This is a genomic window from Dermatophilus congolensis, from assembly GCF_900187045.1.
In the GTDB taxonomy this organism is placed as follows: domain Bacteria; phylum Actinomycetota; class Actinomycetes; order Actinomycetales; family Dermatophilaceae; genus Dermatophilus; species Dermatophilus congolensis.
The window spans coordinates 2,533,803-2,591,473 of sequence record NZ_LT906453.1 but is presented as its reverse complement, the minus strand read 5'-3'; the positions used below and the strand labels follow the sequence as shown (position 1 = coordinate 2,591,473).

57 protein-coding genes and 2 pseudogenes (2 of these 59 cut by a window edge) are annotated in these 57,671 nt (G+C 58.8%); 47 read left to right on the top strand and 12 right to left on the bottom strand.

What is annotated here, in order from left to right:
• Positions 1-177, bottom strand: the start of a protein-coding gene (locus CKV89_RS11350; protein WP_028326767.1) for an NADP-dependent oxidoreductase. The gene continues 744 nt to the left of window position 1, outside the view; the window shows 177 of its 921 coding nt (coding positions 1-177); the start codon lies at positions 175-177; the stop codon falls past the left edge of the window.
• Between the two features lie 164 nt (positions 178-341).
• Here CKV89_RS11350 and CKV89_RS11345 point away from each other — a divergent pair, with 164 nt between their 5' ends.
• The 3 genes from CKV89_RS11345 (at position 342) to CKV89_RS11335 (ending at position 6,099) form a co-directional block, all read left to right on the top strand.
• Positions 342-2,918 (top strand): glycogen/starch/alpha-glucan phosphorylase, encoded by a 2,577-nt coding sequence (locus tag CKV89_RS11345; protein ID WP_084440883.1) that lies wholly within the window; start codon positions 342-344, stop codon positions 2,916-2,918.
• A gap of 89 nt (positions 2,919-3,007) precedes the next feature.
• Positions 3,008-4,909 carry a chorismate-binding protein gene (locus tag CKV89_RS11340; RefSeq protein WP_154657590.1) on the top strand — a complete coding sequence of 634 codons (1,902 nt, stop codon included), beginning with the start codon at positions 3,008-3,010 and terminating at the stop codon, positions 4,907-4,909.
• Between the two features lie 389 nt (positions 4,910-5,298).
• Entirely contained in the window at positions 5,299-6,099 is an 801-nt protein-coding gene (locus tag CKV89_RS11335; protein ID WP_028326764.1) for a trypsin-like peptidase domain-containing protein, read from the top strand.
• Between the two features lie 118 nt (positions 6,100-6,217).
• Here the strand turns inward: CKV89_RS11335 and CKV89_RS11330 are convergent, their stop codons facing one another.
• On the bottom strand, positions 6,218-7,024 hold the full coding sequence (locus CKV89_RS11330) for an FkbM family methyltransferase (protein WP_028326763.1): 807 nt from the start codon (positions 7,022-7,024) through the stop codon (positions 6,218-6,220).
• A gap of 31 nt (positions 7,025-7,055) precedes the next feature.
• The gene (locus CKV89_RS11325) at positions 7,056-7,730 is read right to left on the bottom strand and encodes a glycosyltransferase family 32 protein (RefSeq protein WP_084440882.1); all 675 of its coding nucleotides are present in this window, start codon (positions 7,728-7,730) and stop codon (positions 7,056-7,058) included.
• Positions 7,731-7,871: 141 nt separating this feature from the next.
• On the opposite strand from CKV89_RS11325, the gene CKV89_RS11320 reads away from it, so the two are divergent.
• The 10 genes from CKV89_RS11320 (at position 7,872) to CKV89_RS11275 (ending at position 19,559) form a co-directional block, all read left to right on the top strand.
• Positions 7,872-8,381, top strand: coding sequence for a hypothetical protein (locus tag CKV89_RS11320; RefSeq protein WP_028326762.1), 510 nt, complete (start codon positions 7,872-7,874; stop codon positions 8,379-8,381).
• A gap of 509 nt (positions 8,382-8,890) precedes the next feature.
• Positions 8,891-11,770: a glycosyltransferase gene (locus CKV89_RS11315; RefSeq protein ID WP_028326761.1), complete on the top strand. Its 2,880-nt coding sequence runs from the start codon at positions 8,891-8,893 to the stop codon at positions 11,768-11,770.
• Between the two features lie 203 nt (positions 11,771-11,973).
• Positions 11,974-12,792 carry a flagellin N-terminal helical domain-containing protein gene (locus CKV89_RS11310; RefSeq protein WP_028326760.1) on the top strand — a complete coding sequence of 273 codons (819 nt, stop codon included), beginning with the start codon at positions 11,974-11,976 and terminating at the stop codon, positions 12,790-12,792.
• Between the two features lie 132 nt (positions 12,793-12,924).
• On the top strand, positions 12,925-14,271 hold the full coding sequence (gene fliD / locus CKV89_RS11305) for a flagellar filament capping protein FliD (RefSeq protein WP_028326759.1): 1,347 nt from the start codon (positions 12,925-12,927) through the stop codon (positions 14,269-14,271).
• A 184-nt stretch (positions 14,272-14,455) separates the two neighbouring features.
• Positions 14,456-14,845 (top strand): flagellar export chaperone FliS, encoded by a 390-nt coding sequence (fliS, locus tag CKV89_RS11300; protein WP_028326758.1) that lies wholly within the window; start codon positions 14,456-14,458, stop codon positions 14,843-14,845.
• A 6-nt stretch (positions 14,846-14,851) separates the two neighbouring features.
• Positions 14,852-15,166, top strand: a complete 315-nt coding sequence (locus tag CKV89_RS11295; RefSeq protein WP_028326757.1) for a hypothetical protein — start codon at positions 14,852-14,854, stop codon at positions 15,164-15,166.
• Positions 15,167-15,354: 188 nt separating this feature from the next.
• Positions 15,355-16,842, top strand: coding sequence for a flagellar hook-associated protein FlgK (flgK, locus tag CKV89_RS11290; protein WP_231935397.1), 1,488 nt, complete (start codon positions 15,355-15,357; stop codon positions 16,840-16,842).
• 31 nt (positions 16,843-16,873) lie between these two features.
• The gene (flgL, locus tag CKV89_RS11285; protein ID WP_028326755.1) at positions 16,874-17,773 is read left to right on the top strand and encodes a flagellar hook-associated protein FlgL; all 900 of its coding nucleotides are present in this window, start codon (positions 16,874-16,876) and stop codon (positions 17,771-17,773) included.
• Between the two features lie 117 nt (positions 17,774-17,890).
• The gene (locus tag CKV89_RS11280) at positions 17,891-18,463 is read left to right on the top strand and encodes a hypothetical protein (RefSeq protein WP_028326754.1); all 573 of its coding nucleotides are present in this window, start codon (positions 17,891-17,893) and stop codon (positions 18,461-18,463) included.
• 112 nt (positions 18,464-18,575) lie between these two features.
• On the top strand, positions 18,576-19,559 hold the full coding sequence (locus CKV89_RS11275; protein ID WP_034400446.1) for a GDP-L-fucose synthase family protein: 984 nt from the start codon (positions 18,576-18,578) through the stop codon (positions 19,557-19,559).
• Between the two features lie 75 nt (positions 19,560-19,634).
• Here CKV89_RS11275 and CKV89_RS11270 read toward each other — a convergent pair whose 3' ends face one another.
• The 3 genes from CKV89_RS11270 to CKV89_RS11260 all read right to left on the bottom strand — a co-directional run bounded on the left by CKV89_RS11270 (position 19,635) and on the right by CKV89_RS11260 (position 21,055).
• A complete protein-coding gene (locus CKV89_RS11270; protein ID WP_028326753.1) occupies positions 19,635-20,123 on the bottom strand; it encodes a hypothetical protein in 489 nt (162 codons plus the stop codon).
• Positions 20,124-20,129: 6 nt separating this feature from the next.
• Entirely contained in the window at positions 20,130-20,492 is a 363-nt protein-coding gene (locus CKV89_RS11265) for a response regulator (protein WP_028326752.1), read from the bottom strand.
• Positions 20,493-20,605: 113 nt separating this feature from the next.
• Positions 20,606-21,055 (bottom strand): chemotaxis protein CheX, encoded by a 450-nt coding sequence (locus tag CKV89_RS11260; RefSeq protein ID WP_028326751.1) that lies wholly within the window; start codon positions 21,053-21,055, stop codon positions 20,606-20,608.
• A 418-nt stretch (positions 21,056-21,473) separates the two neighbouring features.
• Between CKV89_RS11260 and CKV89_RS11255 the strand changes: the two genes are divergently transcribed.
• The 32 genes from CKV89_RS11255 (at position 21,474) to CKV89_RS11100 (ending at position 52,315) form a co-directional block, all read left to right on the top strand.
• Positions 21,474-23,948, top strand: coding sequence for a chemotaxis protein CheW (locus tag CKV89_RS11255; protein ID WP_028326750.1), 2,475 nt, complete (start codon positions 21,474-21,476; stop codon positions 23,946-23,948).
• Positions 23,948-24,385 carry a chemotaxis protein CheW gene (locus tag CKV89_RS11250; RefSeq protein WP_028326749.1) on the top strand — a complete coding sequence of 146 codons (438 nt, stop codon included), beginning with the start codon at positions 23,948-23,950 and terminating at the stop codon, positions 24,383-24,385. Before CKV89_RS11255 ends, CKV89_RS11250 begins: the two co-directional genes overlap by 1 nt.
• Positions 24,386-24,514: 129 nt before the next feature.
• A complete protein-coding gene (locus tag CKV89_RS11245; RefSeq protein WP_028326748.1) occupies positions 24,515-24,880 on the top strand; it encodes a response regulator in 366 nt (121 codons plus the stop codon).
• The gene (locus CKV89_RS11240; RefSeq protein WP_028326747.1) at positions 24,880-26,067 is read left to right on the top strand and encodes a protein-glutamate methylesterase/protein-glutamine glutaminase; all 1,188 of its coding nucleotides are present in this window, start codon (positions 24,880-24,882) and stop codon (positions 26,065-26,067) included. The genes CKV89_RS11245 and CKV89_RS11240 overlap by 1 nt, the downstream gene beginning before the upstream one ends.
• A gap of 3 nt (positions 26,068-26,070) precedes the next feature.
• Positions 26,071-26,889, top strand: a complete 819-nt coding sequence (locus CKV89_RS11235) for a CheR family methyltransferase (protein ID WP_028326746.1) — start codon at positions 26,071-26,073, stop codon at positions 26,887-26,889.
• A gap of 258 nt (positions 26,890-27,147) precedes the next feature.
• Positions 27,148-27,501, top strand: coding sequence for a flagellar basal body rod protein FlgB (locus CKV89_RS11230; RefSeq protein WP_028326745.1), 354 nt, complete (start codon positions 27,148-27,150; stop codon positions 27,499-27,501).
• A gap of 67 nt (positions 27,502-27,568) precedes the next feature.
• The gene (locus tag CKV89_RS11225; protein ID WP_028326744.1) at positions 27,569-27,967 is read left to right on the top strand and encodes a flagellar basal body rod protein FlgC; all 399 of its coding nucleotides are present in this window, start codon (positions 27,569-27,571) and stop codon (positions 27,965-27,967) included.
• Complete coding sequence (gene fliE, locus CKV89_RS11220; protein WP_028326743.1) at positions 27,964-28,317, top strand: flagellar hook-basal body complex protein FliE; 354 nt, start codon at positions 27,964-27,966, stop codon at positions 28,315-28,317. Before CKV89_RS11225 ends, fliE begins: the two co-directional genes overlap by 4 nt.
• The gene (gene fliF, locus CKV89_RS11215; protein WP_028326742.1) at positions 28,314-29,951 is read left to right on the top strand and encodes a flagellar basal-body MS-ring/collar protein FliF; all 1,638 of its coding nucleotides are present in this window, start codon (positions 28,314-28,316) and stop codon (positions 29,949-29,951) included. The genes fliE and fliF overlap by 4 nt, the downstream gene beginning before the upstream one ends.
• A gap of 6 nt (positions 29,952-29,957) precedes the next feature.
• On the top strand, positions 29,958-30,968 hold the full coding sequence (fliG, locus tag CKV89_RS11210) for a flagellar motor switch protein FliG (RefSeq protein ID WP_028326741.1): 1,011 nt from the start codon (positions 29,958-29,960) through the stop codon (positions 30,966-30,968).
• Positions 30,961-31,710, top strand: a complete 750-nt coding sequence (locus tag CKV89_RS11205) for a FliH/SctL family protein (protein WP_169714605.1) — start codon at positions 30,961-30,963, stop codon at positions 31,708-31,710. Before fliG ends, CKV89_RS11205 begins: the two co-directional genes overlap by 8 nt.
• Positions 31,711-31,775: 65 nt before the next feature.
• Positions 31,776-33,062 (top strand): FliI/YscN family ATPase, encoded by a 1,287-nt coding sequence (locus CKV89_RS11200; protein ID WP_051277399.1) that lies wholly within the window; start codon positions 31,776-31,778, stop codon positions 33,060-33,062.
• 132 nt (positions 33,063-33,194) lie between these two features.
• Positions 33,195-34,127: a DUF4300 family protein gene (locus CKV89_RS11195; protein WP_051277222.1), complete on the top strand. Its 933-nt coding sequence runs from the start codon at positions 33,195-33,197 to the stop codon at positions 34,125-34,127.
• Positions 34,128-34,291: 164 nt separating this feature from the next.
• Positions 34,292-34,801, top strand: a complete 510-nt coding sequence (locus CKV89_RS11190) for a hypothetical protein (protein ID WP_028326738.1) — start codon at positions 34,292-34,294, stop codon at positions 34,799-34,801.
• A complete protein-coding gene (locus CKV89_RS11185; protein ID WP_095068540.1) occupies positions 34,798-36,006 on the top strand; it encodes a transglycosylase SLT domain-containing protein in 1,209 nt (402 codons plus the stop codon). Before CKV89_RS11190 ends, CKV89_RS11185 begins: the two co-directional genes overlap by 4 nt.
• Complete coding sequence (locus CKV89_RS12580; RefSeq protein WP_028326737.1) at positions 36,006-38,342, top strand: flagellar hook-length control protein FliK; 2,337 nt, start codon at positions 36,006-36,008, stop codon at positions 38,340-38,342. The genes CKV89_RS11185 and CKV89_RS12580 overlap by 1 nt, the downstream gene beginning before the upstream one ends.
• A gap of 75 nt (positions 38,343-38,417) precedes the next feature.
• The gene (locus tag CKV89_RS11175) at positions 38,418-39,167 is read left to right on the top strand and encodes a flagellar hook assembly protein FlgD (protein ID WP_084440880.1); all 750 of its coding nucleotides are present in this window, start codon (positions 38,418-38,420) and stop codon (positions 39,165-39,167) included.
• Positions 39,168-39,452: 285 nt separating this feature from the next.
• Positions 39,453-40,331 carry a flagellar hook-basal body complex protein gene (locus CKV89_RS11170; protein WP_028326736.1) on the top strand — a complete coding sequence of 293 codons (879 nt, stop codon included), beginning with the start codon at positions 39,453-39,455 and terminating at the stop codon, positions 40,329-40,331.
• A 119-nt stretch (positions 40,332-40,450) separates the two neighbouring features.
• Positions 40,451-41,254: a flagellar hook-basal body protein gene (locus CKV89_RS11165; RefSeq protein ID WP_028326735.1), complete on the top strand. Its 804-nt coding sequence runs from the start codon at positions 40,451-40,453 to the stop codon at positions 41,252-41,254.
• A gap of 240 nt (positions 41,255-41,494) precedes the next feature.
• A complete protein-coding gene (locus tag CKV89_RS11160; RefSeq protein WP_028326734.1) occupies positions 41,495-41,749 on the top strand; it encodes a flagellar FlbD family protein in 255 nt (84 codons plus the stop codon).
• Positions 41,750-41,751: 2 nt separating this feature from the next.
• The gene (locus tag CKV89_RS11155) at positions 41,752-42,537 is read left to right on the top strand and encodes a motility protein A (RefSeq protein WP_028326733.1); all 786 of its coding nucleotides are present in this window, start codon (positions 41,752-41,754) and stop codon (positions 42,535-42,537) included.
• Positions 42,537-43,439, top strand: a complete 903-nt coding sequence (locus CKV89_RS11150; RefSeq protein WP_051277218.1) for an OmpA/MotB family protein — start codon at positions 42,537-42,539, stop codon at positions 43,437-43,439. The genes CKV89_RS11155 and CKV89_RS11150 overlap by 1 nt, the downstream gene beginning before the upstream one ends.
• A 51-nt stretch (positions 43,440-43,490) precedes the next feature.
• Positions 43,491-43,967, top strand: coding sequence for a flagellar basal body-associated FliL family protein (locus tag CKV89_RS11145; RefSeq protein WP_028326732.1), 477 nt, complete (start codon positions 43,491-43,493; stop codon positions 43,965-43,967).
• A gap of 175 nt (positions 43,968-44,142) precedes the next feature.
• On the top strand, positions 44,143-45,012 hold the full coding sequence (locus CKV89_RS11140; RefSeq protein WP_028326731.1) for a flagellar motor switch protein FliM: 870 nt from the start codon (positions 44,143-44,145) through the stop codon (positions 45,010-45,012).
• 18 nt (positions 45,013-45,030) lie between these two features.
• The gene (gene fliN / locus CKV89_RS11135) at positions 45,031-46,140 is read left to right on the top strand and encodes a flagellar motor switch protein FliN (protein ID WP_028326730.1); all 1,110 of its coding nucleotides are present in this window, start codon (positions 45,031-45,033) and stop codon (positions 46,138-46,140) included.
• Positions 46,137-46,616 carry a flagellar biosynthetic protein FliO gene (locus CKV89_RS11130; RefSeq protein WP_028326729.1) on the top strand — a complete coding sequence of 160 codons (480 nt, stop codon included), beginning with the start codon at positions 46,137-46,139 and terminating at the stop codon, positions 46,614-46,616. The genes fliN and CKV89_RS11130 overlap by 4 nt, the downstream gene beginning before the upstream one ends.
• Positions 46,613-47,476, top strand: a complete 864-nt coding sequence (gene fliP, locus CKV89_RS11125) for a flagellar type III secretion system pore protein FliP (RefSeq protein ID WP_084440879.1) — start codon at positions 46,613-46,615, stop codon at positions 47,474-47,476. Before CKV89_RS11130 ends, fliP begins: the two co-directional genes overlap by 4 nt.
• 21 nt (positions 47,477-47,497) lie before the next feature.
• Positions 47,498-47,770, top strand: coding sequence for a flagellar biosynthetic protein FliQ (locus CKV89_RS11120; protein WP_028326727.1), 273 nt, complete (start codon positions 47,498-47,500; stop codon positions 47,768-47,770).
• 6 nt (positions 47,771-47,776) lie between these two features.
• A complete protein-coding gene (fliR, locus tag CKV89_RS11115; RefSeq protein ID WP_028326726.1) occupies positions 47,777-48,562 on the top strand; it encodes a flagellar biosynthetic protein FliR in 786 nt (261 codons plus the stop codon).
• On the top strand, positions 48,562-49,758 hold the full coding sequence (locus CKV89_RS11110; protein ID WP_051277216.1) for an EscU/YscU/HrcU family type III secretion system export apparatus switch protein: 1,197 nt from the start codon (positions 48,562-48,564) through the stop codon (positions 49,756-49,758). Before fliR ends, CKV89_RS11110 begins: the two co-directional genes overlap by 1 nt.
• 126 nt (positions 49,759-49,884) lie before the next feature.
• Positions 49,885-51,930, top strand: a complete 2,046-nt coding sequence (gene flhA / locus CKV89_RS11105; RefSeq protein ID WP_028326725.1) for a flagellar biosynthesis protein FlhA — start codon at positions 49,885-49,887, stop codon at positions 51,928-51,930.
• Positions 51,908-52,315 carry a hypothetical protein gene (locus CKV89_RS11100; protein ID WP_028326724.1) on the top strand — a complete coding sequence of 136 codons (408 nt, stop codon included), beginning with the start codon at positions 51,908-51,910 and terminating at the stop codon, positions 52,313-52,315. Before flhA ends, CKV89_RS11100 begins: the two co-directional genes overlap by 23 nt.
• A 79-nt stretch (positions 52,316-52,394) precedes the next feature.
• Here the strand turns inward: CKV89_RS11100 and CKV89_RS11095 are convergent, their stop codons facing one another.
• The 6 genes and pseudogenes from CKV89_RS11095 to CKV89_RS11075 form a co-directional block, all read right to left on the bottom strand.
• Entirely contained in the window at positions 52,395-53,048 is a 654-nt protein-coding gene (locus CKV89_RS11095) for a GntR family transcriptional regulator (protein WP_034400444.1), read from the bottom strand.
• Between the two features lie 409 nt (positions 53,049-53,457).
• A complete protein-coding gene (locus tag CKV89_RS11090) occupies positions 53,458-54,108 on the bottom strand; it encodes a histidine phosphatase family protein (protein ID WP_028326722.1) in 651 nt (216 codons plus the stop codon).
• A 4-nt stretch (positions 54,109-54,112) separates the two neighbouring features.
• Entirely contained in the window at positions 54,113-54,751 is a 639-nt protein-coding gene (locus tag CKV89_RS12735) for a 5-oxoprolinase subunit C family protein (RefSeq protein WP_407919593.1), read from the bottom strand.
• Between the two features lie 103 nt (positions 54,752-54,854).
• Positions 54,855-54,998 (bottom strand): annotated as a pseudogene (locus CKV89_RS12730) (hypothetical protein); the annotation flags it as partial.
• Entirely contained in the window at positions 54,995-55,660 is a 666-nt protein-coding gene (locus CKV89_RS11080) for a 5-oxoprolinase subunit B family protein (protein WP_028326719.1), read from the bottom strand. The pseudogene CKV89_RS12730 and the gene CKV89_RS11080, both read right to left, overlap by 4 nt.
• Positions 55,661-55,761: 101 nt before the next feature.
• Positions 55,762-56,434 (bottom strand): annotated as a pseudogene (locus tag CKV89_RS11075) (LamB/YcsF family protein); the annotation flags it as partial.
• A gap of 188 nt (positions 56,435-56,622) precedes the next feature.
• Here CKV89_RS11075 and CKV89_RS11070 point away from each other — a divergent pair.
• Positions 56,623-57,327 carry a DUF969 domain-containing protein gene (locus CKV89_RS11070; RefSeq protein ID WP_028326718.1) on the top strand — a complete coding sequence of 235 codons (705 nt, stop codon included), beginning with the start codon at positions 56,623-56,625 and terminating at the stop codon, positions 57,325-57,327.
• Positions 57,328-57,343: 16 nt separating this feature from the next.
• Positions 57,344-57,671: the 5' end (the start) of a DUF979 domain-containing protein gene (locus CKV89_RS11065; RefSeq protein WP_084440941.1), read on the top strand. Its footprint extends 602 nt past the window's final position; the window shows 328 of its 930 coding nt (coding positions 1-328); its start codon is at positions 57,344-57,346; its stop codon lies beyond the right edge, outside the window.

The window sequence follows — 57,671 nt, the reverse complement described above, 5'->3', positions numbered from 1 at the left end:
GAAAGTGACATCCATGACGGGATCCAGATGCCCCTGCATTATTTTCCAATCCACTGGGTTGACGGCAGCGGCTTTGACACGGATGAGTAGTTCTCCGGGGCCGACTTTCGGCTCTGGTAGGTCAGTGTGGGTGAGAACTTCCGGTCCGCCATAGCTGGAGTATGCGATTGCCTTCATAGCTTCTTCAGCATTGCAGGCCTGCGGGACATTCCCTACCACGAGCATGTATTTACAGCTTTGTGATGGATTTTGTGCGGTCTCACAGTAGAAGCGAAGAATCCGCGAATACCGTTGAGGGACATAGCTGAAAATCCCTGACCTTTCAGACCCGTGGAGGCACCATGACCGCTGCTCGCGAACCCGTACCCAGTGGGCCAAGCCTGGAAGACCTCGCCGATGAAACACCAGAACTGGCTCTATACGGAAAAGGGCCACAATTCACGCCAACGAGCGACCTCGCAGGGAAAGCGGCAGTAGCACCACCACGAACAGTGGAAGGCTTCGCCCAAGAATTCCTCGAAGAACTGAACTTTGGCCAGGGGGTTTCCCTAGAACGAGCCACAGTAAACGATCAATACCTAGCTCTAGCGCGCACAGTGCGGCAATTCATGCAAGCAGACTGGCTGAAAACTGCCCGCCGCCGCCGCGAAGCCACCGAAACCGGCACAGCCACAAAACTCATTGGCTACCTGTCCGCCGAATACCTCCTCGGCCGACAACTTGGCAACGCACTCCTGCAAACAGGGCTAGAAGAAATCGCTAGCCAAGCATTGAGCTCACTCGGTATCGACCTCGAACTCTTACGGGCACAAGAAATCGAACCAGGCCTAGGCAACGGTGGACTCGGGCGCCTAGCCGCATGCTTCGTAGACTCTCTGGCAACTTTGGACACCCCCAGCATCGGCTACGGCATCCGCTACGAGTACGGCATCTTCCGACAAACCTTTGACCACACCGGACAACAAGTAGAAATACCCGACCGATGGCTCAAACTCGGCGACCCATGGGAATTCTCCCAACCCGACCGCGCGGTCATCGTGAACTTCGGTGGACACACCGAGCAATACACCGACAACGACGGCACCCAGCACGTGCGCTGGAACCCAGGCTGGAACGTCGAAGCAATTCCCTACAACATCATGGTTCCCGGATACCGCAACGGCGTTGTCAACACACTACGGCTATGGCGCGCCCGCGCAACAGAAGCATTCGACCTCAACCTCTTCAACAAAGGCAACTACGCAGAAGCAGCACGGGCAAAAACATTCGCAGAAAACATCACAAAAGTTCTCTACCCAGAAGACTCCACTCCACAAGGCAAAGAACTCCGACTCCAACAGCAATACTTCTTCGTCGCAGCATCGCTGAAAGATTTTATTGAACAGACGATGCCAGAAAATCTCGACCTTCATAAGCTGCCAGAACGAGTAATCTTCCAGCTCAACGACACTCACCCCGTCATCGCCATCCCCGAGATGATGCGCATCCTTGTCGACGAAAAACAATTCACCTGGGATGAAGCATGGGACATCACAAAGCAATGTTTCGCCTACACCTGCCACACCTTGCTACCCGAAGCACTAGAAGTATGGCCCGTAGAACTCCTCGGCCGGCTCTTACCGCGACACCTCGAAATCATCTACCGCATCAACGAAGACTTCCTCAACGAAGTACGCCGCCAATGGCCCGGTGACGAAGCCCGCGTACGACGCATGTCCATCATCCAAGAAACCCCGGTACGCGCCGTACGCATGGCATACCTAGCCACCATCGCAGGCACCAAAGTCAACGGAGTCGCCGAACTACACAGCCAACTCCTGCGCGACAAAGTCCTTCCCGACTTCTGCGAATACTGGCCTCATAAATTCACCAACGTCACCAACGGCATCACACCCCGCCGCTTCCTATGCCTGGCCAACCCACCCCTGAGCAACCTCATCACCGACACCATCGGCGACGGCTGGGTCACCAACCTCGAACGCCTCACCGAACTCGAAAAATACGCCGACGACCCCGAATTCCAAGCCCGATTCCGCGAAGCAAAAAACACCAACAAACGCAGCATGCGGGCACTGCTCAAAAACCGTGACGGCATCGACCTGCCCGAAGGCCACCTCGTAGACGTCATGGTCAAACGCCTCCACGAATACAAACGCCAATCACTCAAACTGCTTCACATCGTCGCCCTCTATAACAGCATCATCTCCGGTGCGAGCGACCCGCGCACCATCACCCCACGCACCGTCATCTTCGGCGCCAAAGCTGCCCCGGGCTACTTCATGGCCAAACAAACCATCGCTCTCATCAACGCCATCGCCACCACCATCAACACAGATGAACGCGTTGCCGGGCGCCTGGCTGTTGCCTTCCCACCTAACTACAACGTCACTCTCGCCCAACGCGTCATCCCCGCAGCGGACCTCTCCGAACAAATCTCCCTCGCCGGAAAAGAAGCATCTGGTACCGGCAACATGAAACTCGCCCTCAATGGCGCCCTGACCATTGGCACCGACGACGGCGCCAACATCGAAATCCGAGAAAAAGTCGGCGACGACAACTTCTTCCTCTTCGGCATGACCGAACCCGAAGTAGTCGAACTCGACAACACCGGATACCAACCCGCTTCTTTCTATGAATCCACCCCCACCCTCAAAGCCGCAATCGACCTCATCTCCTCTGGACACTTCACCAACGGCGACCGTCACGCCACGGACGCCTTCGTTGATGACCTCCTCGGATCAGACCGGTTCATGGCGCTCGCTGATTTCGATTCCTACATGCAAGCGCAGGCACAAGTAGAGGCGTTCTACGCCGATGAAGCAGCGTGGACTCGGTCCGCGATTCTTAATGTGGCCCGCTCTGGGTTTTTCTCTTCGGACCGGTCGATGCGTGATTACCTGGACCGCATCTGGAAGTAGCCAGTCGGCAGCTTCAGGTGGGTGTTGGACACGCCCACCTGAAGCTGTCTGGGTGCGTGGGTGGTGTTTGCAGTGTCAGAGTGTGGTCCGTGAAATTCCCGGGATGGGCCAGATTCGATGATCTTGTAGACGGCACGGCCGTCGTTGTTCGTGCTAGCCGTGGCCAGGTGGTAGCGCACAATCTCGATGAGGTTGTGGCTGCGTTGGCTGAGGTTGAGCGTCGTACGGCGGCAGGGCAGTGGGCTTTCGGGTATGTCGCTTACGAGGCAGCCTCGGCGTTTGACTCAACTTTGAGCACGCACGAGCCAATGCCGGGGCTTCCATTGGTGTGGTTTGGGTTCGCTGACCAGGTTGCGTTAGTTCCCGCAGTGGGCAGCGCGGGGCGTTGTGGTGTCCGCAGGGTTACCCCGCAGCGTGCTGCGAGGCGTATGGATGTGGGGTCCTGGCATCTTGATTGGGATGAGGCTAGGTACAGCGACGCTGTTGAGGCTGTTCGGGGGCAGATAGCTGCCGGTGAGACCTATCAGGTGAATTTGACGTGTCGTAGTTATGCGTCGCTGCAGCGGCGTGGGCGCGGTGGCGGGGTGGGGCCTGCGGACATGGTGCACGTGTATGAGCGGTTGGCTGGTCAGCAGCGTGGCCGCTATAACGCCTACATTGAGACGAACAGGCACACGGTGGTGGGGGCGAGTCCGGAGTTGTTTTTCCAGTGGCAAGCTCCTGGTGCGGGGGAGTCGGGGGCGGGGACTGTCACGATGCGGCCGATGAAGGGGACGGCGCCGCGTGGTGCGGATGAGCAGGGGGATGAGGCTGCGGTGGCTGCTCTTTTAGCTAGTGAGAAGGAACGTGCCGAGAATCTGATGATTGTGGATTTGGTGCGGAATGATTTGCAGCGGATTGCGGTGACTGGGGGTGTGCAGGTACGGGAGTTGCTTACTCCGGAGGTGTATCCGACGGTGCATCAGTTGACGTCGACGGTGTCTACGCAGTTGCGTGATGGGGTTGGGCTGACGGATATGTTTCGGGTGTTATTTCCGTGTGGTTCGGTGACGGGTGCGCCGAAGGCGAGCACGATGTCGATTATCAAGGAGCTTGAGACGAGTCCGCGGGGGGTGTATTGCGGTGCTGTGGGGTTGGTGACGCCTCCGGGGCAGCGGGTTGTGCCGTATCGGGCGCGGTTTAATGTTCCGATTCGTACGGCGGTGGTGGATGCGGGTGCGGGGCGTGCGGTGTATGGGGTGGGTAGTGGGGTGACGTATGACTCGCGTGCGGCGGCGGAGTGGCGGGAGCTTGCTGCTAAGACGCGGGTGCTCCAGCGGGGGCCGGGGCGTTTTCATTTGATTGAGACGATGCGTGCTGTGGATGGGGCAGTGGTGCATTTTGATGAGCACGTGGAGCGGCTGGCCTCGTCGGCGAGGTTTTTAGGGTTTCGGTGGGATGAGGGTGTGGTGCGGGCTGCGGTGGAGGAGGAGGTTGCGAGGTTTTGGCGTGCTGGTGGAGGCGCGGCGAAGGTGCGGTTGACGTTGTGTCGTGATGGTCAGGTGGGGGGTGTGGCAGTGGAGGCGCCGTCGTTTTCACCGTTGCCGGTGGTGCCGCCGGTGGAGCGTGGAGTTTTGGGGGAGGAGATGTTGGGGGTGGTGATTGATGAGGAGCCGGTGTGGTCTGGGGATTGGCGGTTGCGGCATAAAACGAGTTTGCGTGAGGTGTATGTGTCGCGGCGGGAGCGTCATCCGGGTGCGGATGAGGTGTTGTTGGTGAATGAGAAGGGGCATGTGACGGAGGGGACGGTGTCGAATGTTGCTGTGTTGGTGGATGGCCGGTGGGTGACGCCGTCGTTAGGGGAGGGGTTGTTGCCTGGTACGGCGCGGCGGGTGTTGTGTGAGTCGGGTGTGGTGGTGGAGGGGTGTTTGTCTGCAGATGATGTGCGGCAGGCAGACGGGGTGGCTGTTTTTAATGATCTGCGGGGTTGGCGGTGGGGGAGGGTGTTGTGACTCAACCACAAACTAATTCCGCGAATTCTGTTGAAAAGCAACAAAATTCACATCTTTTATTCAGGTTGTTTTGGTTGCTTTATCAGGTTACGAACGTAGGTTCCCTGCAACCGAGGTGAAAACCATTACCAAACCTTGGCTTCGAGGGTCTTTCTCCGCATTAGAGAAAAGATTCTCACCGGGGGCTACTTCATAGATAGGTCAGATCAGGGGGACCCATAGTCTTAGCGCACCTTCTGCATCTTTCGGGGAATGCTTTATGGATGCAGTGGAATCGGTGCTAGTGCTGGCTATGTGACGAATACCTTTTTAGCGACCCGTCTTACGTTTGACCTCCGTTATTTATAAAAAATTTTTTATGAAATCTTATTACGGAGAAAGGTCTTCTTATGAAAAAGAGGATTGCTGTACTGCTTGTGGCCGCAGCTGCTTCGGCCGGTTTGGCTAGCACGGGAACTGCGCATGCGGCAGGTCAATGGAAAGACGCGGACGCTATCGCGGCGCTGAGCTTTGATGGCAAAAGCTGTAGCGGCGCGATTGTGAAGCTCAAGGACTCTAAACCAACGGATAAGGCTCTGCTGCTCAGCGCGGGCCACTGTATTCCTGGGCCTCATTTGAAGACGGGTGAGTCGGTTGCGAATAAGAAGATCTCTGGCACGGGTAACCGGGTGCAGATTCACAAGGGTGCAGATAAAGACAACCACCTGAACCCGCTGCAGACCCATGTCACGGATGTTGTTTACGCGACGATGACGGGCACGGACGTCTCGCTGATGAAAATCGACAAAACGTATGCTGCGCTACAGCTTGCGGGGATTAAAGCTCGTGAAATCCCTGGCGATGATCTGAAAAAGGGTGACGCTGTCTCGGTTCCAGCACCGGGGATCGGCCAGTCTTTCCATGGCTGCAAGATCGAGAACACCGGCTTGACCAAGAAGGTGAACTCGTGGACCTGGAACAACTTCGTTGAGGTTTCTGGCCAGCAGTGCGAACAGCTACGCGAGGGAGCCAGCGGCTCCCCAATCATCAGTGACTCTGATGGCCGCATCCGCGGCATCGTCTCCATGGTTGGCGACGGCCCAGGAAAACGCGTTCACGGATTCGGCGCCCAAACCTCCGCCCTCCTCGGATGCGTGAAAGACGGCTCCTACTCCGCAAACACCTGCAAACTCCACCCCGCAGGAAAGTAAGCAAAGATCGCACTTAGATCTTGAGTAGGGAAATCATAAGAGAATGAATCGGTGACAGTTAAGGCGTAAAAAAATAAAATGCCCGTCAATTTTATTGGCGGGCATTTTTAACTAAAGTCTAACGCCCTGCGCTTAACTGACGGATCTCTTCATAAATGTAGTGTAGGCTCTTTTCTATACGCCTTTCGCGCATGCTTTGAGTTAAAGATTTAAGGTCCAACTCGCTTATCTCTATTGGGGATTCCGGATGGGCAAGAAAGGCGGTATCGCTAACCCCTAAGAAGTCTATAAGTGAGTATCCTTTTTTAGCTAGAGTCGAGATTGCCTCCCGCTTATCCTGGGGGCTATGTGTTTCGATAAAAATTAAAGGATGATCTCTACTTATGGTCTCCTGGGCGCCTGCAAGGACGCGAGATTCGTTTCCTTCAACGTCGATCTTGATAGCAGCGGCATGAGCGCCTTCGATTAAGCTGTCGAGCTTGTTAGCGGGGACTTTACTTTGATCTAGAGGGACGCCTGCATGGGCGGTAACGGTTCCCATGTTTCCCTCGGATGCGATACGCAGTGATATCATTTCCTCTTTATCCCAAGCGCATGCATTTTTTGCAATTACTCTATTTTCAATTTTATTGATTTTTATATTTTCCTCCAGTAAAAGGAAATTCACTTCGTGGGGTTCTATGGAAATTATAGGGTGGCTGGCCGAAAGGCCTAAGTAGACGCTATGGTTTCCAAGGTTTGCGCCAACATCGATGAAAGCGTAGTCGTCTCGGAAGGGTATGCTTGACCATATGTTTAGTAGGTCATTTTCGTAAAATTCTCCGGTCTCCCTGAAGACGCGACCAATGTGGTCATTTTCAATATGTATCAGAGTTGCTTCTATATTTCCACTGGAAACTTTAGTTGCTGCTAGATTGTGACTCAAGGTGGGTGCTTTCTTCTCTGGTTATGTGGATTTACTTCTCGCCGAAAGCTGTGGATAGGGTTTCTTCGTTGACTTCTTTTAGGTTTACTGCGCTGCTCCAAGTGCTCTGAGTTGAGGCAAACATTTGATGTCCAAATACTGGACCAGTCCCTGTGTAGATCCATCCTGAATGGTGGCGAGGGGTGAATAAATGGGACGGCCAGATGGTTAATGGGTGGCCAGTTTCTTGCCAGGTTTTTGTTACTAGAATTGGGCCCGTGCTCTGCCAGGCGCGGCGGTCTACTACGGTAGATTCATTTGCCAAATTTTCAATTATTTTTCCAATGAACTCAGAACCCGAAGTTGATCCCATGAATGCGTTAGTTACCATTCCTGGAAGAGTTAGTTCATTAGACCAGGAAGCAAAGTCAGAAGGTTCTAAAATCCAGTCCTCGATTGGTCGAAGGCAAGCTGAGTCAGCGTCGACTGCGATTCCACCATGTTCATAAAGAATTTCGTAGCGCATAAGATCAGCTACGCCACAAAGTTCTTGGTGCCACATATCTTTCATGTGGCGAAAATTAATCCATTTTAACTCTGAAAGATCTTTATTGCCCCATACTCGAACTTCGAAATCAGGGTTCAAGGTTTGCCAAGTTTTAATAAGAGCTTCGGGGCGGCGGGTTTCATCGCCAACCCATACCACGTGGATTTTCTTAGGCAGCATGGGTGATCTCCTAGAGGAAGCGCAGCGGTGACTGATGGTGCATTCCAATCGGTCGATAAGTCCCCTAGTCAAGAAAATTGGCTCAGTCAAAGCGACGAGATGCCGATGAGCGAGTGAGTCCCAACGACCTGAGGAGACCTTGTGTCCGACCAAACATCGCTATCCGCCATTGCCGCACGTCTTCAAGAGCTCAGGGAACAGGCTGAGACGGTTGAAACAACAGCCATGATGAGCGGCGTGCGCTTCATTGTCGCGACAGATTGGTCCGAGGCCTCCACGGTATTGGCGACGTTACGGGCATACGCGGCGGTCTTCCCCGAAGAAGCTCCTGTTGAGCTCTGCTTTGCTGTGCCCCATGAGCCAGGGGAAGCGGATGAAGAATGCGCTGGAATCCTCATCGAAGGTCTTAACGGTTCGGTACCGGCAAGTGTGAGCGTGGCCTCATTCGAAGAAGTAAGCAAGGCTCCCTATGACTCCGCAGTTGTTCCTACCGGTGACACCTCGCTACTCATCACCGAAGTAGGCGGACTCATCACTCGTATGTTCGATATTTCTCGAAGCATGCCCACTGATGGATCTAGCCTTCCTAGTGGAGCCAACAAGGGTGATCTCGACGCACTGAAGAAACGTCTAGAAGAGTTTTCCGCATGACCACAAAAAGGTCGCTTCGTCTAGATGTCATCGCCGTAGTGCAGCCGGGTGAAACTATTGATCAGGTAAACAGCTTCGTTAAACACATACGTGACTGGTTTGCTGAACAATGCGACACTATATATGTCTACTATGCCGGTGAAGAGTGGAAAGCCATCAGCAGCCAGGGGTGGCAAAATGTGCAAATCATCCGAGGGTTTTGGGATAATGACCTAGGGCGCGCTCGACTCGATGCGCTCAATGCAACTACCTCGGACTGGGCAATCATCCTTGATATAAATGAGCGCCTCTCTGGAGATCCAAAAAAGATTCTAAAGATTCTTGAGAATCCTCTCTATGGGTCTGAAGACTATGCTTCTGTTCCACTCAAAGTAAATAAAAAAAAGTATTACTACGGGCGACTTGTCAGACCTCAAAACGCTCACGCAGACGGGTCGATATGGGAAACAATTGACACAGGGTTTGCTCCGGAGAGAAGCTTTATTGACATTCCTGAAAGTGCCCTTCAGGTGACTTCTACTTCTTCAAAGTTTCCCCTGCCTGAAGAAAAAATTTCACGACGCCTCGGGCGACTCAAAAAAGATACCGACCTTAGTAAAGGGAACGATCGTCAAATCTCCTACGAGATAGCGCAAGAACTCCAAAAACTAGGAGATATTGACGCTGCCTATCAGGAGTACAAAAAGGTTGCCATCGGAGAGGATAACTGGGCTTGGGCTGCACGCGAAGCATGGGCAGACCTACTCACCAGCCAAAAACGTCTTGAGGATGCTGCGTCGCTCCTTGAACAACTCGAACCTGGACCTAACCCAGAATTCGCAACCTGGCTACGCGCCAAATGGTGCATAGCCTCAGGGAAAACAAGCCAAGCACTCGACTTAATGCAACACCTGGAATGCCCCACGCCCACCCTTGGTACGCCTTTCCCTGAAGATGCCGTTCTTCGGGCTCGGCTCCGCCTTGCCTGCCACACTGGCCGAAAACACGATGAACTCACTAGTAGGCTCGCACTCTTTATTGCCGGAATAGAAATTCACGGTGCTGGGAAAAAACTGCTGAAACTATGGGGTAAGAGACGCCCCGAAGAACTCGGTGAAGTAATTCTTGAAGCCCGAAGCAATCACCTCGAAGCCATCGCCGACGAATTCGATCGCAGCCCCTACCCAGGAAACCTCGTAGCACGGACTATCCGCGAGCATCGTCAGCGATACTCTGTTGCTGCCGTCATCATTGCTCGTGACGAAGCACGCTGTATTCAACGCTGCATCAATAGCATCAAACCATTCGTTGACGAAGTCCTCGTCGCTGATACGGGCTCCGAAGACAACACCGCCGAACTCGCCGAAGCAGCCGGAGCCCGCGTCATCCACATTCCCTGGACCGACAACTTCAGCGAAGCACACAACACAGCACTCGATGCCGCCGGAGCAGACTGGCACGTGATCATCGACGCTGACGAAGTCATCGCCGCTGGAGGGCGCGAGCTATACGACCTTCACGACCTCTCACCCGAATTTGTTCTCACCGTCAACGTTGTCAGCTCATTCCGCCTCGGCGAAACCATCACCACCCAAAGCGAACCCCAGTCGAGGATTCTCCCCGGTACGGTGCGCTACCGCGGCATCATCCATGCCACCCCGCAACACGATCTTCCACTGCGTCAAGTACGGATCACCATCGAGCACGACGGGTACGAGCCAGAACAGCTCGCCAAAAAGCTCCCCAGACGCGAAAAAATGCTACGCGCCGCCATCGCAGCCGAACCTGACGATCCCTATTTGCGGTATCAACTTGGCCGCAACCTAGAAACGCAAGGTCGTCTGCCCGAAGCCGCTGAACAGTACGACAAGATCGACCGTAAAACGCTGCCTCCTGAACCGTGGCAGCACATCCTTATCGTGCAATGCGCACACACACTCACCTCCATCAACCGCAGCCTTGATGCACTTACCCTTCTCGGGGAATACACCGACGAGTTTGACCACTCATCGGACTATCACTTCGTTGCCGGTAACGTGCTGCTCGACCTTGCCACCCAACAGCCAGAACTCGCCGCCGAACTGCTGCCTCAATCAGCCGCAGAATTCCGCCGAGCTCTCGAAATCGGCGAACCCACCGACCTGTTCGGACATGTTAACGGGCGAGGAAGCTACTTGGCTGCATGCAACCTTGAAATCGTGGAACAAGGATGTCGAGACCTGGGCATAGCTCTGCCAGACCACGCATATACGCCTTCTACGACAAAGACCTTGCAACGTGGCGATGCGGAGGACCTCGCCCCTTTGCCTAATGGATCACTTGACGTGGTGATGATCGTCAAGAACGAAGAAGCACACCTAGCTCAAACACTGGAGTCTTGCGAAAGCTTGCGCCCACTCCTTGGTGAAATCTGTGTTTATGACACTGGATCCACCGACACAACTCGCGATATTGCGCGCGCTCACGGCGCAAAAGTGGCCGAAGGATTCTGGGATAACAACTATTCACGTGCCCGCAATGCAGCCGCTGCCATGAGCAGCGCTCCCTGGCTCCTTGTGTTAGATGCGGATGAGCGAGTGTTCGCAAACCCCACCCGTCTCGCACATGAACTCGCTGTAGCAGAAGCCGCTAACGACGTTGCTCTCTACATTGAAGCCGCACCTACCAGCGCCCCCGGTGAACGCATGCAGGGCAATGAATATTGGATGTCACCGCGCATCTACAGGCCAGATTTAGCCCACTACGCCCGCCCAGTTCATGCCGAACTTCGCGGACTCGATGGCCACCGCTTCAACGAATCAACCGAGTTGGCCCCCGAAACCATTCGCATCGAAAACGATGGATTCGGCGCTTCTCGAACAAAAAACAGTGTGCAACGTGCGTTATCTCTGACAAAAGTTGCCAAGGCTTCCCGGTCAGACACGGCCGATCAAATGGCAGCGCTTGTCGATCAGGCCCGCGCCCAATGGGGAGCAGGGGATCCAGACAACGCTCGCAAATCACTCCACGCAGCTATCGCCTTGGACCCCTCCACTACCTATTACCGGTGGGCTTACCAATGGCTCATCCGCATTGAACTCGAAACCGAAAATATTGATGCTGCTGCGCGGGAGCTAGATGTCCTCAAAGGATTCGCTCCTACTGACTCATACACACGATGGCTTGAAGCTCACCTCAAACTAGCCCAGGGGCAAACCAGCGAGGCTTTACATATCGTGCAATCTCTTGACCACGTGGTCGATGCGGCAGGGCTGCCGCTATCTCGTGAAGTAGTTGCCGAAGCGCAGCTAGCAGCAGCCAGGCAAACAGATGACGCGCTTGCCATAGCACGAGCACTTCTCCGCTTAGGGAAAGCCCGTAACGATCAAGAACTAGTGCATAAAGCATCTGCTGCGCTGCGCAATGCCTAACTCAGTCAGGTGTTCCAAACACACCGCAAAAAAACACGCAGATCTCTCAGAGGTAGGGCTGCGGGGCCGATGAGCCAGGTGTCGGGGACAAGACCTCGGCACTGTGCCGGGGCCACTACCCCGTCGGGGCTTTCACAGCGGAAGTCCCTCGGGCTCACCACGGATGGGGAGCCCGGACCCGATTCCACGAAGGAGCTTTCACCATGGGTCTTCAGATCAACACCAACGTCGCCGCCCTCAACGCATACCGCAACCTGTCCGGTACGCAAGGCTCGCAGCAGACCTCCCTTGAGCGTCTGTCCTCCGGTCTTCGTATCAACCGCGCTGCGGATGACGCTGCAGGTTTGGCGATCTCCGAGAAGCTGCGTTCGCAGGTCAACGGCCTCAACCAGGCCCAGGCCAACGCTCAGGATGGTGTCTCCCTCGTTCAGACCGCTGAAGGCGCGATGAACGAGACCCACGCCATGCTGCAGCGCATGCGGACGCTGGCCGTGCAAGCCGGCAACGACACCAACACGTCGTCGGACCGCGCAGCCATCCAGAAGGAGATCGGGGCGCTCCTCAAAGAGATCGACTCGACCACCACGCGCACGCAGTTCAACGGCATGAACCTGCTGGACGGAACCTTCACAGGCAAAGCCTTGCAGATCGGTGCCAACACCGGCCAAACCATGTCTATCACCATTAAGAAGATGGACACTGCTGGCCTGAGCATTAACGGGCTGACCGTCACCTCGGCGGCTGGTCTCAAGAGTGCTCTTGGCAAGATCGACAAAGCTATCGGCAAGGTTTCTGACCAGCGTGCCGACCTGGGTGCTCTCCAGAACCGTCTCGACCACACCATCAAGAACCTCGGTGTCTCGAGCGAGAACCTGGCCGCCTCCGAGTCCCGCATTCGCGACACCGACATGGCCAAGGAAATGACGAGCTTCACCCGTTCGCAGATCCTGCAGCAGGCCGGTACCGCGATGCTCTCGCAGGCAAACCAGAGCAGCCAGGGCGTTCTGCGTCTCCTGGGCTGATCCGGAGTGATCTGAGAAAACTTCATAACCCTCGAGGGGGCGTAGGCCGTGCGCCTGCGCCCCCTCGGGCGTGAAGCCCCTCAGCCACTCACCCGGAACACCACATCCACGGAAGGAACAAAGGAGAAAACCATGCAGATCTCAGGACTCGGATCAGGTGTCGATACCGCAGGGATGATCACCCAGCTGATGAGCGTCGAACGCCAAGCCGGTAACTACCTCACCAAAGGTAAAGTTAGCGCCCAGGCCCTCGTTAGCGCCTACACCAGCCTTAACACCAAAATGAAAGCCATCGGCGACGCCGCCAACCAGTTCGTGCCCAAATCAGTAATCGATACCCCCGCCTGGAACAGCGTCACCGCTAAAAGCAGCAACGAAGACATCGCCAAAGTCACCACCGGCACCGGAGCCCAAGCAGGCACCCTCACCTTCGCGGTGAAAAGCATCGCCCAAGCCAGCACCACGCTCGCCGATAAATCATTCACCAGCACTGACACCGTCAACGGTGGCGCCGCCTTCGACTTCAATGTCACCGCCAACGGAAAAACAACCAACGTCACCGTCGGCCAAGGCGCCAAGCTCGCTGACGTCGTCGCCGCGATCAACCAACAAGCCGGCGCCGACGTCAAAGCCACCATGGTGCAGACCGCCACCGGCAGCTACCAGATGCAGCTCACCTCCGCCACCACCGGGGCACAAAGCAGCGTCACCGTCACCAACGGCTCCACCCCACCCGTCGTTGCCGACGTGCTCGGCAACTTCAACGAAGTTGCCAAAGGCCAAGACACCGTGCTGCACATCGGCGACCCCACCGCTGGATACGACGTCACCTCCACCACCAAAGACGTCAAAAACCTCCTCCCCGGCGTGACCATCTCACCAACCAAAGCCGACCCAAACACCCAAGTCACCGTCGACGTCACCCAAGACACCGCCGGTATCAGCAAAAAAGTTGAAGACCTCGTCACCGCCGCCAACGATGCCCTCTCCAACATTCGCATCAACAGCAAATACAACAAAGACAGCCCTTCTAGCTCCGGGCCGTTCGTCGGTGACTCCCTCACCCGCGACCTCACCAACCAGCTCCAGAACGCAGCAGTGGGGAACGCCGCGGCAGCACCATCGGCCGCCGGGATCTCCATCGACAAAACCGGAACAATCACCTTCGACAAGAAAAAATTCGAAGACCTCTACGCCAAAGACCCAGCAGCAGCCCAAAAAGCAATCAATGCTTTCGCCAGCTCCCTGTCTGATGTCTCTACCCAGGCCACAGACGCCGATAAAGGCCTCATCACCATGCAGGTCAACAGCCAGAACACGATGATCAAGGACTATTCGGACCAGATCAGCAAGTTCAACGACCGCATGGACCTACGCCAGCAAGCCCTTCAAGCTCAGTTCAACGCCATGGACTCCCTCCTCGGCAAAATGAAATCCCAAGGAAACTGGCTCTCCAGCCAGCTCGCTGGACTCAGATAACCGAACAACCCCCTCGTGTGGTGCCGGGCCCAACTCAGGGCCCGGCACCACACACATACCCCCCAGCGACAGCAGCAAACCCCACATAGGTAAAGACAACACTCGCCCAACCGATGAGAAAAAGACCGCACCGGCACCCCCCAACCCACCCACCGCCGGATGCGGAACACCGAGAGGACACCACATGAGCACGCAGGCCCAACTCCGCAGCCGTTACGCCCGCGAGGCAGTAACCACGGCCACGCCAGCCCAACTGGTCGTCATGCTGTACGACCGCTTCCTCAAAGACCTCTCCACCGCCGAAACCGCCCTCGGCAGCAACGACATCGCTGCCAGCCACAGCAGCCTCATGCACGCCCAAGAAATCGTCCGCGAACTGCGCTCCTCCCTCGACACCTCCATCTGGAAAGAAGGCGAATCCCTCGCCCGCCTCTACGACTGGGTCCTCGAAGAACTCATGGCCGCCAACCTCGAAAAAGACGCCACCCACGTCACCAACGCCCGCGACGTCATGCAACCCCTGCGCGACACTTGGGCCGAAGTAACCCGCAGCGGCATCACCGGCGAAAAATAATCACCCATGCCCACCACCAACCACGCAGCCTGGGAAGCCGCCCTCACCCAGATGGAAGACGAACTCAACGCCCACGAGGCCGACGTCCGTAACGGCAGCACCACCCCCGTCGCCCCCTGGGAACCACCCGAAAACCTCGGCGACCTCCCACCTGAACTCGCCGACCGTGCCCACCACCTCATCGAACGCATCAACCTCCTTTCCACCTTCGTCAAATACCAACTCCAAGCACTCGACGCAGACCGCGAACACGCCCGACGCCAAGAACACAAAAGCACCCTCAACCACGCCGTCGCCGTCTTCCTTGACGCCAGCGTCTAAACCTCCCGCCCCTTCGTCGCCCCCACCCCACGCGATACCCCCACACAAACCTTCACACCACCGCCCCACCGGCCGATGTAAAAGACAACCGTTCAGATCACCTTTCACCCTGAACAACCACTAACCACCCCACGGACCGGCCCAAAGGACACCCCGGAGGCGCCGCCACACTCACGGACGAGGAAATCATGTCAGCCTTCGGAGGACTCTTCATCGGCACCTCAGCGGTGCACGCCGCCCAACGCGGCCTCGATGTCACCGGCCAAAACATCGCCAACTCAGCAACCGAGGGCTACACACGCCAACGCGTCAACCTCGAAGCCGTCGGCGGCCCCGGCGTACCCGCCTTCTGGTCCCGCTACGACGGCACCGGCGAAGGCGTCAAAGTCACCAGCGTCACCCGCATGAACGACGAATTCCTCGAAGCGCGGGCACGCAACTCCAACGCTGCCCTCGGCAAACTTGAAGAACAACAAAAAACCATGGCCGCCCTCGAACGCACCGTCGGCGAACCCAGCGACACCGGCCTACAGAAAAAACTCCAAGAAATGTGGAACGCGATGGGCGCCGCCGGCAACAGCCCCAGCGTCACCAACGAAGCCCCCCGCTCCGAAGCCCTCGAACGCGCCAAAGGTGTGGCCTCTCAACTCAACCTTATCAGCAACTCCACTACCACCCAATGGCACGACACCACCGTCGAGCTCCAAGCCAACGTCACCGACATCAACAAAATGGCCGAAGACGTCGGCAAACTCAACGCAGCAATCCGTAACAACGACATCGCCCACGTTCCCAGCAACGAACTACTCGACCAACGCGATGTCCTCATCAAAAAACTCTCCACCCTCACCGGCGCCACCGTCCGCCCCGCCGCCATGGATGCAGGAGCAGACTTCCCCAGCCAAGCCGTCGACGTCATGATCGGCGACAAAGCCCTCGTCTACGGCACCCAAGCCGCCCAACTCAAAGTCAACGACCCCAACAACGGCACCTACCCCACCGACGGCAGCGCACCCAAACCCATCGCCGTGCAATGGGCCAGCCCCGCCCCCACCGACCCCAACGGCCCAGCCGCATCAGCAGACGTCGGCATCGACACCGGCCGCGTCGCCGGGCAACTCACCAACCTCAACATCACCATCCCGAACTACATGAAACAGTTCGACCAAGTCGCCGCCACCGTCGCCGCCACCGTCAACACCCAGCAAGCAGCCGGGTACACCGTCAACGGAGCCACCGGCGCAAACCTCTTTGTCAACGGCGCCGGAGGCGGAGCCATCACCGCCGGCAACATCCGCGTCGCCGCCGACGCCGTACCCAACAGCATCGCCGTCTCAGCAGGCAACCCCAAAGACAGCGACCCCACCAAAGCAAGCCTCGACGGAAACAACGCCCTGGCCATGTCCCGCCACATCAACGACAAAGGCGGAGCCGACGCCACCTACAGCGCCATGATCGTCCAAATGGGCGTCGAAACCCAGTCCATCAACCGCAACGTCACCGTCCAACAAAACGTGGTCCGTCAAGCCGAAGACGCCCGCGACAACGTCGCCGGAGTCTCCCTCAACGAAGAAATGACCAACCTCGTCCGATACCAACACTCCTTCAGCGCCGCCGCGAAATTCATCGGAGTCATCGACGAAACCCTGCAAACCCTCATCCACATGACCAACTGATCAGGCCCACACACCCGAAAGGAGCACCACCATGACCTCGCTGCGCATCACCCAAAACGCAATGAACCGCACCCAAATGATGGGCCTGAACACCAGCCTGTCTCGACTGCAAGGAACCCAAGAACAACTCACCACCGGCAAACGCCTCAACCGCCCCTCCGACGACCCAGTCGGCACCGTCCAAGCACTCCGCTTCCGCTCCGAACAAAGCCAACTCGCCCAATTCGGCGCCAACATCACCGACGGACTCTCCCGCCTCTCCGCTGGCGACGACGCCCTCTCCCAAACCCTGAGCATGGTGCAAAAAATCCGCTCCACCACCGTCTCCGCGCTCAACGGAGTCAACGGCGACGCCCAACGCAAAGCCTTCGCCTCATCAATCCGCGAACTACGCGTGGGCATCCTCCAACAAGCCAACTCCCAATACGCAGGCCAACCCCTCTTCGGCGGAACCACCCCCTTAGACAACGCCTTCGACGCCAACGGCACCTACCAAGGCAACACCCTGCCCGTCCTACGCCAAGTCTCCGACTCACCCGGCGACGCCGGACAAATGAACGTCGGCATCAGCGGATCCGACGCCTTTGGCACAGCCCTCGTTAAAGGCAGCGGCGCCCTCGACAAACTCGCCGACGCCATCGAAGCAGGCGACAACGCCGGCATCCAAGCCGGGCTCACCGCTGTCGAAGGACTCAACGACAGCATCCTCAACGTCCAAACCAGCGTCGGCGTACGCGTCAACCGCCTCCAAAGCCTCGAAAACCTCAACGGCCGCATGGACGACTCCTCCAAAATCTCCCTCTCCAAAGTCGAAGACACCGACTTCATCAAAGCCGCCATGGACCTATCCATCCAATCCAACGCCTACCAAGCAGCCCTGTCCGCCTCAGCAAAAATCATCCAACCCTCCCTCATGGATTTCCTCCGCTAACCACACCCCATCCCCAGGGCGCCACGGCCACACCGCGGCGCCCTGCCTCATGCACCACCCACCGCCGCACGGACGCGGCCCCACCACCGCCACCGGTGCACCGGAAAGGACTCCAGCATGGGCACCTACGACCACCTCCCCAGCGAACAACGCCACCTCGCCCACGACATCGACACCATCCTGGGCCCCATCCTGCGCGGCCTCACCGGCACCCCCAACACACCCCCACGCCACACCGAAACCATCCCACGCCACTACCGCATCGTCGTGGCCACCGACTGGCACGCCGCCACCGTCCCCTACCTCATCCTCCACGCCTTCACCCGCATCGTCCCCCCACAAGCCCCCATCGACCTCGTCTTCACCCTGCCCCACACCCCCACCCGCCGCGACCACACCGCCGCCCGACTGCTCCTGCAATCCCTCGCACCCAACACCCCCCACGCCGGCATCCTCATCGAATCCTTCGACACCACCGCAACCAAACACGCCATCGCCTCCATCATCCCCACCGGCGACCCCGAACTACTCATGCGCGACCTCGCCCTAGCAATCACCGCCTGCCACGAACTCACCCTCACCTGCACCGACCCCGCCACCCTTGACGCCAACCCCGCCCCACCCGACGGCCCCAACCCCTTACTGCGCCGCCGCCTCAACGCCTACACCCCCACCACCAACACCCCCTAACCACCCCCCCACCGGTCGCGCCCACCCAACCAACCCCACCGGCCGCGTTACTGTTTTTCACACACAACGCCACCAACAGCACCGGTGCACCCAACGCGACCCAAGGAGAGCCATGCCGGGCACCCTCGACCGCAACGCCAAAATCTACATCGCTGGCCACCGCGGCCTCGTCGGCTCCGCCATCTGGCGCCACTTCCACGACCAAGGATTCACCAACCTCATCGGCGCCACCTCCACCGAACTAGACCTCCGCGACGCACACGCCACCCACACCTTCATCCACCGCGAAAAACCACACGTCATCATCGACGCCGCAGCCAAAGTCGGCGGCATCCTCGCCAACTCCACCTACCCAGCCGAATTCCTCTCAGACAACCAACGCATCCAACTCAACCTTATGGACGCCGCCGCCACCGCCGGCGTCGAAAAATTCCTCTTCCTCGGCTCATCCTGCATCTACCCCAAACACGCAGAACAACCCATCCGCGAAGACTCCCTACTCACCGGCCCCCTGGAAGAAACCAACATCGCCTACGCCATCGCCAAAATCAGCGGCATCATCGCCATCCAATCCCACCGCACCCAATACGGCCGCCACTGGATCAGCGCCATGCCCACCAACCTCTACGGCCCCGGCGACAACTTCGACCCCCAAAACAGCCACGTCCTACCAGCCATGATCCGCCGCTTCCACGAAGCCAAAGAAAACGGCACCGACACCGTCACCATCTGGGGAACCGGCACCCCCCGACGCGAATTCCTCCACGTCGACGACCTCGCCGCAGCCTGCCTCACCCTCCTGGAAAACTACGACAACCCAGCCCCCATCAACATCGGCACCGGCGAAGACATCACCATCGCCGACCTAGCCTACCTCGTCGCCGACATCGTCGGATTCACCGGAACCATCACACTCGACCCCACAAAACCCGACGGCACCCCCCGCAAACTCCTAGACGTCACCAACATCAAAAACCTCGGCTGGCAGCCCCGCATCAGCCTGCGCGAAGGCATCACCGACGCCTACAACTGGTACAAAAACAACACCACTGACGCCCGCGGCGCGAACGTCGCCGACCACACCACCCACTCTTAACCACCGGACAATGCATGTGTGAGGGTGGCGCCCACACCGGGCGCTACCCTCACACATGCACGTAAGTGATACCAATCAGAAAGGAACCACCACACCCAGAGCACCATCGCCGTACCCATCGACACTCAACGTGAAGTCTGCGCGCTTGCCCAACCCACGCAGCATCTTCGCCGCATCCGTCGGAATCACCATCCCCGGCTGAAACACCTGAGACAACTTCAAGTGATCCTCCGGATCACCCACGTTGAACAACGACGAGAAGATGTTCATCACCTCGTAAAAGTTGTCGTACAACGCAGCAGGCAACTCATCGTTCTCAATAGCGGTATCTGCCCCTGCTTTAGGAACAAGACCAAGCGCGGCACCAGCACGAGCAGCCAACGGAAGATCCGCCGCTACCAGCGCTTTCACATTCTGATCTGTATCGACGTAGAGCCCTACACAGCAAGCACGTCGAGCCGTAGGCACAACAGGCTTGTCCAAAGGGAGCATGCTGACATCCCGACCAAGCAACGACTCAAACAAGTCCTTGATCGGTTTGGGGTCGGGTATCGCGATCGGCATATCAGATCAGCCGAAAACCGGCGCAAGTGCCTCAGAGAACATGTCAGCAGTGAACGGCTTGGCGATAAGGAACAAAGCTCCGGAAGCAGAAGCTTGCTCACGCATCGCATCAGACCCTTCAGAGGTCACGAACCCAAAGTTCACATTGTTTCCCTCGGCACGAAGAGCCTGAAGGAACTCAATCCCGCTCATGTTCGGCATGTTCCAGTCAGACAAAACCAGATCGGGAGACTCAGACTTCACCTTGGCCAAACCCTCAGCGCCATCCTCGCACTCGATGATCTCGGCAGAGTCATACCCAGCCTGGCGAAGTGTGCGGACCACGATCATGCGCATTGCTCGGCTGTCGTCGGCGACTACGACCTTCACAAGTAACTCGCTTCCTACTGCCCATCAGGCAGTGAATCAAAAACCGGTAGCAGAACCACTCCCGGCGTTAAAGGGCTGAAAGATTAGATAGTGCGAGAGAGCAGGAACGCGCCTCACTTGACCTGGCGATTCCACACAGTCACAGACACGCGGCCATCTCCACATGCAAAGCCCTGGGCGAGAATGGTCTCCCCACCAATAACTTTCATCGTGGGTGGCTCGCCCTGGGCAACGACCGGCAACGACAGCGTGCTGGGTTCAGGCAACAAAGACTTAATGTTGCCGCCGATCATGTTGGTGAGTTCACCGACGGCGTCGGTGACATCACCCATGGAGACCTCATCGAGGCCCATCATGAACATCGTCGCTCCGACAAGCTTGGCGGTGTCGACAGTCATTTCAAGGGCAATGAGGCAGTCGCTAGCGCCGGTGACTCCGACGGATCCGGCGATGGCCTGGCCTGTAACGCCCTCGGTTTCGCCGATAGGTTCGATGTCGAGTCCGAGCATTGAGCTCCAGACCTCTTGGACGATCGCGGCGACGTCGTCGCTCAACAGTTGCATTCTCGGTCCTTCGGTGAGTCTCGGGGTTCGCCCTCCGAGCGGGTGGTCTCGAGGATCTGCCGAGGCGGGAAGCATTGCCGCGTCGGCGAAACCCCGTCGTGTCTCGAGCCCATGAGTGTGGACACACGCCATATCGGCGGTGTCGCAACGGACTTGAGGGATCACGTTCCAAGGGTCAGGTTCGATCTGCCTGTATTGGCAGCATTTTCGGTGCAACAAGACATACAGCGAATACAAGCGACGCATATATACGGGGGAGAGGGGCTGCTATATACGGGCCAAAGGAGCTGCAGAGACGCTGCAGCGATGCCGTCGCAAACCCGAGGCAGACACGTTGGTGGTGAACGTGGCTCAGGTCGGTGTCGGTGGGGCCGATGAGCAGAGCGGTTCCCATTGACCACCCCCGAGGAGACTGCCGATGGAAGGCATGGAGGAGATCGTCCAAGAATTCTTGGTCGAATCCCACGAGAACCTGGATCAGCTGGACCAGGACTTGCTCGCGTTGGAGCAGGATCCGACGTCGCGCGATCTGCTGTCCAGCATCTTCCGGACGCTGCACACCATTAAGGGCACAGCAGGGTTCCTTGCGTTGCACACGCTGGAAAAAGTCGCGCACGCCGGTGAGTCGTTGCTGAGCAAGCTGCGGGACGGCGAGATGACGCTCAACCCCGCAATGACAACCGTGCTGCTAGAGATGGTCGACGCGGTGCGTGCCCTGCTGGAGAACATCGAAAACGAAGGCAGTGAAGGTACCGAGGAGTACCACGAACTGCGAGCCAAGCTCCACGCCATTTTGGATGGCCAGGACGCCCAGGCCGTCGTCGATGCAGCTAAAGCCGGCACGTTGGCGATGGGGGAGCAGGCGGCAGCCCCGGCAGCCGCAGCTGAAGCACCTGCCGACGCAGCCCCCGCCGAAGCCGCCGGTGCAGCTGAAGCCGAGGTGGCGGTCGCGGTTGCGGTAGCAACAGCAACCTCCACCCCCGCAGGCTCAGACACAGCACCACCAGCGGCAGAGGTACCTGCGCAACCCGAACAGACACCGGCGGAAGAAAACCTCTCTGTCACCCAGGCAGCCGCAGTGACAGCTGCTCAAGACGCAGCCAAAGCAGCAGCCGAGGCTCAAGCCCAGGCTGCTGCCGATGCTCAAGCTCCCCAAGCGGCGGCACCAGAGGCAGAGAAACCAGCACCAAAGGTCAAGAAACCCGACGAGAACAAACGCTCCGTAGCCGACAGCTCCATCCGTGTTGACGTGGACCTGCTGGACAGCCTCGTCAACCTCGTCGGCGAACTCGTTCTGGCCCGTAACCAAGCTATCCAGCACGCTGCCCGATCTGATGACCCAGAGCTCGTCCGATCAATGCACCAGCTTTCGCTCGTGGCCAGCGAGGTGCAAGAAGGCGTCATGAAGACGCGTATGCAGCCCATCGACCACGTGTGGCGTACCTTCCCCCGCGTTGTCCGCGACCTAGCGACCTCCCTAGGCCGCCAGATCCGGGTGGAGTTCGAAGGTAAAGAAACCGAGCTCGACAAAACGATCCTCGAGGCGATCAAAGACCCACTGACGCACCTGGTGCGTAACTCCTGTGACCACGGCATCGAGCCGCCAGACGTACGCCAATCCCGAGGCAAAGACCCCGAAGGCGTGTTGACGATGCGGGCCTACCACGAAGGTGGCCAGGTCAACATCGAAATCATCGATGACGGTGCCGGTATCAACGTCGAGAAAGTCAAAGCCAAAGCGGTAGAAAAGGGCCTAATCACCCGCGACGACGCGGAGAAAATGTCCGACCGCGACGCCAACCACCTCATCTTCCGCCCCGGTTTCTCCACCGCCGACAAGGTCTCGAACGTCTCCGGACGTGGCGTCGGTATGGATGTGGTCAAAACCAACATCGAAAAAATTGGCGGCACCATCGATGTCACCAGCACATTCGGTGAAGGCACCACCACCCGAATCAAAATCCCACTGACCCTAGCCATCATCCCAGCCCTCCTCGTGCGCGGACAGGACAACATGTTCGCCATCCCGCAGGTCAACCTGCTGGAACTGGTGCGGCTTGATGCTGCCCAGGCCGCCGAGCGCCTCGAAACGATTCAGGGCACCCCGGTCTACCGGCTACGCGGTGACCTGCTCCCGCTGGTGTACCTACGCGAACAACTCAACGTAGAACCCAGCGAATCAGACACCACATTCATCGCCGTTCTCCGCGCCGACCAGCAACGCTTCGGCCTCGTCGTTGACGACATCGAAGACACCGAAGAAATCGTGGTCAAGCCACTGGGCAAGCAGATGCGCGGCATCGACTTGTATTCAGGGGCCACATTGATGGGTGATGGCCGGGTCGCGCTGATTCTGGACACAATGGCCTTAGCGAACGCTTCGGGCATGGTTTCCGAAGGGTCCGAGTTCAACAGTGCACTGGAAGAGGCCCGCGCCCGGGATGCAAAGGAATCTGCCAGCCTGCTGGTGGTACGCCTCTCCACGGGACGTCGAGTCGCATTGCCGCTGAAGGTAGTCGAACGTCTCGAAGAGTTCCCCATCTCTCGCATCGAAACAGTTGGCCAGAACCAAGTAGTCCAGTATCGCGGTGTCATCTTGCCGCTGCTGCGCCTAGCCGACGACTACGGCAGCTACGACCAGGTCGATGCCGACAAGCCCCTACAGGTCGTCGTGTGCCAGTACCACGGGCAGCTGTTCGGATTCGTCGTCGACCAAGTACTCGACATCGTCGAAGACGAACTGGCCATCCGCACCCACCTGGACACCGGCGGCAACCTCGGATCGGCCGTCGTCGACGAGCACGTCACCGAGCTACTCAACATCGACACCGCCCTGGCCGGGATGGTCGCCCCCGAACCAGACGATCTCGGCGCTTACGCAGGAGGCTTCTGATGAGCAACCAATACTGCACATTCCGCCTCGGCGGTCACCTCTTCGGCATCCCCGTCGACACGGTCAAAGAAGTCCTCCGCGAGCAACAACTCACCCGCGTACCCCTGGCCCCCAAAGAGGTCTCAGGCCTGATCAACCTACGCGGACAGATTGTGATCACGGTGGACCTGCGCGAACGGATGGGGCTCCCGCCACGCGAACCAGGTGAGGAAACCACCAACGTGGTAGTCCGCACCGCCGACGACACAGTGACGAGCATGCTGGTCGACAAGATCGGCGACGTCCTCGAACCGGACGTCGACCGCTTCGAGCCTCCGCCAGACACCGTTCCAGCACGCCTACGTGAGCTGGTGACAAAGGTATGCAAGCTCGACCGGGAGCTCATGCTCGTCCTCGACACAGAAAAAGCAGTCGAGAAAGAGCCGGTCACGGCGTGATCTGCCTTCGCCGGTTGTCCCACCCGGGGCAACCGGCCACCTGGCGCACCGCGCCACCCTCCTAGCCGACAATCCGCTGAACGCGGTACCCCCTAGACCGGAAGCGGTCTCTGCACCCCGAGGACCAGCATGCGAGCTCTTGTGATCGACGACTCACGTGCGATGAGGACCATCCTCACGCGCACGATGGACAACCTCGGATTCGAGGTGGAAGCAGTCGGTGATGGTCAGCAAGCCATTGACGCAATGACGCGTGGGCCACTGCCAGATGTGTGCCTGATCGACTGGAACATGCCTGTGATGAACGGGCTGGAGTTCATCGTCGAGGTTCGCAAGAACCGGGATTGGCGTGACGTTACTCTCATGATGGTCACCACCGAGGCCGAGCAAGCCAACATTGTTCGAGCGCTCGCCGCTGGTGCGCACGAGTATGTGATCAAGCCCTTCACCGCGGATGTCATTGAGGGCAAGTTGGCGATGCTGGGGTTGGTGTGATGAGTGCCCCCATTAAAGTGCTGGTCACAGATGACTCAGTGGTGTTGCGGCGTCTGATCACGGACGTGTTGAAAACCGATAACGAGATCGAAGTTGTTGGTACAGCCGTTAACGGTAAGAACGCGCTTGAGAAATTACCGCTCCTCAAACCGGACATCATGACATTGGATGTTGAGATGCCCGTGATGGATGGTTTGCAAACTCTCGTCGAAGTGCGCAAGCGGGATGCAAAAATCCCAATCATCATGTTCTCCACACTGACTGCGCGTGGTGCTGGTGCCACTCTGGATGCTCTAGAGCGAGGCGCCAGTGACTATGTTGCGAAACCGGCGAATGTTGGATCCGTCTCTGAGTCGATGGAAGCGGTTCGTAGCGAACTGATCCCCAAGATCAAGTCGCTCACCGGGCGGGCCCTTCGGGCCCTACCTACGGCTCGTCCCGCATTCGGGGCAGGTGCTCCGCCAGAGGCTGGCCCCCCGAACCGCGGTATTTTCGGTGGTCGTCCTCCGGCGAGCGCGGGAGTTCCCGGCGCTGCGCAAGGAGCCGCGCCCGTTGACCTGAGCGCGGTAAAGCCCACAGGGGTTGTCGACGTGGTGGCGATCGGTATCTCTACCGGTGGTCCAGATGCGTTGACCCGCGTTATATCGACTTTGCCAGGCAATTTCCCGGTCCCGATTGTCGTGACCCAGCACATGCCACCCGTTTTCACCGAATTGTTCGCCCAACGTCTTGATACGCGCAGCAAACTGCGGGTAGTTGAGGCTAAACAAGGTGAACGGCTCGAACCAGGCAAGGTAATGATCGCCCCTGGTGACTGGCATATGCGCGTGAAGAAAACCGCTTCAGGTGCCGTCGCAGAACTAGATCAAGGGCCGCAAGAAAACTATTGCCGCCCCGCTGTAGATCCAATGTTCCGCTCTATTGCCGAAGCATATAAAGGCAACGTATTGGCCGTGATCATGACGGGTATGGGGCATGACGGTTACCGCGGCGCAGAACCCATCCTCGCTGCAGGTGGGCAACTGATCGTGCAGGACGAGGCCACTTCCGTGGTCTGGGGCATGCCTGGTGCGGCTGTCGCCGCAGGGCTGCCACTCCAGCAGTACTCCCTCGACAAATTGGCCGAGGCGATCATGACCCGCGTTAACGCGGGCCGTGGCGCCGCTGCCGCCCGGCCAAGGAGCTGACTCATGGCACTTAACGGAAATGACCTTGACTTCATCGCGACTGTGGTGCGAGAACGCTCGGCCATCGTGCTGGACCGCAGTAAGGAATACCTCATCGAGTCGCGGCTGCAGACCCTGGCGCGCAGCCGAGGAGATGCTTCCGTCGACGACTTGATCCGCAAGTTGCGCAGCGCCCCGAAGGGGCCATTGCGTGACGAAGTGATCGAAGCGATGACGACGAACGAAACTTCGTTCTTCCGCGACGGACATCCCTTCATGGCATTGCAGAACCAGATCCTGCCGGAGCTGATCGTCTCTCGAGGGCGCGAGCGCACGTTGAACATTTGGTGCGCGGCTTCCAGCTCAGGGCAGGAGCCGTACACGATCGCGATGCTGATTCAGGAGCTGATCGGGGCTGACCCGTCATGGCGGGTGCGGCTACTGGCCACGGATATTGATACGCAGATGCTCAAACGTACTCGTGATGGCATCTACAACCAGTTCGAGGTCAACCGTGGCCTGCCGGCGCCGCTTCTGGTGCGTTACTTCGCTCGGCACGGTATGCAGTACCAGGTCGACTCGCGGCTGCGGGCAATGGTGGAGACAAAGTTCTTGAACTTGTCTGAGCCGTTGCCGCCGATGCCCTCGATGGACATCATCTTCCTGCGTAACGTGCTCATCTACTTCGACGTGGATATGAAGCGGCAAATCCTCCAGGGAGCGCGGAAAATCATCAAACCAGATGGCTACCTGTTCCTTGGTGGTGCTGAGACCACGATGAACATTGACAACTCGTGGAAGCGCGAAATGATTGGCCGCGCCACGGTGTATCGACCCGACTAAACACCACCTTCGCGGGGAGCAGTGATGTGGAGCCGGTTGCCGTTGTAGGCGACCGGCTCCACGTCGTAGCGCGTAGAGGTGTGAACCCGGTTGCTTAATGAGCAGATCCGTTGCTGCCTCAGGGCCAAGGAAACACCAAATGGTGGGCCGAATCGGTTAAGGAAAACCCCAGCCACAGCCGATCAGTACAGCGACCACTCGTGGCGATGTGCGGGCTGCCCCTGCGCTTCATCACCGGATTTCTTTGGGGGTATGCGGATGAACGATTTCATCAGCGACGTGACCATGCGGACGTTGAGCCAAGCAATGTCCGGCCTGGCGGCGCGGCAACGCACCATCTCCGACAACCTCGCCAACGTTGATACCCCCGGATTTCTTGCAGGGAAAGTCGACTTCGAAGCCAGCTTGCGGCAAGCTCTCGCCGACGGCGAAGACCCTCGCCTGACTGAGATAGCTACCGCCCGCAGCCTTGAGCCCACGCGCGCCAACGGCTCGAACGTCAATCTCGATGAAGAAACTCTGGCCGGGCAAGAAACCGTTCTGCACACCCAGCTGATCGCCCAAGCGCTCACCAACAAATTCAACGGCATCAAGAACGCTATTGGTCAGTGAAACGGCCGATAAGACTCCAGGCCCGTGGAGCCGCGCCAGCTCACGGATTCGATGAAGGGAGACGCACATGAGCATGTTCGATTCGATGAACATCGCAGCGTCAGGGTTGTCAACGAACCGTAAATGGATTGACGCGGTTTCAGACAACATCGCGGGGATGAACAACATCACCTCCACAAATGAATCCGCTTTCCAGGAGCGCTTCATCGTTGCTAGGGCCGCCAGCTACGGCGAACCCAAGGGGACCTATGTGGCCGGAAACATGTGGGGGGATCCCAACGGTCGGCTCATCTCGATGCCGAACCACCCCCTGGCTGATGCCAACGGCCTGGTCCGTGTACCTGACATCGACCTATCTGACCAGATGGCCTCCCTGATGATGGCCCAACGCGCTTACCAAGCCAACGCCTCGGTGGCTGAACGAGCAAAGACCACATACGAAGCAGCGATCGGAATCGGCAAATGAGTATTGCTCCCATCCCTCCATCTGTCGGCTTCGGTGTGACGCCAGGTTTCGGGATTAACCCGGCTTACGGCGTCTCTGCCACGTTGCCGACCACGCCAAGCGCCTTGCGCGACCCCGACTCGGTATCTGGCCCTTCTTTTGGTCAATTGCTCGCCCAGAAAATCGACCAGCTGAACGCGATGCATCTGCGCACCGATGAGCTGGCCCGCGCCGCAGCCACCGGCGACCTTAAAGACGTGCACGAATACACCATCGCCGCAGCTGAGGCAGGCGTGGCCACGCAGCTTGCCGTGGCCGTGCGTAACAAGGGCCTTGAAGCGTTCAACGAGATCATGCGGATGCAGCTGTGAAGAACGAAAAAATCCAACACGTCGTCACCCGGATCAAGGGAACATTCAACGACTTCACTCGTGGCCAGAAAGCCGTAACGATCATTGCGGCACTGGTCGCCATCGCTGGGGCTGTGGTCTTCTTCATGTGGGTGAGCAAACCCACCATGGTTCCGCTGTACACCACACCTGTCAGCGACACCGACGCTGCCGCTATCCAAAGCAAACTGACTTCCTCGGGTGTGAAGTACACGCTGAGCGGAAACACCTTCCAAGTTCCCCAGGATCAGCGCGACAAGGTGCGCCTTGACCTGGCGGCAGAGAACCTGCCCAGCAAAACAGATGCTTCGCAGGGATACGGCCTGGTCGAAAAAGCACCAGTCACTGCCTCCGATGAGCAGCAGCGGATCCTCATTCAACGTGCCACTGAAGGCGAATTAGCCTCAGCGATCCAAAAAATTGACACCGTTCAGGAAGCAACGGTGCACCTTGCACTGCCCAAGGAGGACGTGTTTGTCCGGCAGAAAACCAACCCGACCGCATCGGTGCTGGTGAAACCGAAAGCGAACCAGACTGTTTCGGCATCGCAGGTTGAGTCAATCGTGCACTTGGTTTCTGCCTCAGTGCCGAAACTGACCCCGGGAAATGTGACTGTCACTGACTCACAGGGACGTTTGTTGTCTGCCCAAGGCACACTCAGTGCTAGCGCCGGAGAGGCTCGGCTGGCCCAACAGCAAGCCACGAGCATGGCGTTGCAAACCAAAATCCAAGCAATGCTGGACAAAGCCGTCGGTATGGGTAACTCCACGACCACCGTCAACACCGACATGAACTATGACAACTCTAAGGTCGAAACAAACGAATACCTCCAGCCCAAGCCAGGCGCACCAGCACTACAAAACGACAACACCCGCGAAACCTTGACCGGTTCGGGCCAGACCCCCATCGGGGGAGTCCTCGGCCCAGACAACATCCCCGTCCCCAACGGGAATGCAGGTAACAGTCGCCAAAACTGGGAGAAAACCACCACAAAAGAGGTCCAGCCGTACGGCACCCGCCGTACCCTCACCGACCAAGCCACCGGCGGGGTTAGCAGACTCAACGTGGCGGTCATGCTCGACCAGCGCACCACCGGCGCTATCAACCAGCAACAGATTCAGCAGCTGGTGGCCACCGCAGCAGGAATCAACCCCCAACGTGGCGATGTCATCACCGTCTCAAAGGTGCCCTTCGATCAGACCGCAGCCCAGGCCCAGGCTCAGGCCGATGCCGCAGCCGCAGAGCAAAAACGCATGGATGACCTCTGGGCACTGGCCAAGAACATCGGCCTGCTGCTGCTCCTGCTGCTCGCCTTGCTGATCGGGTTCCTCTCCACCCGCACCCGCAAACGCGAGGTGGAGATCGAGGAGTCTGAAAGCATCGATACTCCTACACTTCCCGAGCTGCCCGGAGGCCGTGGCGCCCTGGGCGAGCTGGAAGGAAGCCCGGCGGCGTACGACCTCGACGGCGACGAACTTCCCGTGGTCGAAGCCACACCGGTGGATCCGCAATCGATTGCGCGGGCCGCCGCACGCGAAGAGATCTCTGGTCTCGTCGAGGACAGTCCCGAAGAAGTTGCCCGCTTGTTGCGCGGGTGGATGGCAGAACGGAAGTAGCCCCTCATGAGTACCGCGCAATTGTCCGGTCTGCGTAAGGCCGCGATCCTCCTCGTACAGCTCGGTAAAGAACACTCCGCTGAGATTCTTAAACAGCTCCGCGAGCCAGAAGTGGAGGCGTTAACCGCTGAAATCGCTCGTCTAGAAAACGTGGACGTCGACACGTTGGACGGCGTGCTGGAGGAGTTCCAGCAGCTAGCCAAAGCTCGTAAGTATTACGTGCAGGGCGGTGTGTCGTTCGCTGAGGAGGTTCTTGTCGCCACGATGGGGCAAGACAAAGCGAACGAGGTGATGCAGCGTCTGTCGGCTTCGATGGTGGAGATGCCGTTCGAGTTCTTGCGGCGCGTTGAACCCAAAGTGTTGCTGACCTACCTGGCTGACGAGCACCCGCAGACGATCGCCTTGGTCATCGCCTACCTGCCAGCTGATCAAGCCGCCATTGTCTTGTCTGGTTTGCTGCCAGAAACACAGGCCGAAGTGGCACACCGGTTGGCCATCATGGACCGCACCAGCCCAGAAATCGTCAAGCAGGTGGAAGCTCACCTGGAGCGACGCCTGTCCACGGTGGTTCAGGCTGCCGACTCCACCACCGTTGGTGGCCTCAAACCATTGGTTGACATCATCAACCAATCCGACCGCACCACTGAACGGATGATCCTCGACGGCCTGGAAAAACGCGACCTCGACCTAGCCGAAGAGGTCCGAGCACACATGTTCATGTTCGAGGACATCACCGGACTGGACGACCGCGCCATCCAGGTAGTGCTACGCAAGGTCGAATCCAAAGACCTTGCTGTGGCATTGAAAGGTGTACGCGAGGACGTGCGCGAGAAAATCACCCGCAACATGTCCGAGCGGGCAGCATTGTCGTTGGCCGACGAGATTTCGATCCTGGGGCCGGTGCGGTTGAAGCAGGTCGAGGAAGCCCAGGCCGTGGTGATCCGCCAGATCCGCATGCTGGAAGAGGCAGGCGAGATCGTGGTGGCACGTGGTGGAGGGGACGAGTTCGTTGCCTAAGCCCAACCGGCAGGGCCCAGCAGCGCTGGTTGGTCGGCGCAGCGGATTCGTGCTGCGCGGTAAAGAAGCTGAAGAAAGCACCCGCCGCGCAGTGATCTCTTCGGACTTAGTGATGAGCCCGTTCGCCGGTGTTGACTACGCCGACCCGCGCCTGACTGATCCGCACATGCATAAGCTTGTGGAAGAGGCCCGCGAAGAGGGCCGACGTCGCGGCTACGAAGAAGGACATGCTGAAGGGTTCGAAGATGGTCGGGTCGCTGGGCTAGAGATGATGGCCGGCGAGATCGCCAAGATGAAAACAGCCGCCGAGGCTGAGGCAGAAGCCAACCGCACCAGACTCAAAGAGTTCCACACTGCAGTAGAGAACGCAGTGCAAGATGCCCTGGACTACCAGATGCCGATGATCGAGGAACTGCGCGGACTCGTAGGTGACTTGGCTGTCGATATCGCTGAAGAACTCGTGGGCCACCATTTGGCAGTGGGGGAGTGCGCCGCAGTCGATCAGGTGCGGCGTGCCTTGGCCTCGATCCCGCGTGACGTGGACGTGACATTGCGCGTCAACCCGCAGGATCTAGAGATGGTCACCGACTTCACTGAATCCACCACGCAGCAACGACGGGTGCGGGCTATCGCTGATGCCACGATCGCCCATGGCGATGTTGTAGCAACCGCCCAAAACCTCGAAGTGACGGTGACATTAGCGGACGCTGTCGCCGCGGTACGGAAGGTGCTGCATCCGTGAACCTTGATGTTCCAGCTCGCGAAAGTGAACGTTCTTACCTGCTGGGTCGGGGTGTATATGCAGATATGCGGGCGCAAATGCTGCGCGCAACCGCTCCAGTGGCGCACGGCACCGTGGTCAGCGCGGTGGGTCTATCTATCGACGTGGCGGGGCTTCAGCTAGCGGTGGGAGAGGCCGTACGGATCCTAGGCGACGATGGCCCCATCATCGCTGAAGTCGTAGCGCTGCACGAGGGGTACGCCTCGTGCATGCCAATTTCGGACTTGCGGGGCGTACGGGCCGGTAATCCCGCCATCGCTACCGGTGGGGCACTGGAAGTCCCCGTCGGAATGGGGATGTTGGGTCGCGTGGTGGACGCATTAGGGCGGCCAATGGACGGCGGCCCGGCTTTGAGCGACGTCACCCTAGTAACCACAGAAGGAAGCCCACCCCCGGCGATGGACCGAGAACGGATCGGCACCCCGATGCCTTTGGGAGTGCGGGCAATGGACACGTTGATCCCATGCGGCAAAGGGCAACGCCTAGGCATTTTCGCTGGATCAGGTGTGGGAAAGTCATCGCTGTTGTCCATGATTGTTCGTGGCTCTTCAGCACCAGTGTGTGTACTGGCCCTGGTGGGCGAGCGCGGCCGTGAAGTCAGAGAGTTCGTTGAAGGTGACCTCGGCCCTGAAGGTCTGGCGCGATCAGTGGTGGTAGTGGCCACCTCCGATGAACCCGCGCTGGTGCGTCTGCGCGCGGCCTCTACTGCCACCCGTATTGCCGAGTGGTTCCGCGACCAAGGCCAAGACGTCATCTTGTGTATGGACTCGGTGACGCGTGTAGCGATGGCTCAGCGCGAAGTCGGGCTTGCATCTGGGGAACCACCGGCAACCCGCGGATACCCCCCAAGCGTGTTCGGAATCATGCCCAAATTGTTGGAACGGGCTGGGATGGCAGCCACCGGGTCCATCACGGGGTTGTACACGGTTCTTGTTGATGGTGATGACCTCAACGACCCCATCGCCGACAACGTGCGCTCCATCCTCGATGGCCACATCGTTTTGTCCCGAAAACTTGCCACTCAAGGACATTTCCCCGCGATTGACGTGCTGGAGTCCATCTCCCGTGCCAACAAAGCCCTCACCACCCGTGAGCAGCGTGAAGCTGCTACAACTATCCGTAAGCTCATGGCCGCGCAGCGAGATGCCAAAGACCTCATCGACATTGGCGCCTACGTCAAAGGCACCAACCCACTGGTGGACAAAGCCCTCGAACTAGCCCCCGAGATCTCCTCATTCCTTATACAAGACATGGAAGACCTCACCCCATACGAGCAGTCCTGGGCGCAACTATCCGCGATCGCCGCGCGGTAATCCACCAATCCTGCACACCCGCGCCCAGCCCACGCGAAACCTGTGAGTTGCTTGTGAACTCAGTGGTGTTCCCTTAGAGAGGAACGATGGTAGGTAAGCCCTGGCTCACCTGCGACAAACACCGGAGGTCACATGAAACATGTACACGTCCGCGCTATCGCGGCAGCAAGCGCCCTGTCGCTAGCGCTATCTGTGGCAGCGGGAACTACCAACGCGTGGGCAAGCACCCCCCCCCACGATGGAACCAAAACCGCCAACCCTGCGCCGATCGCCACAAGCACCTGGTCAAACCTGGCCGGACCGACCTCCAAAGCCCAACTTCAAGCAGCGTTGACCGCTGCCGGTGTCGAGAAAAAACGCATCGACGTGGTCATGCAGCACGCCGACCAATTCACCAAAGCAGTCCAACCAGTCAAACTCGTCGACACCTTCAAACCACTTCCCATGGCCAAGAAGTACGACGTCTACGACCTGCAAGAAAAGTGGAATAAAAAGCACCCCAACTTCCACGGATACAACTGCCGAATCACCGCCTACTCGCTCATGGGGCCACGCATCACCGTCGGGAAAAAACCAGCACCCGTGCCGGCCCACCCCGACCTATTCCTCGACGAAGAGTCCCTCAAAACTGACCCTTCAGCACTCATCGGCGGACAAAACATCAACGCCTTCAAGAGCATCTTCACCACCATCCCCACCAGCCACACAACCTCAACAAAAACCCACGTAGAAACCGTGCAAGCCGCCTGGAAAAAACGCGGCGTAACCTTCACTGCAGATGCCAAAGCCCGCCTCATCTCAGTGTTCCAACACAACAACATCGACAAAGACGACTTGTTCATCGGACACACAGGCGTGGCCTTCCCCCAAACTGACGGGCGGGTCCTATTTGTCGAAAAACTCGCCTTCCAAGAGCCCTACGTCACCACCATGTTCGCCAACCGAACCGAACTAGCTAACTACCTGTTCAAGCAATACGACCTCAACAACCCCGACCTCGGACTGGCCAAACCCATCATCATGGAAAACGACAAACTCATGGAAGGCGCCCCCAGCGCCGCATAACCGCCCCAACTCTTTCCTCTCACAGAAGGCCTCGTCGCACCCACCGTGCACGAGGCCTTTTCTGCGCACCACACAAACCAAACAAGCACCTCACAAGCACCCCTCCCCCCGCCGATAAGAGCGCACAAGCCCCACCACACCAAACACCCACCGCAGGAGGTGACATGCCCAAATTCACCACCCCATACGACACCCTCCTGCGCGTACGACGCATCGAAGAAGACAAAGCCAAAGCCGCCCTCGCCGCTGCCAACGCCGAACACCGCGCCGCCCTCGCACGCCTAGACTCCACCCGCCAAGCCCACCGCGACGCCATGAACAAATCACATGGTGAGACCGACATCAACGGATTCATGCGCGAAGCACTCCACGGCCAACGCCTCGCCCAATCCATCATGTGGGCCAGCTACGAAGCCGAAAAAGCAGACACAACAAGACAAACCGCCCTCGGCCACGTCACCAAAGCCTCACAACGCACCCAAGGCCTCGAACGCCTCGTCGAACGCGCCAAAGAAGAACGCTTCGAACGAATGCTTGCCGCCGACCAACAGGTAGCCGAAGAGAGTAATGCAGGAGTCCGTGCCCGCAAGGCCGCCGCCGAGGCAGCACGCCGCGCCGCACGAACCCAACACCACCCAGAAACACCGCACGAGCAGTACACGAGGGGAGCATGATGGCCGTCGAGGTGAGCGGAATCACCGCAGCACAGGCACGAGTCGCCCAGCTGAACAGTATGTTCGGCCAGCCAAGCATGCCCGCCCCTACCACCGGCACCGCCTTCTCCACCTCCATGGACAACGCCCTGGAGGCAATCAAAAAACCCGCAAACACCGCTACCTCCCTGCCCATCACCGGCTCTGCAGAAATTGACGCCAAAAACAGGGCAGCAGCCACCGTAGAACGCCCCTTCATCTACAACCCCTCCGCCCGCGAAGCTGCCCTCAAAAGCGACGCCAAAGACGTCTTCGCCAAAGCCGCCGCCGCAGCTCGCGGCGAAACCCCCACCACCGGTGCCGTCACCAACACCCCCGTCAACATGGACGGCAGCACCAAAGCCGACAAACTCATCGCCACCGCCAAGAAATACCTAGGCATCCCCTACAAATGGGGCGGAACCAACCCCAACGTCGGCCTCGACTGCTCCGGCCTGGTCCAACTCGTCTACAAACAACACGGCATCAAACTGCCCCGCGTCGCTGCCGATCAACAACGCGTCGGCACCAAAATCGACAGCATCAAAGACGCCCGACCCGGCGACCTCGTCTACTTCGGCGACCCCGCCCACCACGTCGGCATCTACGTCGGCAACGGCAAAATGCTCCACGCCCCCCACACCGGTGACGTCGTCAAAATCTCCAAACTCCACAAAGACCTCTCCACTATTCGCCGAGTCCTACCCGACGATGCCTGGACACCTCCCGTCACCACCCTCAAAGCAGCACGCACCGAAACCCTCGCTGCCCCACGCTCCGTCGCCGGTGTCCTAGCCCAAGCCCCCGCCGCATACCAGAAACTCTTCCTCGCCGCCGAGGACAAATATGGAGTCTCTGCTGACCTACTTGCCGCCGTCGCCAAACAAGAAAGCAGCTTCAACCCCACAGTGGTTAGCCACGCTGGCGCACGCGGCCTCATGCAACTCATGCCCGGCACCGCCCGCGCACTTGGCGTCACCGACCCCTTCAACCCCGCCCAAGCCGTCGACGGAGCTGCACGACTCCTACGCGACCACCTCAAAACCTTCAAAACAGTAGAACTCGCGCTCGCCGCCTACAACGCCGGACCAGGCGCGGTTCGCAAATATCACGGCATTCCCCCCTACGCCGAAACCCAAAACTATGTCCGCAGGATCACCGCAAACCTCAAGGGAAGCAGAGCCTGATGAGCCGTCTGGAAATCTCGTCGGTGAACGCCGCTGACGCCGCCCTCACCCGTTTGCGTAAGTCATCCCGCGCCGGGATGGCCGCGCGCGACTCCCAAGACCGTACCTTCGGTGAAGCGCTCCGCAGCGCCACCGACACCCCCCGCCGAGTCTCTCGCGAGGCCCAAAATCGCACCTCCTCACCACTGGGCGTCAAGAACTCTGAGACCGACACCGGCCACATCCACACGTCCCCACAGCAGAATGCGGCCGAACAGCCCAGCAACGTGCGCTCAACCCAGCCAGTGACAGCGCAGGCTCCCACCGCACCTGAACACAACCCGCTGCAGCAAGCGCCCAATAACACCCAACAAACCCAGAACACATCCACCGTCACCGGGGGAGTGGCAGCACTCTTGCCAGGTACACCTGGAATCGAAGAACCGATGATCAGCATCGGCGCGGCCCCCCTCACCGGCGCTGACGCCCCGATTGTGGCCTTCACATCCCCCATCTCTGGCCCCGTGACCGGAGTGCTTCCTGGACTTCCTGAAGCTAACGGCGCAACCACCACCGCTACACCCGCCATCACCGAAACCTCGCCCACCCTGCCCGGCACCCCCGGCACAGAGGAAACAAACACCCCGCTCACCGCCGCCCCCACGACACCGGCAGCCACCCCCACCCTGCCAGTTACCACCCCCACCACCGACCAAACCACCCTGCCTGCCGTGGGCGCGCCTGAACAAACAGCCTCCACACCACCCGTTCTTGACCCATCTGCCACAGCAACGCCTCCCACCAACAACGACATCCCCGTCCCCGGAGAAGGCAACGCTACACAGCTGCCCCCACAATCTGCTGCACCTAACAACCGTGACGCCTCAACACTGACAACTCCCCAGCCAGCGGTGCCCCCCACAACCAACCCACCCACTAACGAACAACCTGAACTACACACCACACCCGGCAACCCAGACCTGACTGCGCAACAGCCCACACTCCCCGAACCCACCACACCTGCCGCTGACCAGAATGTGCGCACAGCCACGGAAACACAGCAACAAACTCCGCAGAACACCCCCTCAGCGACCGACATCTCCGTGCAGGCCAGCGAACTAGGGCTCCTCACCCCCAACTCGCTGGGACAAACAACACCAGCCCCCAACCCCACCCCAGCCCCGGCCGAAGCCACCACCGAAGCAGCAACTGCCCCTACAAACACCGCCCCAACAACCCCGGCCCCAGTGCCCACCTCGTTCACACCACCTACACCTCAGCTAGCCACACCCAACACCCCTGAACAAGGCACCCTGCCCAACACCGCTACGGCGCCACAACCAGCAGTAGGAAACGAACTCACAGCACCCTCTGCTGACACACCCGAAAACGTGGCCACTTCACCAGTGACCGGGCAACCCGTACCAGCCGCGCCCGCCACCCCAGCGCCAAGCGACTCGAACCCCGAAAACCCCACGCCCACCGCGCCCCCGCCTGCCAACGAAGTCCCCACTGACCCAGCCATCACTCCAGGGGAAGGCAACACCAGGCCCACGACACCTGCCATCCCCACCACACCACCTGAACCCACCGAAGAGATCCCCGCCCCACCCCGCAACGAACGCCCCACCCTGCCACCGGCGACCCCACGGCCAGAAAACCCCGAACCTCCTCTCACACCAGAACCCTCCCGCCCTGAGGTCCGTCGTCCGGTGGCGCCATCACCCACGCCTGAACAGCAATCCCTTCCGCCAACCAGCTCACGCCCCCCAGCGGAAACAGCCCCACCAGCACAACAGCCCGCACCCACCAACCAGGCCACCCCGGCGCAACAAACACAGGGAATTTCAGCCACCACAGCACCCTCAACAACAACCCCCACCAGTAGCGCTCCCGCACCGATGGTCAGCGCACCCCCTGTTCCGCTCTACCAACAACTCGTCACCGGGGTGTCCCCGATGCTGCGCGGCGTCGATGGGCAGTACGCCCTTATGCTGCAACTGACCCCAGTGAACCTCGGACACGTGCAACTACAGGTAAGCGTCAAATCCGGTCAGGTATCCATCCACGTCAAAGCAGTTGACGCCGCTACTGGCCAACTCGTCGAAGAAAACCTCGACGACCTCAAACAAACACTGGAACAGCTCGGCGTGAAAACCGGAAGCATCGACGTCTCCACCGGTGAGAGCGGAGACACCGAAAGTTTCGAAGAAGCCTTCGGCGCAGATAGCGGATGGCAAGACTCATCCACCGTCACCACCGGCAACAAAGGCGCCACCACCGAAATCGGGCAGGAGCAACAACCAATCTCCGCCCCAACCCCCAACGGCAACGACCGCCTCAACATTCGTCTCTAACTACCCACCCCCTCCTATGGCGGCACCACCCATGTGCCGCTACACCCCACCTCGCCCTAAACCCAGGAGAACACCATGACTGACGCATCTGCGATCAGCGGAACCACCACCACACCCACAACGACATCCGCTACAACAGGCACCACCGGCACCAGCGGAAGCGCAGCTGCAGGCACCGCAACCGTCTCAAACACAGCCAGCGGCACAGTCGTCACCATTACTCAGCCTGACGGATCAAAATTTCAATATGTCATCCCCACGATGGGGTCTACCGTCGTTAAAAATCCTGACGGGACAACTCAGACTGTCTGGACCCCGACACCAGCTGACGGGATGTCTGATCTGGCGAAGAAAAATAACGCCAAATACAACCAAACGCTCAATGCCGATGACTTTATGAAGCTACTTGTGGCCCAGCTCCAGTACCAAGATCCCTCAAAGCCAGCGGACACCGCGCAAATGATGCAACAAACTGCGTCTGTCTCGATGGTGGAACGTATTAACGAGATGGCCGGTGCAGCGGAGTCGATGACTAAGTCCAGCGAGGCGCTCGCCGCGGCTAACAAAGAACTCGTCGCATCCAACACAACAATGACCCAACATCTGGGGTCCCTGCTTGCCCAACAATCACTTTCGGCCGCGATTGGTCTTATCGGGCAGACCGTTACCTACACCACAGGTACTGGTGATGCTGCTACTACTACACAAGGAACAGTTGAATCCGTAAAGATTGGGGCCGATGGGCCGATTCTTAAAGTGAACGGGACAGACGTCCCGGTCGACTCGGTCACAGCGGTCACGCGCGGCACAGCCGCGCAGGCCTGACACATAGCCTCTTCACCAGTAGCGGGCAACCACACTGACTCGCGAACCACTCCGCATCATGGATGAGGCGGAACCTCCCCGGTCACGGATGACCACACCTTTTGGGACTACGCACCGCACCGGCCCCTCCACCGGCAGCTAGCCACCCGGCATTCGCGTACAGCCTGATACGGCGGCGATCCCGCCGAGCGAAACTCCCGACGGCAGATCCCGTCTTACCGCTAGAAAACACATGTCGCTCACCCCGGCCCCCATATTCGAGGGTGAGCAGGAGGATTCCCACTCATGATTCGTTCAATGTGGTCCGCCGTCTCCGGCCTTCGCAACCACCAGATCTACCTCGACGTCACCGGTAACAACATCGCCAACGTCAACACCCACGGCTACAAATACCAACGTGCCGTGTTCGAGGACAGCCTCAACCAGGTTGTTCGCAACGCTGCCGCACCAGATGAAGCCAACGGGACTGGTGGTCTTAACCCCACACAGGTTGGCCTTGGCGTTCGGTTAGGGCAGATCTCTGGAAACTTCACCCAAGGCGGTCTGCAAGTCACCAACGTCCCCACTGACGTTGCTATTCAAGGTGACGGATTCTTCATTGTTCAAAAAGGTGACTCGAAGTTTTATACCCGAAACGGTGCTTTCTCTCTCGACCAAAACGGAAACTTGACGAGTAGCGATGGCAGCTTCGTCATGGGTGTTATGGCCGGGGATCCGGTAGCAACTGCGCCTGACCCTGCATCAATCAAGCTTGATCCGACTAAGCCCACAGCTCGGATAAAAATCGATACCACTAAGTGGCGAAACTTTCAGATTTCACCCAATGGCATGATTAGTGGCGTACCGGTTGCGAGCACGGACGGCAAGATCCAGATTATTGGTCAGATCTCGCTTGCCAAGTTCAACAACCCTGCAGGTCTTGACCGTGTTGGTGGAACCATGTTCGCAGAGACTCTCAACTCAGGTGTGCCGCAGTTCCACGCACCTAATGACAAAGCCAACGGCATGGGCTTCGTGACCTCCGGTACGTTGGAGCTATCCAACGTTGACTTGGCTGGTGAGTTCACCAACCTGATCATGGCCCAGCGCGGTTTCCAAGCGAACTCCAAGGTTGTTTCTGCCTCTGACGAGGTCCTTCAAGACCTCATCAACATGAAGCGCTAATCCGCTGACTAATAAGTGACTCCTCCCGTGCCGCCCCGCCCCTCGTGGGTAGGGCGGCACGAGGCCGAAATAGGCGCTACCAGCGCACCCATTAGCTCTTCAGCAATCGAGAGGTCGGCATGTTCCGCTCCTATGACGTGGCCGCCAGCGCGCTGCGCTACCACCAGCAATACCTCGACGTTGTCGGTAATAACATCGCCAACGTCAACTCCGACGGATTTAAAGGCAGCCAATTCGTTTTCGACGAGGTACTCAACCAGCTCGTCGATGGCACCAAAATCGCCCCACCACGCCCCCAACCCCAAGGCGCCATCAACGCAGCCATGGCCGGACTAGGGGTAGCCCGCCGCACAATCCCCGGCGACTTCGCCCAGGGCGCCTTCAAAATCACAAACCAATCCACCGATTTTGGTATCCAGGGCGAAGGCTACTTCGTTCTTCGATCCCCCAAGGGGCCGGTATACACCCGCAACGGCAACTTCACCTTCGACTCAACCGGCACCCTCGTTGCTGGCGACGGAAAGAAAGTCCTCGGTACTGACAACCGCCCCCTCCGGGTGCCCGCTCAATACCAAAACAAGCCCTTCTTCATGAATGCCTCCGGACAACTGGTTGTGCGTAACGGAGATCCCGGTGGCGTTGTTATCGGTCAGATGAAACTGGCCCGGTTCACTAACCAGCAAGGCCTGCTCCGAGAAGGCAACACCGAATTCAGTGCCACCGCCGCATCCGGTACACCCATCGAAGGGGCACCAGGAACCAATGGGCTTGGCCAAGCAATTTCCGGTGTCACCGAGATCAGCAACATTCAACTCGCCGACCAATTCACCAACCTGATCATGGCCCAACGTGGCTTCCAAGCCAACGCCAAAGTCCTAACAACCACCGACGAAATGGCCGACCGCATCAACCAAATGCAATGACGTAAAAGTCAATTAGGTACCTGAATAAGCGGGTGGCTGAGTTTGCCTTCACCACGGCACTCATCCACCCGTTTACAGCGAACCTGCATATCCACAGGCTTCTTGTCTTATCACCCCGCTCACCTGCGCGAATCGCTGCCGCAATCCGCTTGCCGCTGCGCTCAACTCCGCCCAGAGGTCGTCGATAAGCAACTGTCGGCCAAGGACCGGACGACGAAACACAACCAGGGACGGGAACCCATGATCATCTGCACGAGACGGAACGGGACCAGCTTCGCGCTCAACCCCGATCTCATCGAGCGCATAGAAGCCACACCAGACACAGTCATCACACTCGTCAGCGGCACCAAATATGTCGTTGCTGAACCCGTCGATGACCTCGTCCACGCCGTACGCGACTTCCGCGCTTCCGTCCTGATCGCCACGAACACGCCGCCGTCGCCTGACGTTCCCCGTCAAGCACGGCTCCGATCCGTCTCGAACCCGGAGAGCTAAACATGGATCCGATCACAATGATCATGGTGGGCCTCACCTTCGTGGGCGTCATCGGAACAATGCTCCTCGACGGTGTGCACGTCACCGTCCTCATCCAGCCCGCGGCACTCATGCTCATCTTCGTCGGCACCTTCGGCGCCGCCTCAGCAGGCATGACCAAAGCCGACCTCGCTGAAATCCCCCGCGGATTCAAACGCGCCTTCCTCAGCAAAGCCCCCGACGCCTCCGGGCTCGTCGACGTCATCGTCAAAATGGCCGACCGTGCCCGCCGTGAAGGGCTCCTCGCCCTCGAAGACATGGCAAAAGAAATCGAGGACCCCCTCCTCAAAGAAGGCATCCAGATGACCGTCGACGGCTCCGACGCCGACGAAATCGCCGAAATCCTCGAAATGCGCGTCACTGCCAAAAAAGAACAAGACAAAGTTGGCGCAGCCTTCTTCGAAGGCCAAGGCGGATACGCCCCCACCCTCGGCGTCGTCGGCGCCGTCATCGGCCTCATCCACGCCCTGGGAAACCTCGACCAAGTCGACAAACTCGGCGAAATGATCGGCGCCGCCTTCGTCGCCACCCTCTGGGGTGTCCTCATCGGTAACGCCGTCTGGTTGCCCATGGCAGCCAAACTCAAACGACTCTCCGCCCTCGAAGTCAAAGGCATGGAGATGATCATCGAAGGTGTCCTAGCTGTACAGGCCGGAACATCACCCCGCGTCGTAGAACAAAAACTGCGCTCAGCGCTGCCCAGCGGCGGTAAAGACACCGGCAAGGGCAAAGAAGCGAAGGCAGCATAATGGCGCGGAAAAAGAAACGCGAAGAGCACGAAGAACACGCCAACCACGAACGGTGGATGCTCTCCTACGCTGACATCCTCACCCTCCTGCTGGCCCTGTTCATCGTCATGTTCGCAATCTCCAAAGTGGACCAGCAGAAACTACAAACCTTCGCCGAAGGAACCGCCCAAGCATTCGGACAAGCAAACCTTGCCATGCAAGGAAAAAGCGGAAACCTCGAAGGCCGCGACGGGATCTTGGAAAACCAGAAACCTGGTCAAGAAACCAAAGTCCCAGACAACGAAGCAGCCCAGCCCTCCCCGCTGAGCCAATCGGCCCTCCAACGCGAACAAGCCGCAGCAAAAGCCGCAGCAAAAGAGAAAGAATCCCTCAAACAACTCCAAATCAAAATCGCTGCACAACTCAAACAAGCTGGCCTGGCCAACGCCGCCAAATTCGAAATCAACGAGCGCGGACTCGTGGTCAACATCGTCACCGACAAAGTGCTTTTCGATACCGGTAAAGCAGACCTGCGCCCTGCAGGAAAGAAAGTCATCGACACCGTCGCCCCCATCCTCAAAGGCATCCCCAACTACATCGCCATTGAAGGACACACCGACAACGTCCCCCTTACCGCCGCGAACCGCTCAAACTGGGAACTATCCACCGACCGTGCCGCAGCAGTGCTACGCACCCTCGTCACCGACGGAATCCCAGCCTCCAAAGTATCCGCCTCCGGGTACGCCGATCAGCGCCCCATCGCTAGCAACAAAGACGACGCAGGCCGCGCCATGAACCGACGCGTAGCCGTAGTCATTCTGCCCACCGTGCCACTGAACAACTCCGCCGCAGCCAGCAACGCCGTCCAACAACCACCAGCAGGAACTGCAGCGAACACGCCATCAAACAAAGTTGGCAAATAAGCCCCACCAACAACACACCCGTCAGCACCACCCCTCTAAGGAGAAACCACCATGGCCGACAGCGAAGAAGACGATAAAAAATCCGGCGGAAACAAAAAACTCATCATCATCCTCGTCGCCGCTCTTGTCGTAGTACTCGTTGCTGCTGGCGTCATCGTCATGATGCTGCTCGGGGGGAACAAGGAACCCGAACCCGACCCCGCTACCCAAAACGGTGCCGTCTACGCGATGAAAGATCCCATGACTCTTAACCTCGCCGACGGAAAATTCCTCAAAGTGAACCTCGCCATCCAAATGAGCAAAGCTGGCGATGAACACCTCACCGAAGCCGGAGTGGACGCAGCTAAAGGCCCCGACCTGAGCAAGGCCCGCGATGCAGCCATCGAGATTCTCTCCAAATACAAATATTCTGACCTTCTCCAGCACGAGAAAAAGTCAGAAGCACAAGAAACCCTCAGCAAAGAAGTGAAAAAGCGATATGACGGAGACGTCTTATCTGTGTACTTCACCGAATTCGTCATGCAATAAAACGCCGCATAACTCTCCCTAGGGGCCACGTGACGTAGCCGGGGGTGGGGATGGACTGTCCATCCCCACCCCCGGCTACGTCACGGTTTCGAAGCCTTCTGCCCTCAACCACGATTCGCATCCCCACAGCATGTTTCGCCTCAGATCGCCCCACCAGCTGTCGATCAGATCCCATGTGAGTGCTGAGCCGATCGTCTACGACTTCCGTAGCCCCAACCGGTTCAGTCGCGAGCAGTTTAGGGCGCTTCAGGTGGCGAACGAAACGTTCTCCCGCCAGATCGCGACCGTGCTTTCGACGACACTGCGGATGGTGGTCCACTGCAACCTCGAGGAGGTAGAGCAAACAACATACGACGAGTACATCTCCACCCTACCCAACCCATCTCTGCTGGCCATCGTGACACTGGACCCCCTGCCTGATGCAGGGCTCTTCCACATGCCACTCGAAGTAGGGATGAACGTTATCGACCGCCTCCTGGGCGGACCAGGCACCACTAACCAGCCCACCCGAGCCCTCTCCGAAATGGAAGCAGGACTCATCGGCAACGTGCTGCGGCGCATGGTCAACGAACTCGCCTACGCATTCGAAACACTCGAAAAAATCCATCCCGTAGTCGGGGCGCTGGAGAGCGACGCGCAATTCATCCAGCTGGTGCAGCCATCTGACCCGATGGTCGTATCAACCTTCGAACTGCGTCTAGGAGAGCAAGAAGCAAAAGCTTCCCTCGCCCTCCCGATCTCTACAGTTCAACCCGCCCTAGACAAACTGACGGAAAAACCACCACTGGAACTCACCGGACCCCGGGCAGTAGCAGTGGAACAACTCCGCCAACAAGTTTCGACCGTGCCGCAAGTAGTCCGCGTCGCGTTCGACGAAATCACGCTCACCAGTGGAGACATCCTCGATCTCGAGGTAGGGGACGTGCTCCCACTGGGTCATCCGACCAACCAGCCGCTCACGATGTCAGCCGACGGAGTGCCTGTCGCTAAAGCAGTACCTGGATCGCATGGCCACCGTTTTGCTTGCCAAATCGTCTCCCTCTGACCGCTGAAGGATCACTGCATGTCCACGAACTCTTTGGACGTCGACTCCGCGCTCTTAGCCGCGGCAGGCGTACTACCCGCACACTTCGCGGACACAGACGCCCTGCGGCTGGAGACCCTCGACCCGATCCAGGCAACCACCATGTCCCTACCCGGTGGCGCAATCGGCGTAGAGACAAACCTCTCTAACGCTGACAACCTCGGCACCCTCGTCATGGTGGTCACAGGCCTCATCGATCACGCCAAAGGTGAAATCTTCGACCGCAACGAAGCACGCACCCTATGGACAGCCGCGCTCACCGAAGCAATGGAGGCCCTCAAAGGCGAAATCGGTGACTTCAAAAACGGCCAAATCCACATGGTCGATGCCTTCGATGCCCTCGAAAAAGCAGACGAATCCAACGTCGTCGGCGTATTCAACGAAGACACCCTCGCCGGCATGCTCATCGCACTGCCCAAAGAATCCACCGGCCAAGGCGCCGCCGCCGAACTGGCCGCAGCCATCGCCGCCGCAGAAGCAGAAGAAACCGGCGAAGACAACGAAACCAGCGACAGCGAAGACACCATCGACGAAACCAGCAGCAGCGAAGACACCGCCGACGAAGAAAACACCGACGACACCGCCGCAGCCGCTGCCAGCTCCACACCCCCCCCGGCTTCCCCCCCACCAGGAATGCCAGGAGCCCCCGACCCCTACGCTGCCTACTACGCAGGAATGCCCGCATACCCCGGCCCCGGTGGACTCCAAGGCCTCAGCCCCGAAGAAGCCGCAGCTATGCACGCCCAAGCCGTCGCCGCTCGGCAAGCAGCCCAACCCTCCACCACAGCACCCCAATTCCAGCCCCTCTACGGCGGCATGGTTATGGCCGCCGACCCTCGCCGCATCGACCTGCTCCGCGAAGTCGTCATGGGAGTCTCCGTCGAGCTTGGCCGCACCCAACTAACCGTCCAAGAAATCCTCGGACTGACCCCCGGATCCATCGTGGAACTTGACCGCGCCGCCGGCGCCCCCGTCGACGTACTCGTCAACGGCACCCTCATCGCCCACGGCGAAGTCGTCGTCGTCGACGAAGAATTCGCAGTCAGGATCTCCGAAGTAGTCGGACGAGAAGGTGCAATCACCGCATGAGCGGAACCTCCGGCCTCGAGCTTGCTACGCGGACAATCCTCTCCCTCGGGGCCGTCCTAGCACTACTGGTCCTATTCATGCGATGGCTAGAAAAAACCAGCAACACCCGCCGCGCACGAAGCACCACCACCATCGCCACCGAGGTACTCAACCGCACCCCCTTGACCAAAAATGCCTCCATGCACATCGTCCGCGTAGGAGGACAAGTCCTCGTCCTGGGCGTCACCGACACCCGCGTCAGCGTACTCACCGACCTCGGCCCTAACGATCTCACCAGCGACGACGACAACGACAACGCCTCACCCCAGCACGCCACCATCCACCCCCTCATCGGCCGCCGCCACCACGAAGCAGCCACCCGCATCATCGCCGCCGTTACCGCCCGCACCGGACGCCACCGCGACCCCGCAACTACCGCAGCCCGACTCGACCCCAGAAACACCACCCCCCACACCGGTTCACAGGAGGCCCAATGAGCACCCGGAACCGCCCCACCCCAAAAACCACCAGCACCGGGCCCATCCCCACCCTCCACGGCCCCTTCGCCCCCCAATTCATCCGCCGCACCCTCATCCCAGCCATCCTCACCGCACTCATCCTCGCCACCATCTTCATCACCGCCGCACTCCTGCTCGGCAGCACCCACGCCTACGCAGCCACCCCAGCCCCCAATATCAACATCAACCTCGGAGACACCGGCAACAACCGCTCCCTGTCAGTGCAGATCATCCTGCTCATGACGGTCATCTCCGTCGCCCCCTCAATCCTGCTGCTCATGACCTCGTTCACAAAGATCGCCGTGGTCTTAGCCCTCGTAAGACAAGCCATCGGAACCCCCACCATCCCCCCAAACCAGATCATCGCCGGACTCGCGCTCTTCCTGTCCCTATTCGTCATGACCCCTGTCCTGGGCACCGCCTGGAACGACGGCGTCCAACCCTTTCTCGACGGAAAAATCAGCCAAGAAATCGCCCTCAACCGCGCCGGCGACCCCATCAAAAACTTCATGCTCAATCACACCGGTGAACAAGAACTGCGCACCATGATCGGCCTGTCCGGCCAAAACGCCCCAGCCGACCGCACCGACACCACTTTCACCACCCTCATCCCCGCATTCGTCATCTCAGAACTCAAAAACGCATTCATCATCGGCTTCGTCATCTACATCCCATTCCTCGTCATCGACCTCGTCGTCGCATCGATTCTCATGGGCATGGGAATGATGATGCTCCCTCCCGTCATGATTTCCCTGCCCTTCAAACTGCTCCTATTCGTCATGGTCGACGGCTGGGGAATCATCACCACCGCGCTAGTCACCAGCTACGTGGGAGGCTGACATGACCGAAAAGAGCCACCCATGAGCGACCACGACGTCATGCAACTAGCCATCCAAGCGATGATCCTCGGAACCAAACTCGCCGGACCAGTCCTCATCGTCTCCCTCGTAATGGGATTCATCATCTCCCTCATCCAATCCGTCACCCAGGTTCAGGAAATGACCCTGACCTTCGTTCCCAAACTCATCGCCGTCGCCGCGATCCTGCTCTTCTTCGGCAACTGGATGATGCACGAAACCGTCACCTTCACCGAGACACTCATCAACAACATCCCCCGCTACCTCCAGCGATAACCACCCATGAACCTCAACCTCGCCTACGACCTCCTCGTCGCGATGCTGCTGGTATTCACCCGACTCTCCGTCTTCTTCACCCTCGCCCCACCCTTCGCTGGCCGTAACTTCAACGCCCGCGCCCGCGCCGCCATGTCCTTCGCCATCGCCCTAGCCGTAGCCCCCATCGTGCGCCCCACCGTCACTGCACAAACCTGGACTTCACTGACCAACTTCGCCACCGCCATCGGCTTTCAAGTGCTCGTCGGCGCCACCCTCGGCCTGACCGTCATAATCCTCTTCACAGCCTTCCAAGCCGCCGGACAATACGTCGATATGACCGGCGGATTCGCTATGGCCAGCATGTTCGACCCCACCAGCGGCACCAACAGCTCCATCATCGGCCGCTACACCGGACTACTCGCAACCGCACTGCTCTTCACCTCCGGCGGCCACCTCATCATGATCCGCGGCGTCCTAGAATCCTTCGACATCCAAGCCACCAAGGCCATCGACACCGGAGCAATCGCCCAAGCCCTCATTCACGACTTCGGCATCATGATTACCTCCGCTCTCCAAATCGCTGCGCCCGTCCTGGCAGTGCTCTTCCTCGCCGACCTTGCGCTAGGACTGGTCTCCCGCGCCGTGCCCAGCATGAACGTCTTCCAACTGTCCTTCCCCATCAAACTCATCCTCACCCTCACCCTCGCCTCCGTTTTCATCCTCGTCTTCCCCGAAGCCGTCACCCGCACCATCGCCGACGCCGTCGCCAGATTCCCCGCCATGACCGACATGCTCGGAGGCAAAAGCTGATGGCCGAAGACAAATCCAGCAAGACTGAAAAAGCCACCCCTGAGCAACTCCGTAAAGCAAAAGCAGAAGGCAATATCCCTAGAACCCAAGACCTCTCCATGTGGCTAACCGTCTTGGCCTTCTACGTGCTCGGCCCCACCGCCCTGTCAACTCTCTTCAGAACTGTCACCACCACCCTGCACGACATCGCCCGAATCATCATCAGACCCGATCCCAGGCAAGCCCTCGAACTCTTTGCAAACAACCTTGCTGCTTACATGCGTATCGCCGGACCCATCATCCTCCTATGCATGGTGCTCGGCAGCATCGGCCACCTCATTCAAGGTGGCAGCCGCCCCAACGCCAAACGCTTCAAACCCAAATGGAAAAAGCTCAACGCATTCGCCGGAATTAAAAACCTTTTCGGCATGCAAGCTGCCTGGACCTTCGCCAAAACAATGATCAAATTTGTCGTCTTCGGCGTCATCGCCTACATGGGCGTCAAAGACACAATTTCTATGCTCACCGGCACCGGTCAGCGCAGCATCAGCACCGTCCTAGAAGTCACAGGAAACGCCGCCCACCGCGTCATGCTCTGGATCATCGTCGTCGGGCTCGTCATCGCCGCCCTCGACTACGGCGTTGAACGTCACCGCGTCGAAAAATCACTGCGCATGAGCAAAGACGAAATTAAACGCGAAAACAAGCAACAAGAGGGTGACCCCCACATCAAAGGCCAACGCCGCGCCCGTCAACGCGAGATGGGCCAACGCCGCATGATGGCTGCTGTCAGCGAATCCACCGTTGTCCTTACGAATCCCGTTCACGTCGCCGTGGCCCTGCGCTACATATCCGGTGAAGGAGCCCCCCAAGTAGTCGCCAAAGGCGCAGGGCTACTTGCCCAACGCATCAAAGACGAAGCTGCAGCTAGCGGAGTCCCGGTTGTTCAAGATGTCATCCTTGCCCGCACATTGTTCAAGATGTGCGAAGTCGACTCCTATATACCTTTCGAGCTTTACGACACTATCGCCACCGTCCTGGCTTTCATCATGCGCATGTCTGACATTCGCCGCACCGAAGGCGCCCACCCCTCCCCTGTGAAACATCCGGGCTGGAACGGAGTCGATCTGCCCGAGGACCTATCCGACGAAGCACTCGGCATCGCTAAATTCGGAGCACCCGAAGGTGCCTCCTACTCCAATACCTCCGCCTATTAGCTAGCTAACCAAAGGCCCTATCCCTCCAGCACTCTCAGATCATTACTCAGCATGCCGATGAGCATGCGTAGCCAAGGAGACCGGAATCATCTGGTCTCCCACCCCGCCCAGCGCTCGTGAGGTGCCGTGAAAAAGGATTACATCGCCACCATCGGGGTACCGGCGTTGATCATCGGCATCGTCGTGATGATGGTGATCCCCCTACCTACCCTCGTGCTCGACCTTCTCCTGGTCACCAACCTCGCCCTGGCTACTGTCATCCTCGTCCTCGCTCTACGGGTGAAGAAACCCCTCGAGTTTTCGACCTTCCCTGTAGTCATCCTCGTGGCCACGCTTTTCCGGCTCGCGCTCAACATCTCCACCACCCGACTGGTTCTTCTCAACGGGTTCGCTGGGCACGTTATCGAGGCCTTCGGTCAGTTCGTCGTCGGCGGATCCATTGTCGTCGGTCTCGTGATCTTCATCATCCTCATGGTGATCCAGTTCATGGTGATCACCAACGGTGCCGGCCGCGTCGCCGAAGTTTCGGCTCGCTTCACCCTCGACGCCATGCCCGGTAAACAAATGGCTATTGACGCCGACCTCAACTCCGGCCTCATCGATGAAGACCAAGCCCGAACCCGGCGTGCCGAGGTATCAGCCGAGGCTGACTTCTACGGCTCCATGGATGGTGCCAGCAAATTCGTCAAAGGCGATGCCATCGCCGCTGTCCTTATCGCCATCATTAACCTCGTCGGTGGTTTCATCATCGGCATGGTCCAGCGTGGCATGGACTTCCAGAGTGCTTTACAGACCTACTCCCTCATGACTGTCGGAGACGGCATCGTCTCTCAGATCCCTGCGTTGCTCATTTCTGTTGCTACCGGTGTCGTAGTTACTCGCGCTAGCACTAACAATGAGCTCGGCACCGACCTCATTCAACAATTCGGCGCCAACCGCATCACCATCCAAATTGCTGCTGGTGTCATCCTTCTACTGGCGATCGTCCCTGGCATGCCGTTCCTGCCGTTTGCTCTTATCGGCGGTGCAGTCATGTTCCTGGCTACCCGGATTCCTAAACCAGGAGAAGAACCAGAAGTCGACACCACCGAAGATCTCGAACCCCTTGTTCCGCAAAAAGATTCGCCTATGGCAATCGCGCAGGACATGCGAGTCGAACCTCTTGAACTCGAGCTGGCCTACGACCTCATTGACTTGGTCGATGCCGCTAACGGCGGTGACCTCTTAGATCGAGTACGCGCGCTGCGCCGCAAACTCGCCCAAGAAATCGGCGTCGTGGTGCCTTTGGTACGTACCCGGGACAACCTTGACTTGCCGCCACGTACCTACGCCATCCGCGTGCATGGAGTTGAAGTCGCCCGTGGAACCGCACCGGCAGGAATGGTTTTGGCCATCGGTGATGACCTTGACGACCTGCCAGGAACCCCCACCACCGAACCTGTCTTCGGGCTTGCCGCTAAATGGGTGCCAGGTGAGCTACGCGAACACATGGCTTTGGCCACTGCCACCGTCGTTGACCGCAGTTCCGTGGTCACCACCCATATGGCCGAGGTCGTTCGCGTTCATGCCGCAGAGCTTCTCGGCCGCGAAGACGTCAAGATGCTCGTGGATATGGTCCGTCAATCAAACCCGGTAGTAATCGAGGAGCTCACTCCTACGCCGCTGAGCTTGGGTGAAATTCAACGCACTCTCCAGGCTCTCCTCGATGAACGTGTGTGTATCCGTGACCTCGTTCGCATCTTCGAGGCGATGTCCATGCGGGCCAAAATCTCCACTGACCCTGATGGGTTGACCGAAGCTGCTCGTGCTTCTTTGGGGCCGGCTATCGCTTCTAGTCACGCGGTTGATGGCCGGTTGTCGGTGATTACTTTCGATTCGCTTCTTGAGCAGCGTCTGCTTGAGAGCCTGCGGATTACTGAAGCAGGGGCGACCCTGATGATCGACCCGATGCTTGCTGAAAGCGTGGCTAACCAGATTGCCTCCGTTTCCGCAGAAGCCGAGGCTACTGGCGACCCGCCTGTGTTTGTGTGTGCGCAGCCGCTACGGCTGCCGATACGGCGCCTTCTCGAACAAGTGGCACCGAGAATCCCTGTTCTTTCCTATTCGGAGTTGGGCGGTCAGCTCACGCTTGTCACGTCAGGAGTGGTGAATGTCGGCGAAATCGCAGCCTAAAAAAGGCAAAAAAGGAAAGAAAGGTAAGAAAGGAAAGGAGTCTGTCACCACGATTATCGTGGAAGAGAAGCCTGACCTTCCTCCTTTCAGTATCAGTGTGCTTTTCGCCACGGTGATGACGATCCCTGCTTTGCTTAAGTATGTGGATGGAGGGATGGAGTTCGACCAAATGATTCTTCGTTACCTTGCTGCGCTCATCGTGGCGTGGGGGTTGGTGAACCTTGTTTATGGGGTAGCGAAGTCTTTCCGTCAGCAGAATGAGTCAAAGATCGAAGCCACAAAAATCGATCATGTCACTGGCGAGATGCTAGGTGGTCAGAATTACCGTGTGCCTAACGGGGCGACTGGTTATGAGCCACCGCGGGAGCGGATGCCCGGAGAATGATGCTCGAAATTCTTTTCGAAGCATTTAATAAAGAGGTGGGCCCTGACCTATAGGTCAGGGCCCACCTCTTTATTAAATGCTAGACCATGTCGACGCCCATACGTTTGCGTCCTTCACGTAGGTGTTTGCGCAGGAAGGCAAGGTAGCCGTCGAGTTCACCTTCGCTCAAAAGTCCTGCCAGTTTGACGTGCTCGTTGTATGAGGCGGTCATGTTGGCGGGGGTGAGTGCGCCTGCGTGTACTGCTAGGCGACGCTGGTGGTCGCGCAGGCTTTTGTAGAGGTCAAAGAAGAAGTCGTTTTCGCTCAGCTCCACGATGGCTAGGTGAAAGCTTGTGTCGGCATCGATGAACGCTGAGGCATTGTGGGCTCGGATTGCCTGTCGTTGTGCGTTGAGGCATTCCCACAAGCGGTCTACGAGTTCCGCTGGGGGTTCAGGTGACTCGGATAGGAGTTTGGTGACGGCGAAGGATTCGATGATTTCGCGCGCCTCACCGACCGAGAGTGCTTCCTCGGCGGTGACTGGTACCACGACGGCACCGCGTTTGGGGTAAAGCTGCAGAAGCCCTTCCGCCTGGAGGCGGAGGAACGCTTCGCGTACTGGCGTGCGGCTGATTCCGAGTTCGGTGGAAACTGCGCCCTCGGTGATGACGTCACCACCGGCCAACGCCCCATCGAGGATTTTTCCTCGTGTGGCGTTGTAGGCGCGTTCAGTCGCAGATATTGCACGCGACATGCCTCTCCCTCCAGTTGCCATAATTCCTCGCGGAATTTTAGGTATTGAAAAATAGATCCCTTGGTTATGGCTGGGATCTCCCCCTGGACTTGTAGTCGCTATCAATGAAGGTAGCGCTTCTGAGTCTCTTTGTCCAAGAGGAATACTGCAGGTGAGGGTATGTTTTTGTAGTCAAGTGTCCAGGTCGACATGTATTTTTATCAACTTTTCTGAGGTCTTTAGGTAATCGTGAGAGTGAATGGTCGATCGACATGGACAAGTGTTAAAAACATTTTTATTTTTATGGAAAAAGAGAAGGTGTATCGTGCTTTGTTTGGTGTTACTTGTCTTCTCAGTAGATTCTTCTGCTCAGGCGTGGGTATTAGCTGTACTTTCGGTGGCAGTAGGGGTGGATTTGGTGGTGGATTTTTTACGATTCGCAGGGTGTTCGAGGCAAAGTGGGGCCGTGGTTCCACGCAAGGATGGCGGGTGCTTCGCGGTAGTAGCCCAGAACGCTAACTGAGCCTGCGTCGAGGGTGAGGGCTGATCCAAAGCGGGGGGCCATGCGTAGGAAGACGGCTGTGAGAATGCGTAGGAAGTGGCCGTGGGCTACGAGGGCGACGTCTCCGCGTGTCATGGCTGGTAGAGCGCGTGTGAGGACGCGGGAGGCGCGGGCTGCGACTTCTTCGACGGTTTCTCCGGGTGTTTCGCCGCGGATGACGCCGTGGGTGAAGGCGGTCCAGTTGTAGCCGAGTTCTTCGCGGATGGATCCGGTGGTGCGGCCTTCGTAGCCGCCGTAGTCCCACTCGACCATGAGGTCTTCTATTTCTGGGGTTAGTCCGGCCAGTTCGGCGGTGCGTCGGGCGCGTTGGAGGGGCGAGGAGAGAATGAGGGTGAAGTTGTAGTCCTTGACGAGGGCGCCTGCGCGGCGGGCGAGTTCTTCGCCGTGGTGGGTCAGGGGGATGTCGGTGAGTCCGGTGTGTCGTCCGAGTTTGGACCAGGAGGTTTCGCCGTGGCGGATGATGACGAGTTTTCCGGGTGGGTTGTCGGGGGCGGGGGTGTTGGGTAGGGGGGTGGTCACGTTTTCACAGTATGTCGCGCGGAAAGGGTGGTGGTTGTGGGGTGAATCGGATTGTGTCGCCGGGGCGGGCTTGGGCGAGTGTGTCGGTGTCTGTGTCGTTGATGACGCCGATGACGGGGTAGCCGCCGGTGGCGGGGTGGTCGGCGAGGAAGATGACTGGTTCGCCGTTGGGTGGGATTTGGATGGCGCCGCGGATTGTGCCTTCGGAGGGGAGTTCTTTGGTGTGGGTGCGTTGTAGTTGTGCTCCGGTGAGGCGGATGCCGATGCGGTCGAGGTTGGGGGTGGTGGTCCAGGTGGTGGTGAACAGGGTGGTGATGGCGTGGGAGGTGAACCAGTTGTCGCGGGGGCCGAGGATGACGCGTGCGGTGTGTGGGGTTCCCCGGGCGTGGGTGACGTCGGGTGGGGTGTTCCAGGTGGGTGTGCCGGTTGGTGGGTTGAGGGTGAGGTGGGTTCCGGCGGTGAGTGGGGCGGGGCCGATGCCTGCGGTGGGGTTGGTTGATGTGCTGCCGAGGGTGGTGGGGGCGTGGATGCCGCCGTTGATGGCGAGGTAGGTGCGTAGGCCGTGTGTGGGGGTGCCGAGGTGGATGGTGCTGTTGGTGGGGGCGTAGATGGGGGTGTCGGTGGGGGCGGGGGTGTTGTTGATGTGTAGGGGTGTGGGGGCGCCGGTGACGGTGAAGGTGATGGGGGGGGTGGGTGGTGAGGGTGAGGTTGCCGAGGATGTTTTCGATGAGGGTTGCGTTTTCGTGGTTGCCGAGGATGCGGTTGGCGCGTTGGGCGGATGCTCGGTCGGCGGCGCCGCTGTGGGGGATGCCGATGTCGGCGTGGCCGGGGCGGCCGAGGTCTTGGAGGGTGGATTGGGGGCCGGGGTGAGTGATGGTGATGGTTCTCATCGGGTTTCCTGGAAGCGGATGTGTTGTCCTGGGCGCAGGGTTGTTGGTGGGGTGGTGTGGATGTTCCAGATGGGGTGGGTGGTGTGTCCGATGAGTTGCCAGCCGCCAGGGGAGGGGTGGGGGTAGATGGCGCTCCAGTGTGCGGCGAGGGCTACGGATCCGGCGGGGATGCGGGTGCGGGGGGTGTGGTGGCGGGGTATGGGGGTGGTGTCGAGGTGGTTGTTGGGGTCTGGTTGGCGGGTGAGGTAGGCGAATCCGGGCATGAATCCGCAGAAGTCGACGGTCCAGGGGCGGTGGGTGTGCCAGGTGATGAGTTCGGTGGGGGTGGTGTTTAGGTGGTGGGCCAGGGTGTGGAGGTCTTCGCCGTTGTAGGTGACTGGGATGGTTGTTTCGGTGGTGGTTGTTTCGGTGGTGGTGTGGTTGGTGGGGGTGAGGGTGGGGAGGAGGTGGCGCAGTTCGGTGGCGAGGGCGGCGGTGTCGGTGGGGGTGGCTAGGCGGAGGAGGATGGTTTGGGCGGCTGGGATTTGTTCGATGATGGTGTTGTTGAGCCATCCGTGGGTGCGGCGTTGGCGTAGTTCGGTGTCGAGGGCGCGGCGTGTGTGTTCGTCGGGTAGGTCGATGAGGATGGCGCGGTCGCCGACGGGGTGGAGTGTGGCTTTCATGGGTGGTTGGTGGTGAAGGGTTGCAGGGTGATTCCGGCTTGTTCGAGGTGGGTGCGGATGTGGGTGGCGATGGTGACGGCGTTGGGGGTGTCGCCGTGGATGCAGATGGAGTGGGGGTTGATGTGGATGTTGGTGCCGTCGATGCTGGTGATGGTTCCGGTGGTGGCTAGGTGGGTGATGCGTTCGGCGATGTGGTGGGGGTCGTGTAGGAGGGCGTGTGGGTGGGTGCGGGGTACGAGGGTGCCTTCGTTGGTGTAGGCGCGGTCGGCGAATGCTTCGTGGTAGGTGGTGATGCCTTCGGATTGGGCGATGTGGTTGGCGATAGATCCGGGGAGGGTGAGTAGGGGCAGGGGGGTAGGCGGTGAGGGCGTCGATGACGGCGCGGGCTTGTGGTTCGTGGTGGACGATGGCGTTGTAGAGGGCGCCGTGGGGTTTGACGTAGGACAGGTGGGTGCCGGCGGTGCGGGCGAGGCCGTCGAGGGCGCTGATTTGGTAGAGGATGTCGGCTTTGAGGTCGGTGGGTGGGACGTCGATGAAGCGGCGTCCGAAGCCGGGGAGGTCGTTGTAGGAGACTTGTGCGCCGACGCTAATGCCGTGGTGAGCTGCGTTGGTGAGTGTGGTTAGGAGTGTGGTGGGGTCTCCGGCGTGGAAGCCGCATGCGACGTTGGCGGATGTGACGATGTTGAGTAGGGCGGTGTCGTTGCCGAGCCTCCAGTGTCCGTAGGATTCGCCGAGATCGGCGTTGAGGTCGATGGTGGTGGGTTGGTTCGGCATGGGCACATTGTTTATCACCGTTATGTGTTGTCAATAGGTGAGTTTTTTGGTGTGCGGTGTTTTTCGGTGGTGTTGGGGGCTTGGCAGCGGGGTGTTGAGCTCGTAGGGTCCGGGCAGGCGTCGGGGTTTGTGCGGTGTCTGTGTGGGGTGGGGTGTCCGGTTTCCTTTTTGGGTTGAGGTGTTGCTGTATGTGGGTTTTGGTTGCGGTTGTTGTGGTGGTGGTTGGTTTTGCTTTGCGGGTGAATTCGATGTTGGTGGTGACTGCTGCTGGGGTGGTGGCTGGCGTGGTTGCGGGGATGAGTCCGGTGCGGATTGTGGAGGCGTTTGGGTCGGGGTTTGCTGGTTCGCGTCAGGTGACGATTTTTGTGATTGCGTTGCCGGTGATCGGGTTGGTGGAGCGTATGGGGTTGCAGGATCAGGCGCGGGTTTTGATGGGGCGTTTGCGGGGGATGACGGTGGGGCGTTTGTTGGCGGTGTATTTGGCGATTCGTCAGGTGTCGGCGGCGTTGGGGTTGAATTCGATTGGTGGTCCTGCGCAGGCGGTGCGGCCGATTGTCGCGCCGATGGCTGAGGGTGCGGCGCAGCGTAAGTATGGGTTTGTGAATGGGGCGATGCGGGAGAAGATTCGCTCTTTTGCTGCTTCGGCGGACAATGTTGGGTTGTTTTTTGGTGAGGATATTTTCCTTGCGATGGGGTCGATTCTGTTGATTACGGGCTTTGTGGATAGCACGTATGGGTTGCAGTTGGATGCGTTGGAGATTGCCTTGTGGGCAATTCCGACGGGTTTGTGTGCGTTGGTTATTCATGGTTTCCGGATGCTGCGTTTTGATCGGCAGGTTTCGGCGTTGGCGCAGTCTGGTGCTGATTCTGTTGATTCGGAGGGTGGTCGCTGATGGGTGCGGGGCGGCGGTGATTCAGTTTGAGTGGTTTATTTGGGTTGTTGCGGCGTTGTTTTTGGTGGTGGCGTTTGTGCGGTTGGGGGATAAGGAGGATAAGAAGCGTTTTGGTGGGTTCGCTTTTTGGGCGTTGTTGTCGTTTGCGTTTGCTTTTGGTGGTCAGGTGGAGAAAACAGGGACACCTGCGTTTGTGGAGGGGGTGGTGGTAATTGTGTTGGCGTTGTTGGCGGCTGCGGGGTTTCCGGGCAAGGGCTCGGTGGAAACGTCGACGTGTGCTGAGCGTGCTGCAGGTGCGCGGCGTTTTGGTAATGCGTTGTTTGTTCCGACGTTGATCATTCCGG

Coding starts and splice junctions, on each gene's coding strand:
- CKV89_RS11345 (WP_084440883.1), top strand. CDS start 342: ATGACCGCTGCTCGCGAACCCGTACCCAGTGGGCCAAGCCTGGAAGAC.
- CKV89_RS11335 (WP_028326764.1), top strand. CDS start 5,299: ATGAAAAAGAGGATTGCTGTACTGCTTGTGGCCGCAGCTGCTTCGGCC.
- CKV89_RS11325 (WP_084440882.1), bottom strand. CDS start 7,730: ATGCTGCCTAAGAAAATCCACGTGGTATGGGTTGGCGATGAAACCCGC.
- CKV89_RS11310 (WP_028326760.1), top strand. CDS start 11,974: ATGGGTCTTCAGATCAACACCAACGTCGCCGCCCTCAACGCATACCGC.
- fliD (WP_028326759.1), top strand. CDS start 12,925: ATGCAGATCTCAGGACTCGGATCAGGTGTCGATACCGCAGGGATGATC.
- fliS (WP_028326758.1), top strand. CDS start 14,456: ATGAGCACGCAGGCCCAACTCCGCAGCCGTTACGCCCGCGAGGCAGTA.
- CKV89_RS11295 (WP_028326757.1), top strand. CDS start 14,852: ATGCCCACCACCAACCACGCAGCCTGGGAAGCCGCCCTCACCCAGATG.
- flgK (WP_231935397.1), top strand. CDS start 15,355: ATGTCAGCCTTCGGAGGACTCTTCATCGGCACCTCAGCGGTGCACGCC.
- flgL (WP_028326755.1), top strand. CDS start 16,874: ATGACCTCGCTGCGCATCACCCAAAACGCAATGAACCGCACCCAAATG.
- CKV89_RS11280 (WP_028326754.1), top strand. CDS start 17,891: ATGGGCACCTACGACCACCTCCCCAGCGAACAACGCCACCTCGCCCAC.
- CKV89_RS11275 (WP_034400446.1), top strand. CDS start 18,576: ATGCCGGGCACCCTCGACCGCAACGCCAAAATCTACATCGCTGGCCAC.
- CKV89_RS11270 (WP_028326753.1), bottom strand. CDS start 20,123: ATGCCGATCGCGATACCCGACCCCAAACCGATCAAGGACTTGTTTGAG.
- CKV89_RS11260 (WP_028326751.1), bottom strand. CDS start 21,055: ATGCAACTGTTGAGCGACGACGTCGCCGCGATCGTCCAAGAGGTCTGG.
- CKV89_RS11255 (WP_028326750.1), top strand. CDS start 21,474: ATGGAAGGCATGGAGGAGATCGTCCAAGAATTCTTGGTCGAATCCCAC.
- CKV89_RS11250 (WP_028326749.1), top strand. CDS start 23,948: ATGAGCAACCAATACTGCACATTCCGCCTCGGCGGTCACCTCTTCGGC.
- CKV89_RS11245 (WP_028326748.1), top strand. CDS start 24,515: ATGCGAGCTCTTGTGATCGACGACTCACGTGCGATGAGGACCATCCTC.
- CKV89_RS11240 (WP_028326747.1), top strand. CDS start 24,880: ATGAGTGCCCCCATTAAAGTGCTGGTCACAGATGACTCAGTGGTGTTG.
- CKV89_RS11235 (WP_028326746.1), top strand. CDS start 26,071: ATGGCACTTAACGGAAATGACCTTGACTTCATCGCGACTGTGGTGCGA.
- CKV89_RS11230 (WP_028326745.1), top strand. CDS start 27,148: ATGAACGATTTCATCAGCGACGTGACCATGCGGACGTTGAGCCAAGCA.
- CKV89_RS11225 (WP_028326744.1), top strand. CDS start 27,569: ATGAGCATGTTCGATTCGATGAACATCGCAGCGTCAGGGTTGTCAACG.
- fliE (WP_028326743.1), top strand. CDS start 27,964: ATGAGTATTGCTCCCATCCCTCCATCTGTCGGCTTCGGTGTGACGCCA.
- fliG (WP_028326741.1), top strand. CDS start 29,958: ATGAGTACCGCGCAATTGTCCGGTCTGCGTAAGGCCGCGATCCTCCTC.
- CKV89_RS11200 (WP_051277399.1), top strand. CDS start 31,776: ATGCGGGCGCAAATGCTGCGCGCAACCGCTCCAGTGGCGCACGGCACC.
- CKV89_RS11195 (WP_051277222.1), top strand. CDS start 33,195: ATGAAACATGTACACGTCCGCGCTATCGCGGCAGCAAGCGCCCTGTCG.
- CKV89_RS11190 (WP_028326738.1), top strand. CDS start 34,292: ATGCCCAAATTCACCACCCCATACGACACCCTCCTGCGCGTACGACGC.
- CKV89_RS11185 (WP_095068540.1), top strand. CDS start 34,798: ATGATGGCCGTCGAGGTGAGCGGAATCACCGCAGCACAGGCACGAGTC.
- CKV89_RS12580 (WP_028326737.1), top strand. CDS start 36,006: ATGAGCCGTCTGGAAATCTCGTCGGTGAACGCCGCTGACGCCGCCCTC.
- CKV89_RS11175 (WP_084440880.1), top strand. CDS start 38,418: ATGACTGACGCATCTGCGATCAGCGGAACCACCACCACACCCACAACG.
- CKV89_RS11170 (WP_028326736.1), top strand. CDS start 39,453: ATGATTCGTTCAATGTGGTCCGCCGTCTCCGGCCTTCGCAACCACCAG.
- CKV89_RS11165 (WP_028326735.1), top strand. CDS start 40,451: ATGTTCCGCTCCTATGACGTGGCCGCCAGCGCGCTGCGCTACCACCAG.
- CKV89_RS11160 (WP_028326734.1), top strand. CDS start 41,495: ATGATCATCTGCACGAGACGGAACGGGACCAGCTTCGCGCTCAACCCC.
- CKV89_RS11155 (WP_028326733.1), top strand. CDS start 41,752: ATGGATCCGATCACAATGATCATGGTGGGCCTCACCTTCGTGGGCGTC.
- CKV89_RS11150 (WP_051277218.1), top strand. CDS start 42,537: ATGGCGCGGAAAAAGAAACGCGAAGAGCACGAAGAACACGCCAACCAC.
- CKV89_RS11145 (WP_028326732.1), top strand. CDS start 43,491: ATGGCCGACAGCGAAGAAGACGATAAAAAATCCGGCGGAAACAAAAAA.
- fliN (WP_028326730.1), top strand. CDS start 45,031: ATGTCCACGAACTCTTTGGACGTCGACTCCGCGCTCTTAGCCGCGGCA.
- CKV89_RS11130 (WP_028326729.1), top strand. CDS start 46,137: ATGAGCGGAACCTCCGGCCTCGAGCTTGCTACGCGGACAATCCTCTCC.
- fliP (WP_084440879.1), top strand. CDS start 46,613: ATGAGCACCCGGAACCGCCCCACCCCAAAAACCACCAGCACCGGGCCC.
- CKV89_RS11120 (WP_028326727.1), top strand. CDS start 47,498: ATGAGCGACCACGACGTCATGCAACTAGCCATCCAAGCGATGATCCTC.
- fliR (WP_028326726.1), top strand. CDS start 47,777: ATGAACCTCAACCTCGCCTACGACCTCCTCGTCGCGATGCTGCTGGTA.
- CKV89_RS11110 (WP_051277216.1), top strand. CDS start 48,562: ATGGCCGAAGACAAATCCAGCAAGACTGAAAAAGCCACCCCTGAGCAA.
- CKV89_RS11100 (WP_028326724.1), top strand. CDS start 51,908: ATGTCGGCGAAATCGCAGCCTAAAAAAGGCAAAAAAGGAAAGAAAGGT.
- CKV89_RS11095 (WP_034400444.1), bottom strand. CDS start 53,048: ATGTCGCGTGCAATATCTGCGACTGAACGCGCCTACAACGCCACACGA.
- CKV89_RS11080 (WP_028326719.1), bottom strand. CDS start 55,660: ATGAAAGCCACACTCCACCCCGTCGGCGACCGCGCCATCCTCATCGAC.
- CKV89_RS11070 (WP_028326718.1), top strand. CDS start 56,623: ATGTGGGTTTTGGTTGCGGTTGTTGTGGTGGTGGTTGGTTTTGCTTTG.